Origin of the sequence: Candidatus Erwinia haradaeae (genome assembly GCF_900698855.1) — a bacterium.
Taxonomy (GTDB): domain Bacteria; phylum Pseudomonadota; class Gammaproteobacteria; order Enterobacterales; family Enterobacteriaceae; genus Erwinia_E; species Erwinia_E haradaeae_F.
Genome location: NZ_LR217698.1, coordinates 999,721 through 1,057,391, shown reverse-complemented (window position 1 = coordinate 1,057,391; position 57,671 = coordinate 999,721). Strand labels below are relative to the sequence as shown.

31 protein-coding genes, 2 tRNA genes, 3 rRNA genes and 1 pseudogene (2 of these 37 only partly in view) are annotated in these 57,671 nt (G+C 30.5%); 17 read left to right on the top strand and 20 right to left on the bottom strand.

Going from position 1 to position 57,671, the window contains the following annotated elements; all coding sequences use genetic code 11:
• The 6 genes from sucB to sdhC form a co-directional block, all read right to left on the bottom strand.
• A protein-coding gene (gene sucB, locus HACICURT3053_RS03215; RefSeq protein ID WP_157992269.1) for a dihydrolipoyllysine-residue succinyltransferase crosses the window boundary here: on the bottom strand, positions 1 to 139 show its 5' end (the start). Its footprint begins 1,079 nt before the window's first position; only the first 139 of its 1,218 coding nucleotides appear in the window; it begins with the start codon at positions 137 to 139; its stop codon lies off the left edge, out of view.
• Between the two features lie 9 nt (positions 140 to 148).
• Positions 149 to 2,974 (bottom strand): 2-oxoglutarate dehydrogenase E1 component, encoded by a 2,826-nt coding sequence (locus HACICURT3053_RS03210; protein ID WP_157992268.1) that lies wholly within the window; start codon positions 2,972 to 2,974, stop codon positions 149 to 151.
• 218 nt (positions 2,975 to 3,192) lie between these two features.
• The gene (locus HACICURT3053_RS03205) at positions 3,193 to 3,909 is read right to left on the bottom strand and encodes a succinate dehydrogenase iron-sulfur subunit (RefSeq protein WP_157992267.1); all 717 of its coding nucleotides are present in this window, start codon (positions 3,907 to 3,909) and stop codon (positions 3,193 to 3,195) included.
• Between the two features lie 23 nt (positions 3,910 to 3,932).
• Positions 3,933 to 5,702: a succinate dehydrogenase flavoprotein subunit gene (gene sdhA / locus HACICURT3053_RS03200; RefSeq protein ID WP_157992266.1), complete on the bottom strand. Its 1,770-nt coding sequence runs from the start codon at positions 5,700 to 5,702 to the stop codon at positions 3,933 to 3,935.
• Positions 5,702 to 6,049, bottom strand: coding sequence for a succinate dehydrogenase, hydrophobic membrane anchor protein (gene sdhD / locus HACICURT3053_RS03195; protein WP_157992265.1), 348 nt, complete (start codon positions 6,047 to 6,049; stop codon positions 5,702 to 5,704). The genes sdhA and sdhD overlap by 1 nt, the downstream gene beginning before the upstream one ends.
• Positions 6,043 to 6,420: a succinate dehydrogenase, cytochrome b556 subunit gene (gene sdhC, locus HACICURT3053_RS03190; RefSeq protein ID WP_414973883.1), complete on the bottom strand. Its 378-nt coding sequence runs from the start codon at positions 6,418 to 6,420 to the stop codon at positions 6,043 to 6,045. The genes sdhD and sdhC overlap by 7 nt, the downstream gene beginning before the upstream one ends.
• 1,454 nt (positions 6,421 to 7,874) lie before the next feature.
• Between sdhC and HACICURT3053_RS03185 the strand changes: the two genes are divergently transcribed.
• The 10 genes from HACICURT3053_RS03185 to rrf all read left to right on the top strand — a co-directional run bounded on the left by HACICURT3053_RS03185 (position 7,875) and on the right by rrf (position 21,482).
• Positions 7,875 to 9,158: a citrate synthase gene (locus HACICURT3053_RS03185; RefSeq protein ID WP_157992263.1), complete on the top strand. Its 1,284-nt coding sequence runs from the start codon at positions 7,875 to 7,877 to the stop codon at positions 9,156 to 9,158.
• Between the two features lie 1,210 nt (positions 9,159 to 10,368).
• Entirely contained in the window at positions 10,369 to 11,217 is an 849-nt protein-coding gene (gene truA / locus HACICURT3053_RS03180; protein WP_232037557.1) for a tRNA pseudouridine(38-40) synthase TruA, read from the top strand.
• 672 nt (positions 11,218 to 11,889) lie between these two features.
• The gene (locus HACICURT3053_RS03175; RefSeq protein WP_157992262.1) at positions 11,890 to 12,606 is read left to right on the top strand and encodes a YggS family pyridoxal phosphate-dependent enzyme; all 717 of its coding nucleotides are present in this window, start codon (positions 11,890 to 11,892) and stop codon (positions 12,604 to 12,606) included.
• 18 nt (positions 12,607 to 12,624) lie between these two features.
• Positions 12,625 to 13,164, top strand: a complete 540-nt coding sequence (locus HACICURT3053_RS03170; protein ID WP_157992261.1) for a YggT family protein — start codon at positions 12,625 to 12,627, stop codon at positions 13,162 to 13,164.
• Positions 13,165 to 14,187: 1,023 nt separating this feature from the next.
• Positions 14,188 to 15,831 (top strand): chaperonin GroEL, encoded by a 1,644-nt coding sequence (gene groL, locus HACICURT3053_RS03165; protein ID WP_157992260.1) that lies wholly within the window; start codon positions 14,188 to 14,190, stop codon positions 15,829 to 15,831.
• A 383-nt stretch (positions 15,832 to 16,214) separates the two neighbouring features.
• Positions 16,215 to 17,756: ribosomal RNA gene (locus tag HACICURT3053_RS03160) — 16S ribosomal RNA — on the top strand.
• A 72-nt stretch (positions 17,757 to 17,828) separates the two neighbouring features.
• Positions 17,829 to 17,905, top strand: a tRNA-Ile gene (locus tag HACICURT3053_RS03155).
• Between the two features lie 92 nt (positions 17,906 to 17,997).
• Positions 17,998 to 18,070, top strand: a tRNA-Ala gene (locus HACICURT3053_RS03150).
• Between the two features lie 226 nt (positions 18,071 to 18,296).
• Positions 18,297 to 21,244, top strand: a 23S ribosomal RNA gene (locus HACICURT3053_RS03145).
• A gap of 122 nt (positions 21,245 to 21,366) precedes the next feature.
• A 5S ribosomal RNA gene (gene rrf, locus HACICURT3053_RS03140) occupies positions 21,367 to 21,482 on the top strand.
• Together the 16S, 23S and 5S rRNA genes with 2 tRNA genes alongside form the textbook arrangement of a ribosomal RNA operon.
• A gap of 224 nt (positions 21,483 to 21,706) precedes the next feature.
• Here the strand turns inward: rrf and ubiH are convergent.
• Positions 21,707 to 22,873 carry a 2-octaprenyl-6-methoxyphenyl hydroxylase gene (ubiH, locus tag HACICURT3053_RS03135; protein ID WP_157992259.1) on the bottom strand — a complete coding sequence of 389 codons (1,167 nt, stop codon included), beginning with the start codon at positions 22,871 to 22,873 and terminating at the stop codon, positions 21,707 to 21,709.
• Entirely contained in the window at positions 22,870 to 24,186 is a 1,317-nt protein-coding gene (pepP, locus tag HACICURT3053_RS03130) for a Xaa-Pro aminopeptidase (RefSeq protein ID WP_157992258.1), read from the bottom strand. The genes ubiH and pepP overlap by 4 nt, the downstream gene beginning before the upstream one ends.
• Before the next feature lie 1,348 nt (positions 24,187 to 25,534).
• On the opposite strand from pepP, the gene zapA reads away from it, so the two are divergent.
• On the top strand, positions 25,535 to 25,870 hold the full coding sequence (zapA, locus tag HACICURT3053_RS03125; RefSeq protein ID WP_157992326.1) for a cell division protein ZapA: 336 nt from the start codon (positions 25,535 to 25,537) through the stop codon (positions 25,868 to 25,870).
• Between the two features lie 574 nt (positions 25,871 to 26,444).
• Here the strand turns inward: zapA and ptsN are convergent.
• The 6 genes from ptsN to kdsD all read right to left on the bottom strand — a co-directional run bounded on the left by ptsN (position 26,445) and on the right by kdsD (position 32,816).
• Complete coding sequence (gene ptsN, locus HACICURT3053_RS03120) at positions 26,445 to 26,921, bottom strand: PTS IIA-like nitrogen regulatory protein PtsN (protein ID WP_157992257.1); 477 nt, start codon at positions 26,919 to 26,921, stop codon at positions 26,445 to 26,447.
• Positions 26,922 to 28,494: 1,573 nt separating this feature from the next.
• Entirely contained in the window at positions 28,495 to 29,223 is a 729-nt protein-coding gene (lptB, locus tag HACICURT3053_RS03115; protein WP_157992256.1) for an LPS export ABC transporter ATP-binding protein, read from the bottom strand.
• Positions 29,224 to 29,268: 45 nt separating this feature from the next.
• Positions 29,269 to 29,703, bottom strand: a complete 435-nt coding sequence (gene lptA, locus HACICURT3053_RS03110; protein ID WP_157992255.1) for a lipopolysaccharide transport periplasmic protein LptA — start codon at positions 29,701 to 29,703, stop codon at positions 29,269 to 29,271.
• Positions 29,704 to 29,719: 16 nt separating this feature from the next.
• Positions 29,720 to 30,337, bottom strand: a complete 618-nt coding sequence (gene lptC / locus HACICURT3053_RS03105) for an LPS export ABC transporter periplasmic protein LptC (protein ID WP_157992254.1) — start codon at positions 30,335 to 30,337, stop codon at positions 29,720 to 29,722.
• Entirely contained in the window at positions 30,324 to 30,902 is a 579-nt protein-coding gene (kdsC, locus tag HACICURT3053_RS03100) for a 3-deoxy-manno-octulosonate-8-phosphatase KdsC (protein WP_157992253.1), read from the bottom strand. Before kdsC ends, lptC begins: the two co-directional genes overlap by 14 nt.
• A gap of 924 nt (positions 30,903 to 31,826) precedes the next feature.
• Positions 31,827 to 32,816: an arabinose-5-phosphate isomerase KdsD gene (gene kdsD, locus HACICURT3053_RS03095; RefSeq protein ID WP_414973889.1), complete on the bottom strand. Its 990-nt coding sequence runs from the start codon at positions 32,814 to 32,816 to the stop codon at positions 31,827 to 31,829.
• Between the two features lie 3,226 nt (positions 32,817 to 36,042).
• On the opposite strand from kdsD, the pseudogene recD reads away from it, so the two are divergent.
• Positions 36,043 to 37,880 (top strand): annotated as a pseudogene (gene recD, locus HACICURT3053_RS03090) (exodeoxyribonuclease V subunit alpha).
• A gap of 1,822 nt (positions 37,881 to 39,702) precedes the next feature.
• On the opposite strand, the gene ansP reads toward recD, so the two are convergent.
• The 3 genes from ansP to gmk all read right to left on the bottom strand — a co-directional run bounded on the left by ansP (position 39,703) and on the right by gmk (position 43,039).
• Positions 39,703 to 41,136, bottom strand: coding sequence for an L-asparagine permease (gene ansP, locus HACICURT3053_RS03085; RefSeq protein ID WP_157992251.1), 1,434 nt, complete (start codon positions 41,134 to 41,136; stop codon positions 39,703 to 39,705).
• Positions 41,137 to 42,078: 942 nt separating this feature from the next.
• Complete coding sequence (gene rpoZ / locus HACICURT3053_RS03080) at positions 42,079 to 42,354, bottom strand: DNA-directed RNA polymerase subunit omega (protein ID WP_157992250.1); 276 nt, start codon at positions 42,352 to 42,354, stop codon at positions 42,079 to 42,081.
• 61 nt (positions 42,355 to 42,415) lie between these two features.
• Positions 42,416 to 43,039: a guanylate kinase gene (gmk, locus tag HACICURT3053_RS03075; RefSeq protein ID WP_157992249.1), complete on the bottom strand. Its 624-nt coding sequence runs from the start codon at positions 43,037 to 43,039 to the stop codon at positions 42,416 to 42,418.
• A 1,748-nt stretch (positions 43,040 to 44,787) separates the two neighbouring features.
• Here gmk and csdE point away from each other — a divergent pair.
• The 5 genes from csdE to purB all read left to right on the top strand — a co-directional run bounded on the left by csdE (position 44,788) and on the right by purB (position 52,070).
• Positions 44,788 to 45,219, top strand: coding sequence for a cysteine desulfurase sulfur acceptor subunit CsdE (gene csdE, locus HACICURT3053_RS03070; protein WP_157992248.1), 432 nt, complete (start codon positions 44,788 to 44,790; stop codon positions 45,217 to 45,219).
• A gap of 311 nt (positions 45,220 to 45,530) precedes the next feature.
• Positions 45,531 to 46,166 carry a riboflavin synthase subunit alpha gene (locus HACICURT3053_RS03065; protein ID WP_157992247.1) on the top strand — a complete coding sequence of 212 codons (636 nt, stop codon included), beginning with the start codon at positions 45,531 to 45,533 and terminating at the stop codon, positions 46,164 to 46,166.
• A gap of 2,736 nt (positions 46,167 to 48,902) precedes the next feature.
• Positions 48,903 to 50,030 carry a tRNA 2-thiouridine(34) synthase MnmA gene (mnmA, locus tag HACICURT3053_RS03060; protein ID WP_157992246.1) on the top strand — a complete coding sequence of 376 codons (1,128 nt, stop codon included), beginning with the start codon at positions 48,903 to 48,905 and terminating at the stop codon, positions 50,028 to 50,030.
• A gap of 2 nt (positions 50,031 to 50,032) precedes the next feature.
• Complete coding sequence (gene hflD / locus HACICURT3053_RS03055) at positions 50,033 to 50,677, top strand: high frequency lysogenization protein HflD (RefSeq protein ID WP_157992245.1); 645 nt, start codon at positions 50,033 to 50,035, stop codon at positions 50,675 to 50,677.
• A gap of 25 nt (positions 50,678 to 50,702) precedes the next feature.
• The gene (purB, locus tag HACICURT3053_RS03050) at positions 50,703 to 52,070 is read left to right on the top strand and encodes an adenylosuccinate lyase (protein ID WP_157992244.1); all 1,368 of its coding nucleotides are present in this window, start codon (positions 50,703 to 50,705) and stop codon (positions 52,068 to 52,070) included.
• A gap of 380 nt (positions 52,071 to 52,450) precedes the next feature.
• Here the strand turns inward: purB and cysQ are convergent, their stop codons facing one another.
• From cysQ to pitA, 3 genes are all read right to left on the bottom strand, one after another.
• Positions 52,451 to 53,194 carry a 3'(2'),5'-bisphosphate nucleotidase CysQ gene (gene cysQ / locus HACICURT3053_RS03045; RefSeq protein WP_157992325.1) on the bottom strand — a complete coding sequence of 248 codons (744 nt, stop codon included), beginning with the start codon at positions 53,192 to 53,194 and terminating at the stop codon, positions 52,451 to 52,453.
• Positions 53,195 to 54,681: 1,487 nt separating this feature from the next.
• A complete protein-coding gene (locus tag HACICURT3053_RS03040) occupies positions 54,682 to 55,146 on the bottom strand; it encodes a SoxR reducing system RseC family protein (protein WP_157992243.1) in 465 nt (154 codons plus the stop codon).
• 1,738 nt (positions 55,147 to 56,884) lie between these two features.
• Positions 56,885 to 57,671: the 3' portion of an inorganic phosphate transporter PitA gene (gene pitA / locus HACICURT3053_RS03035; protein ID WP_157992242.1), read on the bottom strand. It continues 713 nt past the right edge of the window; 787 of the gene's 1,500 nt are visible here — the last part of the coding sequence; its start codon lies beyond the right edge, outside the window; the stop codon is at positions 56,885 to 56,887.

Sequence of the window (57,671 nt, the reverse complement as noted above, 5' to 3'; positions counted from 1 at the left end):
TAATTACTTTATCTGTTTCAATATCAACCAAAATCTCATCACGCTTTATTGGATCGCCAATTTTTTTATGCCATTTAGAGACTGTGGCATCAGATACAGATTCTGGTAGATCGGGAACGGTAATATTTATGCTACTCATTTTATTTCCTTAAGATTCTTTAATGGTCAATGCGTCATTTAATAGTTCTTCTTGCTGCTGGCGATGTAAAGATATATAACCTGTTGCTGGTGCAGCAGAGGGTGGTCGTCCAGAATAACGCAAGGTAGCGCCTAATGGTAGGGTTCGTCGGTAATGTTTTTTAATAAAATGCCATGCTCCTTGATTTTTTGGTTCTTCTTGACACCAGATAAAATCTTTAACATGGATATATTGTTTTAATAAGTTTTTAAGGACTTGATCAGGGAAAGGGTAAAGTTGTTCGAGGCGCAATATAGCAACATGAATATTGTGATTCTGACGTCGTCTCTGCAATAGATCGTAGTACACTTTCCCCGAACAGAGTATAATACGTTTTAATAATGGTATTGAAAGTTTATCCACCTCCTTTATTACTAGTTCAAAAAATCCAGATACTAGATCTTCTAGTGAAGAGACAGCCTCTGGATGACGTAATAAGGACTTAGGCGATATTACTATCAAAGGACGTTGTAGTTGGGACAGAATTTGACGTCGTAACATATGATATAATTGAGAAGGTGTTGATGGAATACATACTTGTATATTATTTTCAGAACACATCTGTAGATAACGTTCAAGGCGAGCAGATGAGTGTTCTGGGCCTTGTCCTTCGTAACCATGAGGAAGAAGCATTACTAAATTAGATCGACAGCCCCATTTTTGTTCACCAGAACTAATGAATTGATCGATAACCACTTGAGCGCCATTAGCAAAGTCACCAAATTGAGCTTCCCAAATGGTTAAGTTATCTGGAACTGTTATAGAGTAACCATATTCAAATGCTAATACAGCTTCTTCTGAAAGAACTGAGTCCCATATATCAAACTTACCTTGATTTTTATTGATATGTTTTAAAGGACAGTATATTGATCCATTTGATTGATTGTGAATCATAGCATGACGATGAAAAAACGTGCCGCGCCTAATGTCTTCACCAGATAAGCGACATGAAATACCAATATTCAACAAAGTAGCATATGCCAGATTTTCAGCTGCACCCCAGTCAAACGGTCTATGACCAATCGCCATTTCGGAGCGATTTTTATAAATTTTGTTAATGCGCGCATGCGTAGTTATTTCTTTTGGAATTGTATTAATTTGTATAGCAAGCGCTTTTAAATAATTTATAGTGATATTGATTGAATCTTTGTAAGGCTTTATAAGATTAGAAATCGTTAATGATTTATTCACAGAATTATCTTTTTGAGATTTGTTTAGTATTATAGGAGCAATATAATCTCCTTTCTCCAATAAATCACGATTTCTTTGACACATCTCAAGAGCATCTTTCTGTGTAATTATTTGTTCAGATTTCAAATAAGAAGCATAAATTTCACGAGTAGTCGGATGATTTTTAATGATTTGATACATCATAGGTTGCGTAGCACTAGGCTCATCTGCTTCATTGTGGCCATGTCGACGGTAACAGACTAAATCAATAAATACATCTCGTTGAAAGGTGTAACGGAAATCTAAGGCTAGTCGAGTTACAAAGATTACCGCTTCGGGATCATCGGCGTTTACATGGAAAATGGGTGCCATAATCATTTTTCCAACATCAGTGCAGTAATTCGTCGATCTAGAGTCTTCTGAATTAGAAGTGGTAAATCCAATTTGATTATTAATAACAATCCGAATCGTTCCACCTACTTGATAGCCACGTGTTTTAGACATATTTAGCGTTTCTTGCACAACGCCTTGTCCGCTAATAGCTGCGTCACCATGAATAGTAATGGATAAAATTTGAGACTGATCTATGTTATTCAGATGATCTAAATGTGCGCGTGTCATTCCCATGACTACTGGATTAACAATTTCTAAATGAGAGGGGTTATATGCTAATGTTAAGTGTACGCTACCACTTTCAGTTTTTATGTGAGAAGAAAAACCCATGTGATATTTGACATCACCACTCCCTTGAAATACTGGTTCTTGACCAGAAAATTCATTGAAGAGGTCTTGTGGTTTTTTTCCCAGAACATTAATCAAGGTGTTAAGACGCCCACGGTGTGCCATGCCGAGAATAATTTTATGGGTGTTTTTTTGTCTAGCATGTTGAATTAGTACATTCAACATGGGTATTAATGTATCTCCGCCTTCAAGTGAAAAACGTTTTGCACCTGGGAATTGCGAAGCAATATAGCGTTCAAAACCTTCTGATTTAGTAAGATCATTTAGGATTTGTTTTTTTTCTTTTATTAAAAAGATATTTGGTTGTTTTATTAACTCTACTTGTTTTTGAATCCATTTTCTTTCATCTGAATCAGTGAGATGCATGTATTCTATTCCCACAGAACCACAATAAGTGTGTTTTAAGCTGAGATAAAGATCTGCTAACTTAATGTCACCTATGTCGTTAGAAAAGTAATGGCTTGTGTGTAGTGTGTGTTCTAGGTCATTATCGTTGAAGTGATAGTAGGATAGTTCTAGCTCTGGAATTCTATTTTTTTGATTTAAACTTAACGGATTGGTATTGGAGTTAAGGTGCCCAAATACACGAAATGCATTAATTAATTTCCAGATTTTTACTAGATAATCAGTTGTATTATACTTCTCGGTAGTATTCTGTGAGATAAAATAGTCTGTATTTAAGTCTAAAGAAGATTCCTTTGAGGAAAGATAAGTTCTTTTTTGATTGAAAGTAGTTTTGGAAATTTTCTCAAAAATAGAACGCCATGTCTGATCTACAGAGAATGGATTAGTTAAAAATTCTATATAAAGGCATTCTATATAGGCTTGATTGGCTCCAGTAATTCGAGAGGAATTTCGCCAGGACTTTATTGTGCTATTCTGCATTTGAATCCCTTAAGAATAGTTTGTATTTTATTTTATATGCGTATCATCTACTTTATTGAATGGATCGGCTATAGTAAGTAAATGATAGTATAAAATACTGATGATTTATGGATGCATTTAGTATATAGTGATGCTAATATGTCTTTAGCTAGGGAATTAAATTAAAGATAGTTGTTACATATTAGATTAGTCAGTTGGAAGATAGTAATATACAAATATTAAGCGTCTCTCTGAAGAAGTTTGGATTTAATGCGACCAATAGCTTCAGCAGGATTTAGTCCTTTTGGACACACTTGAGTACAATTCATAATACCACGACATCGGAATGCACTAAAGGCATCGCTAAGATTATCAAGTCGGTTATTGGTTTCGGTATCTCTATTATCAATTAGGAAGCGATAAGAAGTAATGAGACTAGCTGGACCTAAAAATTTATCTGGATTCCACCAAAAAGATGGACAGGCTGTAGAGCAGCATGCACAGAGAATGCATTCATATGAACCATCTATTTTATTGCGTTGTTCTGGTGTCTGTAGGTGTTCTTTTTCTGGCATGATTGTGGAATCATGACATAAATAAGGTTGAACTTTTTCATATTGTAAATAAAATGGTTTCATGTCTACTACCAGATCTCTGACTACGGGTAAAAGAGGTAGTGGTCGGATAATAATTTTTTTATTTTTATGTATTAATGTTGAAACTGGAGTGATACAGGCTAGACCATTTTTACCATTAATATTTAATCCATCTGAACCGCAGACTCCTTCACGACAAGAGTAACGGAAGGTAAGTGTTGGATCATTTTCTTTGAGGAGAATAAGCGCATCTAAGAGCATAATATCTTCACCATCTTTTATTTCCAGAAGATGGTCTTGCATATATGGAGTTATATTTAACTCTGGATGATAACGATAAATAGAAAATTTAAGTATCATTAGATTATTTCCAGAAGCTACCGTTAGTAGCGACGTACTTGAGGAAGAAGGGGTGAACGAAAAATAGGTTTCATGTTTACTGCTCGTCGTATCATTTTTTTATATTTAGGGAGATAGAGTGTGTGACATAGCCAGTCTTCATCGTTACGAGAAGGGTAATCGACTCGACTATGAGCTCCTCGGCTTTCAGTTCGGTAATATGCTGATAATGCAGTTACATAAGCAGTTTCGATTAAGTTATCTAACTCTAGACATTCAACGCGATTTGTATTGAATTCACTAGAATGGTCATCAAGACGAGCAGTCTGAAGGCGTTTATGTAAATCTTTTAATTCTTCTATACCGAGAGACATAGAAGCGCCTTCTCGAAAAACTGAAAAATTTCGATGCATACACTCTTGTAGGGCTTTTCGTATTATTTTCGGGTCTTCGCCTACTTTATTATGATTCCAACGTAATAGGCGTGATAAAGAGGCTTGAATTTCATTATTACTTGCTTCTAATAAAGGTTTTTGTTTTTGAAATATAGAATTGATATGTAGACCAATAGCACGTCCAAATACTACTAAATCTAACAAAGAATTCCCTCCTAAACGATTAGCACCATGGACCGATACACAAGCAACTTCTCCTACTGCAAATAGGCCTGGGATAATTACATCTTCTCCCTTTTTATTGACTGTTAGAGCTTGCCCAGTGATAGTAGTCGGGATTCCTCCCATCATGTAGTGACATGTTGGGATCACGGGAATAGGATCGTGAATGGGATCTACATGGGCAAATGTTCTGGACATCTCTAAGATACCAGGCAAACGAGATTGGAGTATTTTTTTACCTAAATGATCTAGTTTAAGTTTAACATGAGGACCTACTGGACCATCATAGCCTCGACCTTCGAGGATTTCAATCATAATGGAACGTGCTACTACATCACGTCCTGCTAGGTCTTTAGCATTAGGTGCATAACGCTCCATAAAACGTTCACCATGTTTATTTAATAAATAACCACCTTCACCTCGGCACCCTTCTGTTACTAAAACTCCTGCTCCGGCTATTCCTGTAGGGTGAAATTGCCACATCTCCATATCTTGAACAGGTACATCTGCTCGCAGAGCCATTCCGATTCCATCACCAGTATTAATATATGCGTTGGTTGTAGATTGATAAATACGTCCTGCTCCACCGGTTGCTAAAATTGTTGCACGTGCTTTGAAATAGACTACTGCACCATCTTCAATATTAAATGCAGTGCAACCGACAATATCACCATGTATATTTTTTACGAGATCAAGTGCATACCACTCAGAAAAAATAGTAGTCTTATTTTTTAGATTTTGCTGATATAAAGTATGTAGAAGTGCGTGACCGGTGCGATCCGCCGCTGCAGCTGTACGCGCGGCTTGCTCCGCGCCGAAATTTTTAGATTGCCCACCAAAAGGACGTTGATAAATACGTCCGTTATCTAGGCGAGAAAATGGTAAACCCATATGCTCGAGTTCTATAATAGCTTCTGGACCAGTTTTGCACATGTATTCAATTGCATTTTGATCACCAATATAATCAGAACCTTTAACAGTATCATACATGTGCCACTCCCAATTATCTTGGTGAGCGTTATTAAGTGCAACGGTGATTCCTCCTTGAGCAGATACTGTATGGGATCGTGTAGGAAACACTTTTGATAATAATGCACAAGTTTGTTGGCCGGACTTGGTGATTTCTAACGCAGTACGCATTCCTGCTCCACCTGCACCGATAACAATGGCATCAAATTCTCTTACTGGAAATTGCATCATACGCTCCAAACAATCATAGTGCCATATATAGCATATATAAAAAGAACTACAACTATTACTAGTTGAAGCGGTAGTCGTATTGAGTATGCGGCGATATAGTCAGTTAGTACCTGCCACATTCCAATCCAACCATGTACTACTAAAGAAATCAGGGCTAGACAAGTAAAAACTTTTGTAACAGGTATACTAAAAAAAATATGCCAAGTGTTGTAAGTTATAGATTCTGATATTGCAATCCATACTAGAATATAAAGTATATAAAGTGCAATTATGATAGAAGTTGCACGAAGTAATATCCAGTCATGCAAACCATTACGCCCTAAGGCAGAAGCGCTGCTTACCATATGAGAACTCCGGAGAAAATTACAAATAAAATAGCAGAACCTAGTACAAGTTTTGAAGAAATATTACCTGTGTTCACAGTTGTTCTAATAATCCCGAAGTCCATTATGAGATGTCGAATTCCACCAATAAAGTGAAAAGATAGTGTATTGACCAATGCCCATGCAATAAATTTGAAATAAAAATTATCTATAATAGCACATGCGTGAAGAAAGTTTTGAGGAGAGGATAATGATAGTCCAAGTAACCACAGAAGCGCTCCAATTGAGAAAAAAGTGATAATTCCAGATATTCTATGAAGAATAGATGTAACTGCGGTTAATGGGAAATAGATAGTAGACAAATTTAAATTTATTGGTCTCTGTTTTTTCACGGTGTTTCTACACTCTCTTTCATATTTTATCCTGTATTTTAAATAGTGAAGATAAATTAGATGGGGTCTCTGTATATTTATGCCTATATTATATGGATTCATATATGATCTGGTTTTTATGATATAATATTATTTTCAGTATCTGAGAAGATCTATTAACTATGTCAATATTATAGTTTATCATTATATAATTACAATATTTTCTATTATGGCTTTATTCTATTTTTTATGATTAATATAACAGTTTTAATAAGTTGATATTTACAGTCTATTTTTACTAATCTTGTGCTATATTAGTGGTATTTATAGATGCGTAGAGTTTTTGGAAGATTAAGAGTGTTTCGTTAATTTATTAGAATGCATGTATTTTAACAGTTTGTAATATATAGAGGTATTTAATTTTTGTTACATAGTTTTGGTAAAAAAATTTATTTTACGTTTTATATATAGAACTCAATTTGGATTAATAGTTTTGGAGAACCTTTAGTTTTGATAAAAAAGATCTCATATACCAAAGGTTTAATCTTGCTATATTCCTTTATCTTTTTTTATTAATTGCATAATAGAAGTTATAGTGCAAACTAGTTTTTTTAGAAATTACCCGCTATCTTTTATGTTTTTTTGATTATATTTCTTAAATAGAGTTTATGTATTCATTTATAGACTAATATGGAAAAATATGAAAATATATTAAGCCTTTGTCTTTCCTTATGCGGTCGTTGTGAATATCATTGTTTTAAAAAATAGATATTTGAGAAAAAATATAATAATTTTTGATATATACTAAGAAATATGCTCATTAAAAAGTTTTAGATTAGAGCTCTAATTATTCAGTGTTGTAAGAAAAGAGTCACTTCTAAAAAAATGCATTATCAGTCTTTGTGTTGTCACTGATCTGAGAAGAAAGAGAAGATATCAATCAAAGAGATTTATTTTTTAAGTTAGTCTATAATCTAGCGTTTGAGAATAGGAAGAAATATCAGATTGAGTTATGACTTTTAATAGATTCTAATTAATATGTAGAGATGATAGATGTTATCTTTAATCTCCTTTATCTCCTTTATCATAGAATAGAACGTGAATAGTTGTTGGATTACAGTATAAATAGCTCATATTCTTGATATGAATATGAGCAACATAATTAGTGATAACTGACTATTTTGTGTCTAGAAATATCTTCATATCTAGGTTATATTATGTCCTCTTCGTTATAGAGCACTGTTCTTAACGATATATTTTAGTTATTTAATTAATGTAATATATTTTTTATGAGTTGATAGAACATTATTCTAATATACATAGAGTTAGCTTATAAAAAAGATTTTGAATCGAATTAGGATTGCTTGATATAATTAAATAGAAATAGATTGTTTTTGATATCCGAGCATAGAGCCACAATTATGAGTGGCATCAGTGATCAACATATGCATATTACATCACTTAGGAGGTGGTAGATGGATAAGAAAAAAGCAATATTGGCCATCGATGGAAAAGATCCTATTGAGTTGAATATTTTAAGGGGTTCATTGGGTTGTCAAGAATTAGATATTCGCACGCTTGGTGCGCAAGGATACTTTGCTTTTGATCCAGGATTCACTTCTACTGCATCGTGTCAATCTAGTATCACTTATATTGATGGGGATAAAGGTGTTTTGCTATACAGGGGTTTCCCTATTGATCAGCTAGCATTGAATTCAAATTATTTAGAAGTATGTTATATTCTTTTATATGGTGAGGCTCCTAATGTAAAGCAATTCCATGATTTTAAGATTTCATTAACCCATAACTCTCTTCTTCATGAACAAATATATAATTTATTACGTTGTTTTTGTCGTCATGCTCACCCAATGGCAATGCTTTGTGGAATGACTGGGGCGTTGGCGGCAATTTACCACGATTCAATGGATGTTCATAGAAAGAGTCATCGTGATTTAATTGCAATACGTTTATTAGCACAAATGCCCACTATGGTATCTATGTGTTATAGATATGCAACAGGAAAGCCTTTTGTATATCCATGTCATGATTTTTCATATTCTGGTAATATTTTATATATGATGTTTTCTGATCCGTCAGAGACATATGTTATTAACCCGATCTTAGAACGCGCTTTAGATTGTATTCTCATTTTACATGCTGATCATGAACAGAATGCTTCGACATCTACAATACGCACTGCCGGTTCGTCTGGTGCTAACCCTTTTTCTTGTATTTCAGCAGCAGTCGCATCGTTATGGGGTCCTTCTCATGGTGGTGCAAATGAAGCGTGTCTTTTAATGCTAGAAGAAATTGGTACTATTGAAAATATTCCTGTATTTTTGCGACGTGCTAAGGATAAAAATGATCCGTTTCGTTTAATGGGTTTTGGTCATAGGGTTTATAAAAATTATGATCCACGTGCCATGGTAATGCGTGAAGTATGTCATGAAGTCCTGAATCATCTAGAAGTAAAAAAAGATCTCATGGAAGTAGCAATGGAACTTGAATATATTGCATTACATGATTCTTATTTTATTGAGAGAAAGCTTTATCCAAATATTGATTTTTACTCAGGCATTATTTTGAAGGCAATGGGTATTCCTTCATCTATGTTTACAGCCATTTTTGCTATGGCGCGTACGGTGGGCTGGATCGCACATTGGAAGGAAATGTATGATGAAGGTATTAAAATTTCGCGACCTCGACAACTATATACTGGATATACACAACGAAATTTTAACTCTAAGATCACATCTTAGTATTTTCAGATTAGACTATTATAAGTTACGAGTCGTTTTAAGTAATTAATTAGAATATTTCTATAATATGTGTCGATGCTAAGATATTTTGATTATATTTTTAGTAAGATATATGATCAATCGATATTGTATTCTGTTTTAAGAAAAAATGGGTTTTGACTTTTTAATTAGCTAGGCTTATTTAGTGAGAACCGTTTTTTCAGGCATCGTATTGATTCTTGACTTCTATGGTTTTATTTTATTTTTTTTTAATAAAATATTTAGGTAATTGTGATCATCGATGGATGATCAATGTGCATCGATATGATGATTCTAATCATACTAATGAATAAAGTAGAATCGTTATGAACGATAAGATGTCTTATGTTAAAGTGATTACTTGAATAATATATTATAGTTATTAATAATCATGATAAGATGAGATAGTGTAATTATATAACAATAGAAAATAGTTTTTATTTCTATAATAACCTATTATACGGATTTATAAGGGCATAGAAAATTGATAGAGTGTTTAATTTTTTCCATTTTTTTTAATAGAATAACAAAAAATAAGATATATCATTTTTTAGAGTACGTAAGGATCTATAGTTGTTTTAGTTGGTACGGTTAATTACATCCAAGTCTTATTTTTTGTAATTAATCACAGAAAGTATTTTGTTACTTAACATTAGATTAGAATATATTGGATTAATGTAGATACGTCATTAATTAATTAGTGATTTTTTTGTATATACTTTGTATATATTATGAGCTGATTGAAGTTCTGTTGAGTTAATTTCCTTAATCAGTGTTAGTTCTTAATTAGACTAGGGATACAAATTAGAAGCGCGTAGATACTAAAGCGATTATGTTATCAATTTTATTTACGCAAGAGATCATTTTATGAGAACATTAGTATAGATTATCTATATGATTTTATTTTTAATTTTCTCTAAATTCTTGTTCTATAAATAGATATAAGATCTGGATTATAGATTTAGTATAGTCTTAACATTATATTTTTATCAGAGATTTCATCTATCAAAAAGGAGCGCTTTTTAGAGTCATTAGTTTTGGGTATTTTATATTTTATGTATTGGTTGGTTTAATGATAACGATGAGAGCATTTATCTGTGTAGTTTTAGTATAAATCATTGATCATTTATTATGAATGATAAATTTAATAGCTGTTAATATTTAGTAATTTTATCTAGGAGTATATTAATTCGTGGTAATCCAGGTCATAAAGACTTTTACTACATTAGCACTTGGTGTGGAATATGATGGGAGTTGTTATTCGGGCTGGCAGCGCCAGATTTCAGTCTCTACTGTACAGGAAGAAGTAGAAAGAGCCATTGAACGAGTTGCTGATCATAAAATTTGGGTTACTTGTGCAGGACGAACAGATTCTGGAGTTCATGCCACTGGACAAGTTATTCATTTTAAAACTTATTCTCAACGCACAGAGAACGCTTGGCTACGCGGTGTAAACAGATGCTTACCTGAAGATATAGTTATAAGGTGGGTAAAGAAAGTGCCTGATTTATTTCATGCTAGATTTAATGCTTTATCTCGCTTCTATCGTTATGTGGTCAACAATCATAATTTACATCGATCCGCAATTTTTAGAGAAAGGTCGGCATATATTTACCATCTTTTAGACATTGATAAAATGTACCGTGCTAGTCGTTGTTTATTAGGTGAGCATAATTTTACATCATTTCGTTCTGGACAATGTCAATCACGTTTACCTGTGAGAAATATAATGTACTTAAATATTACTCGAGACGACAGGTATGTTATCATTGATATACAGGCTAATTCATTTGTTCATCATATGGTTCGTAATATTGTTGGTAGTTTAATAGAGGTTGGTTCTGGGAAAAAACCTGAACATTGGATTTCTGATGTGCTTGTAGCAAAAAATCGTGCATTAGCGGCCGCAACAGCTTCCGCTCGTGGTTTATATTTAGTTTCTGTAGACTATCCGTCTAAGTATGAAATACCAAATACTTTATCTGGCTCCTTTTCTTTTCAGTCTAAAGAGGAGTTATTAGTTGAAAAATATTTTCGTTAAACATTACGTCTATTTTATTTTTTATGACTTATATTTTTTATGATGAGAAATATCTAGATTCATATTATAATATTATGTTACGAAAATTTTATTTTTTATTATAGTTTAAAATTATTTAATTTTTTAATGAGAAAATAAAAGATGTATATCATTACTTAATAATCAGGAAATAACATTTTCTCTGTGTTAAAAGAGAAATGTGTGCGGGATTTTCTAGGTAACCGTTATTTAAGTGTATATAGTTTATTTTTATAGAGGCAGCAATGCCTTTTGGTTATGATATTATTTATAACAATATGGTATTTTTATAAAAGACTAGATCATATTTAATTTTTTTATTTGTGCTTGTTTCTAGAGTGTTTTTTTGATTACATCAAAATCACTGTATGATGATAATCATGATATGATATGATATGATATGATGAATAAATTCATTCTTGGGATCAGATTTTTATTATGATATATAATTAATTCCTTGATTAAGGAGTATAAGATTACTAGAGTAATATGACTAAATTTGTAGTAACTATATCTATAAGATTTGAGAATATTATTATTAAATTAAACTTTATAGCAATTTGAAGGTTAATATCGGAAGGATCTTATCTCTCATAAAACAGTGAAGATAAATGTTTAAGTTTCTTCTTTTCTTCATCGTGATTTATTTAAAATATGAAATTAATTACATATAATTTATACAATATCTGGAATCAGATGACAGTTATGGCAGAAAAATGCGGCCGTAATCCTCAAAATATTACTTTACTTGCAGTCAGTAAAAATCACTCTATTACAGCGATTAAGGAAGCTGTTTCCGTTGGACAATATTCTTTTGGTGAAAATTATGCACAAGAAGGAGTGGAAAAAATTAAAATTTTAGATAACCCTCTTCTCTCTTGGCATTTTATTGGAAGAGTTCAATCAAATAAAAGTCGTCTTGTATCAGAGTATTTTGATTGGTGTCACACAGTTAGTTGCTTCCGTATCGCACAATTACTGAACAAATATCGATCTTGTGATCAAAAACCGATTAATGTATTGATTCAAATCAATATCAGTTATGAAGAGACAAAAGCAGGCATTTTGTTGGAAGATTTACCAGAGTTAGTTAGGAAAATTAGCTATTTTCCACGGTTGAAGTTGCGAGGTCTTATGGCTATACCGAAAGAGTCAAAGAATAATAATTCTTCGCTCATGGAATATCAGAGATTGGAAAAAGCATTTAATCAATTAAAAGATGATTATCCTGATGTAGATACCCTTTCACTAGGTATGAGCGGGGACATTAACGATGCGATCATATGTGGAAGCACTATGCTTCGTATTGGTACTTCTATTTTTGGTAAACGACACCAGAGTGATAGAGAGCTACATTTGCCTGGTCAATAAAAATCACTAAGGAATTTCATGTTAGCATTGTTTTTTTTATTAACTACTGTAATAACTTTGTACATTAAGATATTGTTACTATATATTTGGATGCAGTGGACTGGTTGTGATTTTTATAATCCGTTCTTGCAGCGTGCAATAAAAATTACTTATCCTATGATTAGACCGTTTCAGCGCGTTCTTTCTGTATTTAGACCAATAGATATTGCGACATTAGCTATTGCTTATATTCTTAGTGTATTATTAGTTCCGATTATATTAAGATTGTTGAGATTTGAACCTGTCTTTTTCTATTTTGGCTTAGTTCTTCTGATTAAATCAGTTGGTTCACTTATTTTCTGGATTGTAATCAGTCGTGCGATTATAAGCTGGGTTCATCGTGAAGCGAATTCACTAGATTATGTTTTATTTCAATTAACAGAACCGATGATGATTAGAATACGTAGATTTATACCACTTATTGGTGGTATAGATTGTTCACCAATGCTTATTATTTTAATTCTATATATGTTATATTTTATTGGTTTAGAATATGTTCCTGGATGGACCTTTTTTTAAAAAAATAGATATTTATGGTGATTAAAAGTTACAGTTCTAATATTCTAATATCACAGGTTTATTTTATCTATTTCTTTTTGGCATAATTGAATGATATGAGGTGTCTAAAAAGATTTTATCTTGATTTTATCTTATAGGGTATTTGATTATTTTAATATCTTTAGAATACGTTATAAATATGATAATGAAATTTCATTAACCTGTTTTTTTATTTTTCATTTATTGATGTGTTTGTAGATTTATTATGAGTGCTAGAGTAGTAATTATTTTGTTAAGATTCGAGTTATTATGAGATTATGAGATTATGAGATTATGAGATTATGCAGAATATTGAATCTGATTTCATTTATGAATGTCTGTATAAACAGAACAAAATATGATAAATTATATTGTTTATTGTTGATAACAATATAATGATTTATTAGATAGTTGTATTATAGTTTATGTTTTTTTCTTGATGCTTTAATTAACTAACAGGATTATTGTTATATCTTGAAAAAAATTACTATTAGCACTTGAAAGATCTTTTTGTAATACCATATATAATTCAATATAACAGTTAATTAGATTCGTAAGGTGATTTAAGTATTTTTTGATATTAATTTAGGTTTCTTTAATTAGGAGGTTAACGAATAAATTAATTTGTTATATAATCAAGTTATTTATAAGTGAGCACAGATAAAGTTTGACTTTAATTCGTTTTTTTTTGATGAGTTTTGTTAGCGGAAGAATGATTGTTTGGTTCTTTACCGGAAGAAGATATTAACTGTATTACAATAGTAATTGTATTACAGAGAATAGAAGTCCTTAAGGATTTTAATATAATCATGAAGGATTGAGTTAAGTTTAATTAAATTAAAGGTATCAGTTTTACAACTATATCATTTATCATGATTAGGGTATTAATGATGTATTTTAGGGAATGATATACTTGTAAAAGATTTAAGGATAAATATCTAGAGTTAGAAAGTTTTATTATTTTACAACAAGTAATGTGAAATATAATATAAAAGGAAATACATCATGGCAGCTAAAGATATCAAGTTTGGTAATGATGCTCGCATTAAAATGCTATGTGGCGTTAATTTGCTCGCTGATGCGGTAAAAGTAACTTTAGGACCTAAAGGTCGTAATGTTATTTTGGATAAATCTTTTGGTGCACCAAGTATTACTAAAGATGGTGTGTCTGTTGCCCGAGAAATTGAATTAGAAGATAAGTTTGAAAACATGGGCGCACAGATGGTAAAAGAGGTAGCTTCTAAAGCAAATGAAGCTGCTGGTGATGGTACTACTACTGCTACTGTATTAGCGCAATCTATAGTTAATGAAGGTTTAAAAGCAATTGCTGCTAGTATGAATCCTATGGATATTAAACGGGGAATTGATAAAGCAGTAATTGCAGCAGTGGAAGAATTAAAAAAAATATCTGTACCTTGTTCTGACTTTAAAGGTATTGCGCAAGTCGGGACTATTTCTGCTAATTCTGATGCATCTGTAGGTGAGTTAATTGCTAGAGCGATGGAAAGAGTTGGTAAAGAAGGTGTGATCAGTGTTGAAGAAGGGAATGGTTTACACGACGAGCTAGATGTGGTTGAAGGTATGCAATTTGATCGCGGTTACTTGTCGCCTTATTTTATTAATAAACCAGATACTGGTTTAATAGAACTAGAATCTCCATTGATTCTACTGGTGGATAAAAAGATTTCTAGTATTAGAGAGCTTATACCAATTTTAGAAGAAGTTGCAAAATCAAGTAAATCGCTTTTTATTATTGCTGAAGACGTTGAAGGTGAAGCATTAGCCACTTTAGTTGTAAACGCTATGCGTGGTATAGTAAAAATAGCTGCGGTAAAAGCGCCTGGTTTTGGTGATCGTCGTAAGGCTATGTTACAAGATATAGCTGTTTTAACTGGTGGAACTGTCATATCAGAAGATCTTGGTATGGAATTGGAAAAAACTGTATTAGAAGATATGGGTCAGGCCAAACGTGTTGTCATTACCAAGGATACTACAACTATTATTGATGGTCGTGGCAAGTCAGAGGCTATTTCTGCCCGTGTGAGTCATATTCGCCAAGAGATACAAGACACAAAGTCTGATTATGATCGTGAAAAGCTGCAAGAGCGTGTTGCAAAATTAGCAGGTGGTGTGGCTGTAGTAAAAGTTGGTGCGGCAACTGAAATTGAAATGAAAGAGAAAAAAACACGTGTGGAAGATGCTTTAAATGCTACCCGCGCTGCAGTAGATGAAGGAGTAGTGGCTGGAGGAGGTGTCGCGTTGGTTCGCGTAGCATCTTGTTTAGGCAATCTACAAGGTCAGAATGAAGATCAAAATGTTGGAATTAAGGTTGCGCTACGAGCCATGGAATCACCAATGCGTCAAATTGTATCCAACGCAGGTGCAGAAGCTTCTGTAGTAACAAATGCTGTCAAAGAGGGATCAGGAAATTACGGTTATAATGCTCAAACGGAAGAGTATGGTGATATGATTAATTTTGGTATTCTTGATCCAACTAAAGTCACTCGTTCAGCTTTACAGTACGCAGCGTCTATTGCTGGTTTGATGATTACTACTGAATGCATGATAACTGATGTACCTAAAAGTGATGCACCTGATGTAGCTTCTAATCCTGGAATGGGCTCTCCTGGAATGGGTGGTATGATGTAGTTATTCGTTTGATTCTTTATAAGATCACCCCAACTCTTTTTAGGGTTGGGGAGCTTAGATAGATGATTAGCGAATATTTTTTGATAGAGAACTTAATTAAGTCAAAGATCTTTATTAACAGAAGATTATAGATTTTTAATAAAAGTATAATAAAATGTTAAAAAAAAGTTGACTATAAATAAGTTACGTGTATGATGAATATCCTATGTACTTGTTCTTTAAAAAATTGATCAGACAATCTGTGTGGGCACTCTAAGAATATCTATAAAACGTTTTTATAACGTGAATAATATTAAGTCTTAAAATTTATATTTCAGTCTAATATAGATATATTATATATTCTGTTTTATTTTTTAAGAATGAAGTAAAAAATATTGAACTTTTAATTGAAGAGTTTGATCATGGCTCAGATTGAACGCTGGCGGCAGGCCTAACACATGCAAGTCGAACGGTAACGGAGAGAAGCTTGCTTCTTTGCCGACGAGTGGCGAACGGGTGAGTAATATCAGGGAAACTGCCCGATGGAGGGGGATAACTACTGGAAACGGTAGCTAATACCGCATAATGTCTTATGACCAAAGTGGGGGACCTTTCGGCCTCATGCCATCGGATGTGCCCAGACGGGATTAGCTTATGGGTGAGGTAATGGCTCACCCAGGCCACGATCCCTAGCTGGTCTGAGAGGATGACCAGCCACACTGGAACTGAGACACGGTCCAGACTCCTACGGGAGGCAGCAGTGGGGAATATTGCACAATGGGCGAAAGCCTGATGCAGCCATGCCGCGTGTATGAAGAAGGCCTTAGGGTTGTAAAGTACTTTCAGCGGGAAAGAAACGAGAGAGGTTAAAACCCTCTTTCATTGACGTTACCCGAAGAAGAAGCACCGGCTAACTCCGTGCCAGCAGCCGCGGTAATACGGAGGGTGCGAGCGTTAATCGGAATGACTGGGCGTAAAGGGCACGCAGGCGGATTACCAAGTCGGATGTGAAAGCCCTGGGCTTAACCTTGGAACTGCATTCGAAACTGGTAGTCTAGAGTTTCGTAGAGGGGGGTAGAATTCTAGGTGTAGCGGTGAAATGCGTAGAGATCTGGAGGAATACCGATGGCGAAGGCGTCCCCCTGGACGAAAACTGACGCTCAGGTGCGAAAGCATGGGGAGCAAACAGGATTAGATACCCTGGTAGTCCATGCCGTAAACAATGTCGACTTGGAGGTTGTTTCCTAGTGGAGTGACTTCCGGAGCTAACGCGTTAAGTCGACCGCCTGGGGAGTACGGCCGCAAGGTTAAAACTCAAATGAATTGACGGGGGCCCGCACAAGCGGTGGAGCATGTGGTTTAATTCGATGCAACGCGAAGAACCTTACCTAACCTTGACATCCACGGAATTTTTCAGAAATGAAAAAGTGCCTTAGGGAACCGTGAGACAGGTGCTGCATGGCTGTCGTCAGCTCGTGTTGTGAAATGTTGGGTTAAGTCCCGCAACGAGCGCAACCCTTATCCTTTGTTGCCATCGATTTGGTCGGGAACTCAAAGGAGACTGCCGGTGATAAACTGGAGGAAGGTGGGGATGACGTCAAGTCATCATGGCCCTTATGGTTAGGGCTACACACGTGCTACAATGGCATATACAAAGAGAAGCAACCTCACGAGAGCAAGCGGACCTCATAAAGTATGTCGTAGTCCGGATCGGAGTCTGCAACTCGACTCCGTGAAGTCGGAATCGCTAGTAATCGTAGATTAGAATGCTACGGTGAATACGTTCCCGGGCCTTGTACACACCGCCCGTCACACCATGGGAGTGGGTTGCAAAAGAAGTAGGTAGCTTAACTTTCGAGAGGGCATTTACCACTTTGTGATTCATAACTGGGGTGAAGTCGTAACAAGGTAACCGTAGGGGAACCTGCGGTTGGATCACCTCCTTAACACTAAGTATAGAATTCCAAGAAGTGCCCACACAGATTGTCTGATCATTAGAGTAATAAGTAAAACCTTATAGGCTTGTAGCTCAGATGGTTAGAGCACACCCCTGATAAGGGTGAGGTCGGTGGTTCAAGTCCACTCAGGCCTACCAAGTTTTTTGATTGTAAATTAAATCTTAAATAATTAAGATTTATAGATTATAATCTTGGGTCTATACAAGGTTTTTGCAGGTTTTAATTATATGGGGCTATAGCTCAGACGGAAGAGCGCCTGCTTTGCACGCAGGAGGTCAGCGGTTCGATCCCGCTTAGCTCCACAATAAAAACTTGTGTGAAAAGGAATTTTATATTAATATGTTTAAAATTCTAAAGTATTAGTATTTTGTTTAAGAAAAATGCTCTTTAATAATCCGGAACAAGCTGAAAAAATAAAATAGTATACCTAAAATAATTTTAGTTTCTATAATTAGAGAAAGTATAGAACTGAGTGTATCTTAATAAGATAATTGATTAATTAGTCCACAGGACGCTTGTGGGTTGTAAGGTTAAGTGAATAAGCGTACACGGTGGATGCCTAGGCAGTCAGAGGCGATGAAGGGCGTGCTAATCTGCGAAAAGCGTCGGGAAGGTGATATGAACCGTAATAGCCGACGATACCCGAATGGGGAAACCCGATGTAATTTATTACATCATCATATTCATGAATAAATAGTGATATGAAGCGAACCGAGGGAACTGAAACATCTAAGTACCTCGAGGAAAAGAAATCAATTGAGATTCCCTTAGTAGTGGCGAGCGAACTGGAGAAGAGCCCAGAACCATTATCATCTTACGAATTAGTAGAATCGTCTGGAAAGTCGAACAATAAAGGGTGATAGTCCCGTATATAAAAATTCGGAAGGAGTGGGTTCTAAAGAGTAGGGCGGGACACGTGATATCCTGTCTGAATATGGGGGGACCATCCTCCAAGGCTAAATACTACTGACTGACCGATAGTGAACTAGTACCGTGAGGGAAAGGTGAAAAGAACCCCGGCGAGGGGAGTGAAAGAGAACCTGAAACCGTGTACGTACAAGCAGTGGAAGCATTTTTTAGTGTGACCGCGTACCTTTTGTATAATGGGTCAGCGACTTGTATTTTGTAGCAAGGTTAACCGTATAGGGGAGCCGTAGGGAAACCGAGTCTTAAATGGGCGTTAGTTGCAGGATACAGACCCGAAACCCGGTGATCTAGCCACGGGCAGGTTGAAAGTTGGGTAACACTAACTGAAGGACCGAACCGACTAATGTTGAAAAATTAGCGGATGACCTATGGTTAGGGGTGAAAGGCCAATCAAACCGGGAGATAGCTGGTTCTCCCCGAAAGCTATTTAGGTAGCGCCTTGTGAGTTCATCTCCGGGGGTAGAGCACTGTTTTGGTTAGGGGGCCACCCCGGCTTACCAAGCCAATGCAAACTCCGAATACCGGAGAATGTAATCATGGGAGACACACGGCGGGTGCTAACGTCCGTCGTGAAGAGGGAAACAACCCAGACCGCCAGCTAAGGTCCCAAAGTCATGATTAAGTGGGAAACGATGTGAGAAGGCATAGACAGCCAGGATGTTGGCTTAGAAGCAGCCACCATTTAAAGAAAGCGTAACAGCTCACTGGTCGAGTCAGCTTGCGCGGAAGATGTAACGGGGCTAAATCATGCACCGAAGCTGCGGCATCGGACGCATATTTAAAAACAGTTACATTAATATAACTGTTTTTAAATATGCGTCCGATGGGTAGGGGAGCGTTCTGTAAGTCGTTGAAGGTATTTCGTGAGAGATATTGGAGATATCAGAAGTGCGAATGCTGACATAAGTAACGATAAAGCGGGTGAAATGCCCGCTCGCCGAAAGACTAAGGGTTCCTGCCCAACGTTAATCGAGGCAGGGTGAGTCGACACCTAAGGCGAGGCCGAAAGGCGTAGTCGATGGACAACGGGTTAATATTCCTGTACTAGTTATGACTGCCAAGGGGGGACGGAGAAGGCTATATTGGCCGGGGGACGGTTGTCCCGGTTTAAGCGTGTAGGTTTGAATTTTAGGTAAATCCTAAGTTCAGTAAGATTGAGACGTTATGACGAGACACTAAGGTGTTGAAGTAATAAATGCCATGCTTCCAGGAAAAGCCTCTAAGCATCAGGTCATAGTTAATCGTACCCCAAACCGACACAGGTGGTCAGGTAGAGCATACCTAGGCGCTTGAGAGAACCCGGGTGAAGGAACTAGGCAAAATGGTGCCGTAACTTCGGGAGAAGGCACGCTGGCTTGCAGGTGAAACGACAAGCTCGAGGAGCTAAAGCCAGCCGAAGATACCAGCTAGCTGCAACTGTTTATTAAAAACACAGCACTGTGCAAACACGTAAGTGGACGTATACGGTGTGACGCCTGCCCGGTGCCGGAAGGTTAATTGATGGGGTTATTCGAAAGAAAAAGCTCTTGATCGAAGCCCCGGTAAACGGCGGCCGTAACTATAACGGTCCTAAGGTAGCGAAATTCCTTGTCGGGTAAGTTCCGACCTGCACGAATGGCGTAATGATGGCTAGGCTGTCTCCACCCGGGACTTAGTGAAATTGAATTCGCTGTGAAGATGCAGTGTACCCACGGCAAGACGGAAAGACCCCGTGAACCTTTACTATAGCTTGACACTGAATATTGAACTTTAATGTGTAGGATAGGTGGGAGGCTGTGAAGCATAGACGCTAGTTTATGTAGAGCCATCCTTGAAATACCACCCTTTAAAGTTTGCTATTCTCACCCAACGCCGTTAACCGGCGTGGAGACAGTGTCTGGTGGGTAGTTTGACTGGGGCGGTCTCCTCCTAAAGAGTAACGGAGGAGCACAAAGGTCAGCTAATCACGGTCGGAAATCGTGAGGTTAGTGCAATGGCATAAGCTGGCTTGACTGTGAGAGTGACGATTCGAACAGGTGCGAAAGCAGGTCATAATGATCCGGTGGTTCTGTATGGAAGGGCCATCGCTCAACGAATAAAAGGTACTCCGGGGATAACAGGCTGATACCGCCCAAGAGTTCATATCGACGGCGGTGTTTGGCACCTCGATGTCGGCTCATCACATCCCGGGGCTGAAGCAGGTCCCAAGGGTACGGTTGTTCGCCGTTTAAAGTGGTACGCGAGCTGGGTTTAGAACGTCGTGAGACAGTTCGGTCCCTATCTGCCGTGGGCGTTGGAAGATTGAGAGGGGTTGCTCCTAGTACGAGAGGACCGGAGTGAACGTACCACTGGTGTTCGGATTGTCATGCCAATGGCATTGTCCGGTAGCTAAGTACGGAAAAGATAAGCGCTGAAAGCATCTAAGCGCGAAACTTGCCTCAAGATGAGTCTTCCCTGACCCTTCAAGGGTCCTAAAGGAACGTTGAAGATAACGACGTTGATAGGCCGGGTGTGTAAGCGTAGCGATACGTTGAGCTAACCGGTACTAATGATCCGTGAGGCTTAACCTTACAACACCAGAAGCGTTCTTTTAGATACTTAAGAACTCAGATATTATATATTTCAGCTTGTAATGGATATGCATTTTCCTTGCTCAGAAAAGAGCAACAAGTTAACAATATAACAGAACTTGTCTAGCGGCCATAACGCGGTGGTCCCACCTGATCCCATACCGAACTCAGAAGTGAAACGCCGTGGTGCCGATGGTAGTGTGGGGTCTCCCCATGTGAGAGTAGGGAACCGCTAGGCATTATTTTAATAAAAAAAGCCATCACTATGATGGCTTTTTTTATTAAAATAATGCCTAGCAAGTTAATGTACGGTTTAAATTCAAATATATATAAGTTATAAATATATATAAGTTACGTGTCTATTATATGTAATAGTAATTAGTATTACTCATATTTAAATATATTTAAATTTTATTTTAATTGGTATATATAAAATATTATAAGGGCTGTTGTATCATAGAGCTATTGAATTGATCGTTTAATAAATATGTTGTGTAAATATGTAATATCATTTATCATCATTAATCCTAGAGTTCGTCCAATGAAAAGCGTCGAGCAAGGATGAGAAAAAATCCTAACTAATAAATCTGTAAAATCAATAGTTGTTTGTACATCAATAATTCGTTGTTTTTGGTATTGTTTTAATGTAGAAAAATCACCAGCTTTTTTTCCGGTTTTCCAAGCTGAAATTAAAATATCAGTTAATGTTAATATGTCTCGCATGCCTAAATTTAATCCTTGACCTGCAATGGGATGAAGTGTTTGTGCGGCATTGCTTACTAATACTGTTCGTTGAGCGATAGTACTTACTCTAGTGCATGATTCTATTGGATAGAAGTACCGTTTTTCTACTTTTGTTATTTTTCCTAATCGCCATCCAAATATTGTCTGTAAATAAGTCAGAAATTCTTTGTCATTCCAGTTGTACATTGTTTTCATTTGTTCTTGTTCTAAACATAAAATTAATGAACTAAGTCCTCTAGAAGTTGGTAGTAAAGCTAATGATCCATTTCTGATAAACCGCTCAAAGGCTTGTCCTTGATGTGCTAAGTCAGTAGAAATTTGAGTTACTAACGCTATTTGCTGATAATCTCTTTTTTTCCACTGTAAACCACATAATCTAGCTATATTAGAAGATGTACCATCAGCAGCAACTAATAAATCACCTTTAATTTTTTCACCATTATTTAGTTTAATGAGAATATAATCTGTATATTGTGTAACGAGGATTACAGTATTTGGGCAGTATAAAGTAATGTTTTTATTTTTTTCTAGATGATTAAAAAAAATTTTTTTTGCTTGATTTAATTCAAAAACCTGCCCTAGAAATGGGATTCCATAAGTAGAGGCATCAAGAGAGAAAAAACCACCAGAACCGAGTTCACTTACATGAATCCGAGTAATTGCGGTGGCTATAGGATCAAGTAATGACCAAAGATTAAGTGCGTCTATTTTTCGACAAAGCCCATAAGCTAATGCTATAGTACGTCCATTGTGATTTGGGTGAAGAAACTTATCGGGTTTAATAGATTCTACTAATTTAATGTCTTTTTTACCTTGCGTTAGATAAGACAATGCAAAAGCCAGTGTTAGTCCAGCCAATCCCGCTCCTACGATAATAACACTCATAAGGATTTTCTGTTGACCATAAAAGACTCTATTTCATTTATTTTTTTTATAGCTATTGAGGTTAGATTTTCATTACCATTTTTAGTAATGAGAATGGTATCTTCAATTCGAACACCAATTCCACGATATTCTGATGGTACTTTTGAATCAGTAGTAATATACAAACCTGGCTCAATAGTTAAGACCATACCTGGTTCCAAGATTCGTTTATCGTCTTGACTATAATAATATGAATCATGTACATCTAAACCAATCCAATGACTCAATTTATGCATGAAAAATTGTTCAATAGCTTTATCTTTAATTAGTTTTTGAACATCACCTTGCATAATTTTTAATTGAACTAATTTGTGTACTAGAAAAGCGATTATTTTTTTTGTAACTGTGTAAATATTGGTTCCAGGTTGATATAGTTTTAGTGCTAGATTGAATGCATTTAAAACAGTAGTATAAATAAACCTTTGTGGAATATTAAATTTTCCATTTACTGGGAAAGTACGTGAAATATCACTGGCATAACCTTGAAATTCACATCCAGCATCAATTAATACTAGCTGACCATTTTTTATAATCTTGTTATTATCAGTATAGTGTAAAATACAGGAATTTTCTCCTGAGGCAATAATGGTATTATAGGCAGACCAACGAGCACCGTGATGATTAAATTCATATTGAATTTCCCCTTCTATCTGGTATTCATGAATACCATGAAATAATTTTTTAAGAGCTCGCATATGACCTAAGGCGCTAATAAGTCCTGATTGTCGTAGTAAGGTTATTTCTGATGAAGATTTAATTAAGCGTAATTCATGCACCAATGGGCGCCAGTCCAGTAAGATTTGAGGTACGGAGAGAGTTTTTTTTTGGTTTATTCGGAGTTTTTCTAATGCAGTAAAAATAATTCGATCAGAAAAATAATATTGTTTTTCTACATGATAAATTATTTTTAATCCATCTAAAAAGAGATGGAGATGATTGTCTATTTGTTCCCATGGGAAAGCATAATCGACAGCTAGTTTTATACGTGCAGATTCCTGTCCAATATAATTCTGTCCCCATATTTGAGCTTTTCGATTGTGGCTTCGATTAAAGAGTAGACTTTTACAACAGTTGTCTGAGTCTTTTATCAGTCCGAACATTGCTTCTGGTTCATTAAAACCAGTAAGATACCAAAAATCACTATTTTGTCGATAAGGGTAGGGATTATCATTGTTTCGTATAGCTACGGGAGCTGAAAAGATTAGGATAATACTAGAAGATTCCATTTTTTCTAATAAAGCTAATCGGCGGCACAGAAATTCTTTTTTAATCACTTAATCTCCTTAAACTAAGTAAGATATTCTGATTATTCTATTTAACATTTCATTTAAAGATATGTTCTAATTGTAGTAAATATTTTAATTATTATTGTTAATATTCATATACAAATTACGAAACAGTTATTAATAAAAGAAGATAAAATTACTTATCCGTTTCAGAGGATTTTTAAAACAGATAATTACTAACTTTAGTGTAACTTAATATTTTTATTTTGACTTTAATTAGATTATAAATAGAAATGAGAGATCGTTAATATGCATTTTCATAGATAGAATCTAGTAGAATTTATTTCTAATATGTTTTAGAGAAATTATATAATAATAGAGTTAATCATCTTAAAATATAATTTAATATTATTAAGTCTAAATAAAGATTTTTCATTATTAATTCTTTCTATTAGCACTATATGTAATGTAAAAAAATCTATTTTTAATAAAATTAGAAAGATAATTAACTACTCTATATTGATTTGTTCTAAAGTTATAATATTGACAATATATTATAATATTTATCATCTAATGTTTAGAACATTATATAAAATGTTAGTTTATATAGGTAAATTTATTAACATAAGAGATTATATTAACTATGACCAGAATGGTTTGTGATTGTTATGAGTTAAAAATCTCCTATACTTTTTAAAAATGAGGTCAGAAATTACGTTAGGTTGTTCATAGATAATATGGATTCTAATTTTCCTCTGTATTTTGGTAAAATTAGATCAGTTTATTTTTATTTTTATATTTTATATATTCATTTATTATTTAGTTTATTCGAGCTCTATAAGGTATGGTTAGTTGGTAGTTGTGTTAATGTGGTTCATATCTATTTTTATTGGAAGAGTTATTCATATTTTTTAATTGTTTCTTTTAAAATTCAGATTTTATTTTCTATTTTAAAAAAAATTAAAAAATCATATTTATGTATTTTGGAAAGAGGTTTCTATATTTGATCTTACTATTTTTTATAATAATAAAATGTATCAAAATGAGTTAGATATCAGACTATGGGCAAGACAGTAAATTAAGTTATATGATTTAAATCATGCATAGTTTTAACGTATCGACATAGTGAGCCTAGATTAAGGTTTATGCAAGTATTAGGGAATAATAGATAGACTGATCTCTTATTATAATTTTGCTTCTTTCATATTATTACTATTCGATTATTCAATAATATATAGATTTTCTTGTTTAGATAAAATCATAATGTAAAAATTAAGATTTGTAATAAGTATTTAGAATAGGGTTGTTTCTTGTCGATTGGATAGTTATATTAATCTTTTTATAGTATATAGAAAAATAGATCATGACGGATATCAAAATGACTCATTCTGGCGATATATCTACACAACCAGTAGATCTTCATATTCTTGGTTGCGCATTGCGAGTCAAGTGCCCTCATAAAGAAATGGGTGCATTAAATTTAGCTGCGGAAGATCTTTCTCAACGTTTACAAGACTTAAAGCTTCGTACTAAAGTCACTAATACTGAGCAATTAGTTTTAATTGCTGCTTTAAATCTTTGCTATGAATTAGCTGAGGAAAAAGTCAAAACCCGTGATTATGCATTACATATGGAAAAGAAGATGCGGAGTTTACAACAGATATTAGAACAAGAATTATTCGAGCAAGATAACATTACTTGTATTCAACAGTCTTCAACTAAATTTGAATAATTTTATAAAACATAAAGAATATCTATTCTTAATTTTAATAGTCTGTGTTTTTCTTTTTTAGACAGATGTTAATTTTTTATTTTAATAGATATTAAGGACATCTCTGTATCTTTTTTTAAATAAAGAGGTTAGTATTTTTTACTAGATTAAAGTAGAAAATTAAGGAGATAATAGGAATATCATATCTTTTGATAACGTTTTTGGTTATAATTTTTTTAAAATCAATAAAAAATGTTGTTTTATAGTATAATTAATTTAAATGGTGATCATGGTTTCATGGTATTTAATTTTTGATAAAAAATTGAACTATTCTGGTATGATCATCATTTTATATGAGTAGTACATTTGCCTTATTTTTATTTTTTATATCTTATTCATTAAGATATATTCTAAATATAGAAATGCATTTATAGTTTTATATAAAATTATAGAGCTTTTTATATAAGCTTAATATTTACAATTATATTTTAGTTTTTAGACATGGACATTAATGGATCTCCTTGAATATAATAGATGGAAAAATAGAAGAATCAGATTAATCTTGAACTATTTTAGAAAAATTATTATAATTAAATTATATTTTTTTTTGAGTTATAATTCGGTATAAATCTTCATCGCTAGATGCGGATCTAAGTTGACGAAGAATTATTTTATTTGCTAGGTGTTGGGCTACTAGAGATAGTGTGTATAAGTGTGTTTTACATTCTTGAGATGGAATAAGGATTGCAAATAGCAGATCTACTGGTTGATTGTCAATAGAATTAAAAATAATAGGATGTTTAAGGTGAATAAACACACCAATAGATTGTAGTTTTTGTTCCTCAAGCTTGCAATGAGGAATTGCAATGCCATTACCAATACCTGTACTACCTATTTTTTCTCTATTTTGTATGGCGTTAAAAATAACTTGCTGCGAAAGTCTAAGTTTTTGAGAAGCTAATTCACTAATAATTTCTAATGCTCTTTGTTTATTGTAACAAAGAACGTCGTTTCGCGTACAAGAAATACTTAATATTACGTCTAATTCTAATTTAAAATTATTGTTTATCATAGTTATGCTTGATTCTTTACTTTAAGAGACGCAGTGTCTTTATATTGCATTATATCTAGTAATTAATATAAAGATTTGATATATAAGTAAAGTATATGTAGTTAATAAAATCTTTGATAGAGAAAGCCCCTATTCTTTAACTACAGTTTTTATATGATTTCATAGTTAATATTACACATGGTATAATTTTTTGGTTTTATTGTATTAAGATCTTAGTGAAACAATTCAGATCAGTAATTCGTATCTGAATCTTGGATTATTAATTAGATCTATAGTTGTTCTAAAATATAGAACTTTTTATAATACTATTTTTTATAAGATATAAGAAGTCAAAGTATTATACTGATCTAATATCGTCAAGATAGGTCTTAATTTTATTAAGAAAAATAATTATATAGATTCACTATATTGTGACATATTATTTATATTCATTTGTATCGCTTATTATACAATTAAGCGTTTTATAATTATAACTGATTTATCATCATTGTTTTCTATAAAGAATATCTAATAATGAATATCAATCATTATTGATGGGTATTTTTATATAGTATAAAAGAGGAGCTATGAGTTTAGAAACGTTTCTTAAATAATTATATTTCATTTTTTATATGATAATATGTCATATATAGATATGTTAGTTATAAATATTAAGTTTTATTCTTTTTAAGATCGTTAACAAACGCCCTATCTTATAGGATAGGTAATCCTTGCTTATGTAGGAAAAGATTTTTTAATTCTTTCTGTATTTTAACTAGTTTTAAATTCTAGATGTAGTATCTGTTTTATATATTTTTTATATATTTGACAAGTTATTTTAAACAAATTGTAATAATTAAAAAAAAGCATAGATCAATCTATTTTATAGATAGTTTAATTTTAGTAGTTTTTGAAATTATTTTATTAATTTTAGTTAATCACTATATCTATGACATGACGAAATACTATCATTACATCATATCAGACATGTTCTTTTGTCGCTAACATTTATACATATTGAATCGAGCATCAAACTACGTGTAATAGTTATATCAAGAGAAGGATTAGTTTTTGAGGAATAAGTAAGGTATTCAATGTCTTTAAAAAATTTATTTTGGAGATTTACAATTTTGATTCTTAATATAAAATGAATAACTACATTCTTTGTGCTGAGTAAAAGAATGTGCATATATTATGTATTAATTTCTAGTTTTTACCCAGAACATTATTAACTCAAATCGTAAAAAAATCATTTTATAGTTGATTTTAATTTTTTTTTATTTTGAATTGAGGGTCTTTTGTTTTATTTAGAATATTTTTAATTATATGACTTAGTATGGAATTTTAATCTTAATATACATTAAATGTATTAACTTCATTATCTAGATATCAATACGCGATGTTATTCATATTTTTTGAAAGAAAAACTTATCTCTTTATTTGAAGCCTAAGTTTTTAGCAAAGAGAAAAATTTTCAATACAGATTAGAACAATTTAAATTCTTGTTTAGGCATTGGTTTGTAACTTAATAGATAAAAAATAGTTCAAGGAATATATTTTATTTTTGTATTTATTTATAAAGATTTAATCTTAATTAAAGTCTAAATTCTGTACCTAAATAAACGTGTTGCACTTGTTTATCAGCCATGATGGATTCCGGGTTTCCGGAAGCAATGACATGGCCTTGGCTCACAATATATGCATGTTCACAAACATCTAGAGTTTCACGTACATTATGATCAGTAATTAATACTCCCAATCCACTTTTCCGAAGATGTTCAATAATTTTTTTAATGTCTATTACTGAGATAGGGTCAACACCGGCAAAAGGTTCATCTAAAAGAATAAATTTTGGATTTGCTGCTAAAGCACGAGCGATTTCTACGCGCCGACGTTCACCGCCAGATAATTTTTGTCCCATCATTTTATGTAGATGATCACTAATATGAAATTCATCAAGCAGTTCGTTAGCTCGATTAAGGCGTTGTTTGTGAGTAAGATCTTTGCGAATTTGAAGAATAGCCATTAAGTTATCATATACGCTCAATCTTCTAAAGATAGAGGCTTCTTGAGGAAGATAACCAATACCACGACCAGCTCGAGCATGTAGCGGTAATAGGCTGATATCTTCATCGTCAATATAAATGCATCCTTTATCATGTTTAATAATCCCAATTATCATATAGAATGTAGTTGTTTTACCTGCTCCGTTAGGTCCGAGAAGACCAACAATTTCACCAGATTTTACTTGTAGACTGACATCTTTTACGATTAGATCACCTTTATAGGTTTTCATAAGATTTTTTATTATTAGAGTTGGCATAATATTAAATCAATTTTATTTTTTTATTTTCTTTTTATAAAGAATTTAATTTTTTTGGTGAGAAGGTGTTAAAATGGTAGTAACATGTTGTCCTGTATTACTTATGGCATACATTGTTTTTTCATTAATGAGATAGGTAATATGATCTCCTTGTATTCTACTTCCATCTTGTTCAAGATAAGCATTTCCACTTAATTGCACTTGTTCTTTTTCTATTTCATAATGTATTTTTTTAGCATGTCCCTTTACAGATTGACCATTATTCAAAATGTGATAGAATCTAATCAGGTTTCCATATGCGTTGATTATTATATTTTTGTTTTTTTCTCCTGAGAAGGAGATAGTACTTGTATCAGCAATGATTTTAAGATTTCCTTGAGTGATGGAAACATTACCGCTAGCGGTTGCTATATTGTTTTTTATATCGATGATTTGTTTTTCCGAATCGATATGGATTGGTGTTTTTAAGTGTGGATCCAATCCTGCTGCTGCCCTATTACAAGCCAGAAGTAGGATCGTTATTAATAATTGATTTATTTTTCTTTTCAGGGTTAGTGCCATAAGTCGTACGGACTTTTCCTATAATCTGAGCTGTGTGTTTTTGTAAATTACCATACATTTTCATTCCTGTGGAGAAAAAGTCAGGACCAGATAATGTCACTTTATTTTCAGAAGTCAACTCTTGGGTAATAAGGTTAATTTTTGCAGTTTCTGTTTGAAGATATTTTAACTGTGTTATCTCCATTAAGCTATTTATAATGACGTTTCCATAAAGAAATAAAATTTTTTCTTTGGCTAGTTTAGCTTGATTGCATTTGATAATCCACGTTGGTAGTTTGTTTTCATTATATATAATCATCACTGGATTAGTAAACCAGCTAATTTCATCATTAGAGTAATATCTGCTTTTATCTGCTAAGATTTGATAGGATAATATCCCTTGAGGGTTATACATAAGTATTCGTGCGTGATGACTAATGCATGTTGGCATAAGAATATGATTCGTAATAATTTTTGTATCTTTTTCCTTGTTTCTGTCTTTTACAAGACAGTTAATTATCATGATTGAAAATAGTGTTATAATCAGAGTTATTATGCTTTTAGCATAGACCATCTAGATTACCACTAAAATCTCTTAATATTTTATTTTGTGCTATTAAAATTAGGTCAGCGATTTCTCGTATTGCCCCATTTCCTCCGTTCATCTTTGTTATGTAATCAACGTGTGGTAGTACCATGGGATGGGCATCCGCAACTGCTATACTTAATCCTACTTTAAGTAGGATTGGTAAATCTATGAGATCATCACCAATATAAGCTATTTGATCTTCACTCAGGTTCAGTTTAGATAGAATGTCATGAAATGGTTTAATCTTATTAGATTGCCCCTGATAAATATAAGAAATACCTAATGTAGAACATCGATCTTTCAGCATTTGACTTTGATTTCCAGTAATAATTCCTACTTCTATTGCAAATTTAAGTAAACAGCGGATACCATAGCCATCCTTGACATTGAATCTCTGTATTATATTACCGTTATTGGTGTGATAGATCATTCCGTCAGACATAACACCATCTGAATCACAGATTAATAATTTAATATTTTTTGCTTTACTTAAGATATGATTCTGGATCGGACCATAACAGGTGTTAATTGTAGTATGTTTATTATTCATAATTATTATGATCTCATTAGATAATAGATTTGATGGAATAGCATGATCATTAATATGTGTAGTTATGTTATGATTAGAACGAAAAAGATGTAATTTAATTATGATTAAAAATTGATTCTTTATGACTCTTTATTAATTCGTTATATGATTTAGATATATTTATATCTGGTAGATATATTAACTTCTTTTATAGTTGAAATTTATATTAGGAAAGAGTTTTTTAATTATAATCTTGAAAATTGATGAATTTAAATTCAGTAGGAATTTTTTATCATCAAAATTAAGATTAAGGTAGGGTTTCTATTAATTGAAATTCATTAATCTTTTATACATGAGAATACAAGAGACGTCAATCATCTAGACTAATGTGGGATAATAAATACATTTTGATGATTTAAGAAAGCGGTTGGTGATAATGATCGACGATCATAATATTATTAATTGTAATTCATATAATTGAATTAAAGAAATTGAATATATCTTATGTTATCTAATTATTTATATAATTAATAATGCATATTGCATGATTAATGATAATATGTATTGATTATTAATTTTTAATATAATCTATTTATTAATACCTCAATATAATGTAACAAATTTGTTTTATTATTGAGTGAATGAATAAGTCAAGCTATATTTGATATGATTTATTTTTGAGTATAAATGTTAAAAGAAAAATTATATTTTGCATGTTGATTTTATTCAGTAATTTTAAAAAACTAACAAAAAATAATTTTACATATCAAGTTATTGTTTGTTTTTGAGAGAAAAAGAAGCACTTTAATTTTATATTTCATCTATAACAGATGAGGAGTAATAACATCTTGTTACGGATTTTATAATATGCTATTAATTTTTAATTATTTAAGAAATCAGATAATAGAATCGAGCGGTTTATATTAAAATTACTTCTATCATGTATCAAATTATACCAGCTTGATAGATGTCATGTATATGAACTAGTCCAATAAGTTGATTTTGGTCAGAAATAATTATAGAAGTAATATTGTGTTTTTTCATTGTATTAAGAGCTTCAATTGCTAGTGTTCCAGGTCGTACGGATATGCCTCTTGGTGTCATTACGTTGGCGATATGAGATCGATGAATATCAATATTATCGTTAAACACTTTCCGTAAATCAGAATTCGTAAAGACACCTTCAATGTTTTTTTTATGATCACAGATTACTATTATCCCCATTTTTTTAGATGTCATTTCTAGTACAGCTTCACGTAAATAGGCGTTAGGATGGATGCATGGCAAGTCATCACCAGAACACATTATATCATCGACTCGCATAAGGAGTTTACGTCCTAGTGCCCCACCAGGATGAGACAGAGCAAAATCTTCTTGTGTAAAGCCTCTAGATTTTAATAACGCTACAGCTAGTGCATCGCCCATAACTAATGTGGCAGTAGTGCTACTAGTGGGCGCCAGTCCTAGTGAGCACGCTTCTTGTGGTACTTTTACACACAAATGTATCTTTGCGAAGCAGGCAATTGTACTTTTTTCATGACCAGTTATTGCAATTAATGGGATTTGACGATACCTTAATAAGGGTATTAGTGCTAAAATTTCTAAAGATTCTCCAGAGTTGGAGATAGCAAGAATAACATCATTATTACCAATCATGCCTAAGTCACCATGGCTGGCTTCAGCAGGATGTAAAAAAAAAGAAGGAGTACCAGTGCTAGAAAAAGTAGACGCTATTTTTTTAGCAATATGTCCTGACTTCCCCATACCCATAATTACCACTTTTCCACGGCATTGATAAATTAGCTCACAGGTATCGGTGAAATTTTCATTGATATACTGATCCAGCTGATCTAACCCTTCTCGTTCAATCTGTAAAACTTCTTTTCCTACTTTCTGGAAATTAAAGTTTTTTAATTTAAAGAAATTCACAATAATTACTGAGTCCTGTATGAATACCTATGATGGTTCTTTTTATAATAGAGTTGTATAGGTTAGATGGTATACTGATATTATGTAGTCTTTAGGAGCGATATAGATAAGTTTTGTACATTAATAGATTACAACTTTTATCCTTTATTAGATTTTATTATTTCAATATAGTGAGTGTTGATAGAAAAATTATAAAGAAATATTAATTTTATAAGTGATATATTTCTTTTTTTAAAAACTGATAAATAAAAATTAGAGCATATCTTTCTATGTTTAACAACTGAAGTATTGTGTATATTATTTCTATATTTGATGTTGTGAAATCTTATAATCATTGGATTTCTTGTATTAAAGAAAATGAGTAATACGTATATATAATATTAGGTTTTTTACATCATGGATTGTTAGAGTTAGATACTACAGTGTCTTAACGAGAATGTTTTATATTTAATTTGTCTAGAATCAGCTCAAAAAATACAAGTTTATATTCAGTGTGTAATATTTTAACATTGATTAATTTATATAAACTTTTTTTAAAGTTTATATCTTTGATTATCATTCAATATGACATTAGTCAAGATTTCTAAGAAAATACGTTTTATGAGTATGATTTGTTAATTGTTAATTAAGATTTATATATGATAAATGAAAGGATTAATTAATATTTAAATAAATTATTTTGCATATAAGTTATTTAGACTTCAGTATCTTATATCTTTATTTTTCTTAGTGCTAAAATATTATAAATATATTATTTAATTTATTTGGTATAGATTTTATCATCTTGGGATGAGAAGGTTCAGAAGGGAGAAAATTATATTAGTATTATCTTATAATCTATAATGAACTAATATGTAGAACGTGTTATTAATGAGATTAAGATTAAATCTAAGATTTAAATTTAGTATAATAATATTAATGTAATTTCAATGAAGATAGGTAGCTTCAGTATATCTGTATAGATTTCATCTAGTTTTTCAATATGAAAAACTATATCATAAGAATATAGATATATATAATTTTTTTATATAATATTCGTTATCTGGATATGGTCATATAATGGAAATCCATATTGTTTTTAACAAAGTTAGATTCTTATAGGTTGATAACGTTTAAGAATCTGTATTTTCGATATATCAGAGATCAAATGTTCTAACTTAAAAAGTTATTCTAATAAATTTAAATTAATTTAATTTTATATAGAATCGAGATAAAATATATTGTCGATAGTACATTAATATAAAATTCCAATTAGGAAGTATTTAATATTTCTTTAATTAATTTTAAGGATTATAGAGTAATGACAATGGAGATTAATATATAATCGGTATTACGAATAATCAATGGGTTATCTAAGTAATTTATTTACATTTTTAGTTGTTCTGTTTTTATATGAAAAATTTTTAAAAAATGTATATAATTTCTTCATGCATAATTAGAAATCAATACAATCTAATTGATAATAATCCATTTTATGGAAAAACTTCTTTTTTCTTTTGTCTGAAAGAGAAGAAAAGTTGATATGATTAGATATTATATAATTTGATGAGCTATTCGTTTATATTAGTTATTATACAAGAAACATATGAGGACTATCTCATTTTGATAATGATTTTATGTTAATCAGGGATGATAAGTGGTAGGAGTATGTCTCATATGTATTGTATAGTATTGATTATATAAACATATTATTTTTTAGCCAAGAAGAAGATATGGTATTTTCTGTATATCATAGGGTTTTTAACCATAACATTTTCTTTTTATTCTAAATGTCAGTGTAAAATTAGATAATTCATATAGAAATATTTATGATCAGTGATGATTCTTCTGTTTTAATTTTTTTAAGAAAATGAATTCTCTATTTTTATAAAAGTAATAATCTCTCTATTTTAAATATTAAAATATTATTTGTTTTACGATTATTTGATTTTTGATTTTTACAAATTTTCTTTTTTAATGTTTATTAATGAGATATGTATATTTGATATATCAGATTGTAGATTATTGGTATCCTATCTTTTGAATTGATTTATATTGAATAGAGTTCTTTTATTAAAGAAGTGGATGTTAGTTTAAAAAAGAACATAGAAAGTGATATTAAGCATTTTTATATTTATATATAAATATTTAATATATAAGTAACGTTCTGTTTTGTTCTAGCACCGATGTAATTTAATTGCATATTAATTCAATTATTAACAGATAATATTTATATATAAAATGTATTTTTAATTCAATAATTTTCTCTCTTATTAAGAGAAGAAGAGTTTTCATTTTACTTCGTGGTTGTTTGGACACTATATTTTTAATATTATTTAAATTTCTTTATTAGTAAATTTTTATTTTTGTATTAATAATAAATATAGATTTATGTTATAATGGGTAATTCATATTTGAAAAATATTATTTAGATTTTATATAAAAATAAGCATAATATATATAAATAGTCTTAATAAAATTTAAGGCTAAATTTTATTAAGACTATTGATTTTAAATCAGATTGAGGGTGTTAGATAATTTTTAATTTTTTTAAAGTAATTAACTTGATTTAGATTGTAAAAATATTGAGAATGAAATTTAATTTATTACCATGGTACTTAAAGTTTTTTTATTATTAGATATATTTTATAATTTTTAATTAGTATTGAATTTTCCTTGAACATTAGAAACAGAGAGTTAGAGAAAGATGTTTTATAAATATCTAGGATATTACATATTATTTTTAATAAAATATAATTTTAGTTTATGTAGTTTTTGAGTAAATAATATTGGTTTATCATTTTTATTAGAAATAATATAACATTATAGATCTATCCTACATAAAATTTTTGTCAATTATACAATAATTCTAGAGATAGGATTAGAGTTAAAATAAGAATATGTATTGATTGTTAATTTAGAATAGTTATCTTCTAGGTAGAGATAGAGAATGATAGTATCTCTAATATTTTAGAGACAGGTGTATTCCTATTATAGGACAATTAGTTATTTATACTTTAATGAATAGGAAGACGAATCTATATATTAATTAATATAGGGTTTTAGGATTAATATTTATTTTAAAAAGATATAATCAAACATTAACAGTGAGATTTTATAGTAAATACTTACAGTAATATGTTCATTTGGATTTTTTATTCACATCCAAAATTAATGTATTTTGAATATGGCGTAACGGTGTTCTTACTTATATCATGTATTTTTTAAATATTATAAATTTGGTATGTAAATTATGAAATTAATAGAATTATTGTATCTTGGACAAGAGAAGAATTTATTTCATTGTTTTGATGTGCAGTTTGCTAAAGTTATAGCAAGAGAGGAAAATTCTATTTTAATGTTAGCAGCTGCATTGTTAAGTCGTGATGTTGGAGCTGGACATATATGTCTTCCTTTATCACAGATACATCCAGACTTTTTTTTTATGGTTTAAATCACGAGTTAGCTCAAGCTATGTGGCAGGCTATTAACATGCCTAAAGATGTAGAGTTATTATTATATATGTATTCAGCAGTCAGTGACGGGACCAAAGCATCTCCATTAGTATTAAAGAATCAGCGTCTATATCTACACCATATGTGGAAAAGCGAAGAGGTCGTACTTGATTTTATAAGATATAAAAGTTTTCTTGTACATTCAGAAGAAGGTAAAATTCGTGAGATACTAGATTTTTATTTTGGTCAGGAGGATCGATTAGACTGGCAAAAGATTGCGGCTGCAGTCGCGCTTACATCTCAAATATCAGTAATTTCTGGTGGACCCGGAACAGGAAAGACAACTACGGTAGCAAAGATTTTAGCTAGTTTAATTAATTTATCGTTATCACCTCAGTCTATTAAAGTGGTTGCGCCAACCGGTAAGGCAGCATCTCGATTAACGAAAGAACTAGGTTTATTTTTACAAAACTTAATTTTAGATCATCGTGATTTAGAGAGTTTTCCTTTAGAGGCCACAACGCTACATAGACTTTTAGGGGCTAAAATTGATAGTCAACATATGTATTATAATAGTTGTAACACTCTTCCGGTGGATGTGCTCGTAGTTGATGAATCTTCTATGATTGACTTATCAATGTTTGATAATTTAATTTCTGCTTTACCCAGTCAGACGCGGGTAATTTTTCTTGGTGATCGTGATCAGATATCTTCAGTAGAAGCTGGAACGGTATTTTCTGATATATGTTACTATTCTGATAATAGATATAGCGCTGATCGCGCTGTTCAGCTTTCTCGTTTAACTGGTTGTAACGTTATTACTCGTGAATATAGCGATTTTTCATCAGTGGGTAATATGATTTGCTTATTACATAAAAACTATCGTTTTAAAATAGAATCCGGGATTGGACAGCTAGCTGAAGCAGTAAATAGAGGCAATATTAGATTAGCTCAGAAAGTATTAACAAGTAACTTTAATGATATTACTTACTATACAATAACAGGAGACTCTGATTATCATGAGATTTTAAAAATTATTATAAAAGGGTATTACGATTATTTAAGAAAATTAAAGGAAGGGTCAGGGCCAGATACGGTTTTAGATGCTTTTAGTCGATTTCAGGTTTTATGTGTGTTACGTGAAGGTTTATATGGTGTATTAGGAATGAATCGGTCTATTGAATATATGTTATATCAGGAGGGGTTTATTAGTCATGAAATGTTTTTAGATTGTCCTTGGTATCATGGACGTCCAGTTATGATTCTTCATAATAGCAAGGAACTTAAATTATCTAATGGTGACATTGGTATAGCTATCAAGGATGAACATGAACAGTTACAAGTTTGGTTTCTATTATCCAATGGAGGTATGGTAGCTATTGATCCTGCTCGATTACCATTACATCAGACTGCTTTTGTAATAACAGTACATAAGGCTCAGGGTTCAGAATTTGAGAATGTGGTATTGGTTTTACCCACCCAGGTCATGCCTATTTTGACTCGAAAATTATTCTATACAGCAATTACTCGTGCTAAAAAGTTCTTGACCATTTGCGCCAATCAATTGGTGCTTGAGAGTTCTATAAGAATGAACGTAAAATGTCAGAGTGGTCTAGCGCATAAGATTCATCATTAGTAAAATTGCATGCTTCAGAAGATTATAAGAAATAATGCTAAAACTATTCGATTTTTTTTATTAGGATAGTGTTAAAATACCTTTAGATCTAATGTGATCAAATGTTTTTCAAATAATTAAAGATACGTTCAATAGAATAATTGAATTGACAAGGATTAATTGAATAAAAGCAGTAGGTTATACATTTTTATAATTACAATAAAAGTTTTATTTTTAGTCAATGTTAACTAGATAAAAATTATCTAATATTGTTTTGCTAGAAGATTAACAATATTTTAATTCTAATTTTATTGATTTTTATTAATTAATTTAGTAAGAAGAGAGGTTGTCATATATGTAAAAAATATAAAATCAAAAGAAAATATTGTTATCTTTTGTTTGATTACAATTTTTTGATTCAAAGAACTTGAAAATTACTTTTCTTTATTTGATGATTTTTCTCCCAAGATTAATTGGATTAGTTGTAGATAAATTGAATGAAAATAATAATATCTAGAACATCTATTTTCAGATTAGAAAAAACTTTTTAAAAATTTTTACTGAATTTTTGATATTCTTGTAAAGAATAAGTGTATAGATTACCTATGGTGATTATAGTTAATTTGATTTTGATCATATTAATAGTTTTCACTGAGATGAGTGTTTTCGTAAAATAAGACATGTTTATTGTAGATGTATTATAGCGATTTATATTTAGCTGTAACTTTGCAGTCAGATTAGTTTTCTACATATAATATATTATGTTTTAATAAAACTCACTTATTAATTCTTTAAATAAAAGAATTTAGATTCTATCAATATAATTTTTATTATAATAGTGATTATTTTCTTATTTCCTGTCTTTTCTAGAATAAATGATCATATTTTATTATTTTTAAGATTATTTAACTCAAATAGGAAAAAAATTTCATTTTCATTCTGGATTTTGTATAAAGAAATAGAAATTATATTTTGAATTATTTTCTTAAGAGAAAAATTTTCTATTAAATATATTTGATATGAGTTCTTAAGTCTTGATTAAATTTATTAATAGTATGATAAACAAGGTTTTTTATGATTAATAGATTTGAGTGATGCTTATAATTTCTTTAGATATATCCAAGAAGAATTCAAATTAATAAATTCATTTTTTCCATGCATATAGTTATATTACTAGTGTTGATAGATATAGTTTGTAATCTAAATTATTTAGTTAATCTATTTTTATGATCTAATGTTATTAGGTATATTATGGTAGTGAACTGATGTAATGTCGGGTTAATGAATAGTTTAGTTTTGGTTTTTAATCTATTTTTTCTATATATATGTGCTCAGTAGTGAGATTTTAATTTTTTTAATAAATTTAATTAAGATAAACAAAATATAGATTTTAATATTATAGAGGGTTTTTAGTTTTTATTAACAATCAATAGATCTTTAATTGTAAGTATGTCTATGAATTATTGAAAATTTATTCACTCTTTAATAAGAACTAATAGAATGGAGGTACAATTTCTATTAATTAGGAAAAATTCACTTAAAAATATAATAATAAATATTTTATTACATTTATAATATAAGTAATTATTAATTAATGAATTTTTGTATAACAAATCTTAAGGAATTAAGTTTTATTTACACTCGTTTTGGATGTTATATATTTATTTTTTTACTAGATAATAATTTGATTACTAGAATAGAAAGACATTTTCTTTAAATTGGGAGTAAGTTTGGTTATATTGATTTTTTTTATTTATTTCTAAATTCTTCTTTTCATTACGAACAAGAAGAATTTAGAAAATACAAGATATTAATTAATTATTATGAAGATAGTTTGTTTATTTTATTGGGCCAGGGAGTGCACGCGCCTACGAACACGGAGCCAGCCTAGAGTAAGCACTACCGCTAATAATGGTATTGATGCAATCGTATAGGTTCCATTTGGATAATCAAAGGCCATTAAGCCTAAAACGCTTATTAAGAAAATTAAAGTTAACCAAGATGTAACTGGAGACCCCGGAAGTTTAAAGCTAATATCCTCTGCTTTGCCCTCTTTAATTGCTTGACGTAATCGGATTTGACAAATAACAATGAAACCCCAAGACGAAATAATTCCCAGAGTTGCGATATTTAGAACGATTTCGAAGACGCTAGAAGGGAGGATGTAATTGAGATATACACCAACGATATATACACCAACAGTCATGATAATTCCTATATATGGAACTTGCTGACTACTCATCCTAGACATGCACTTAGGGGCTGAGCCACCCATGGCCATAGAACGTAAAATACGTCCTGTGGCATATAAGCCAGAGTTTAAACTTGAAAGTGCTGCACTGAGCACTACAATATTCATAATGCTACCAGCATATGGTAGACCTAATTTAGAGAAGAAAGTAACAAAAGGGCTTTGTCCCGCTTGGTAAGCGTTCCAAGGAAGTAGTAAAACTAATAATACTACTGATCCAACGTAAAACAGACCAATACGCCAGATCACACGATTAATAGCTTTCGGTAATATTTTTTGTGGATCTTTGCATTCGCCTGCTGCTGTTCCTACTAGCTCAATAGATGCAAATGCGAATACTACGCCTTGAATTAACACGAGAGCAGGTAGTAAACCGTTTGGAAAAAAACCTCCATTGTCAGTAATTAAATGAAAGCCGGTTGTGTTTCCATCTAAAGTTTGTCCGCTTCCTAAGAAAAGAGATCCTACAATTAAAAATATAACTATAGCGAGTACTTTGACAAGTGCAAACCAAAATTCCATTTCGGCAAACCACTTGACTCCGACCATATTCATGCTTCCAACAATAGCTAAAGCTCCGAGAGCAAATACCCATTGTGGTATGTCATTACAAGCACTCCAGTAGTGCATATATAGAGCAACAGCTGTAATATCAACTATTCCAGTCATGGCCCAGTTTAAAAAATACATCCAACCTGCTACATATGAAGCTTTTTCACCTAAAAATTCACGAGCGTAAGAAACAAAACTTCCACTCGAAGGACGATGTAGTACTAATTCACCTAGTGCCCGTAAAATAAAGAATGAAAAAACACCACACACCAAATAAACTAATGCTAATGCTGGTCCAGCGATTTGTAAGCGAGCGCCGGCGCCAAGGAATAGGCCTGTTCCAATTGCTCCACCGATAGCAATCATCTGAACATGCCGATTGTCCATTGCTTTATGATAACCAGAGTCTTGAGCGTTTAACCAACGTCTTTTTGAAGCGCGTTTTGCTGCGCTCATTTTGTTATCTTTGTTCATATATAATCCTACTTGTTCAGTTGACTGATATTGCAGTTACCTGTCCAGGTATTGTTATACCGTGTGCAGTATCTAGGTAGAATATTAAATATTTATATATTCGATAGTTTAATTAAGTCTGTCATTATTTTATCTATAAGCTAATTCATTTCTCTATGCCCCTCTGATAAACATTATTACTATTTATCCTGTAAAATACAGCGACCTGTCCTAACCCTTCTTATTTATAGACGCAAAATATAGGATATTATTAGGCGTAAAAGTGATACTTTTAGCATGATTTAAAATTTATTTATGATACTCTTTCTTTTTTTCTTGTGTCCAGTATGAGAATTTTTGAATTAATATTTTATTTGCAAAATATGGAGTTATAATTATTTAGATTAATCATAAAGATCATGAACTATAATGTGATATTATAAATGCACTTAAGTACAGGAAAGCGGTTTGTTAAAGCATCTATTTTTAGATTTTATTATATTTTAATTATATTTATTGATTATCTATGTAATACAGAATGTTATTCTTTTTATTGAAAGAATATTGTTTGTTTTTTATTTTACACACAGCATGTCTCAGAGTAAAAATTCTCAGTAAGTAGGCTTGTGTTAAGATAAGATAAGATAAGATCGGAAGGCTTCTTAAGAAGAATGTGTTGATTATTATTGATTATAAGCACGATTAATATCAATATTTTGCATATCGTTGTGTCGTTAGTCAACATGTTTTTTAAATTGATCATCATAGTTTTTCTATTCAATAAGAAATCATGGTTTTGTTAGGTAAAATGTAAAGATTAAATCTTTCTCTATCTAATGAATTAGTCTGAACATCTTAGATATTCAGAATGAGAATAGATATTGTAATTTTAAGAGTTTTCTTGCGATGGCTATCTAATTCATAAGATTTAACAGATAACACAAAAATGTCATCTGTTAAATCTTAAAAATAATTTTTATTAATATTTTTGATTTCTTTCCCTTCCTTATTCGTGTGGTCTGTTCGTTCTTGGCAATCCAAGATGTCAAGAATATGCGTGGTAATAAGGCCTTGTTCAATTTCTCGAAGAGCAATGACTGTAGACTTATCATTTCTTTTTGGTACCAAAGGGATCTTTCCACTACTTTGTATCTGACGAGCTCGTCGAGCTGCTACCAGAACTAGATCAAATTGATTACCAATTTTTTTTACTGCATTTTGTACGGTTATGCGTGCCATTATGATAGACCTCGAATTTATCAGGATTAAGTCACTAGAAGTTAGTATAATCAGCCAACCTCTAGTTTGTCAGTAATTGACTTATTAAAGTCTTAGCGCGTAATTTTTGACGGTTTAGACGTAAATGTTCAGATTTAATAATAGTTTGAAGATCTAGAAGAGCATCGTCGAACTTTTGATTGATTATTAGATAATCGTATTCTACATAATGACTGATTTCAGTCATAGCTTGGTCCATTCTCTGAGCAATGACAAACTGAGTATCTTGATTTCGTTGACATAATCTACGTTGTAACTCATTTTTTGAAGGGGGCAAGATAAAAATACTTTTAGATTTTGGCATTACCTTTCGAATAGCCCTAGCTCCCTGCCAGTCTATATCAAGCAATAAATCAAACCCTTGTTGTAGTATTTGGGTGACATTTTGACTTGAGGTGCCGTAGTAGTTTCCAAAAACTTTAGCATACTCTAAAAATTTTTTTTTATTAATCATGTTACGAAATTGATAGTCTTTAATAAAGTAATAATGTTCTCCATGATATTCTCCTGGTCTGATTGTACGCGTAGTATGAGAGATTGATAGTTTCATATTCGATAGAGGTTTGGTTTTTAAAAGTGACTCGATTAAACTTGATTTTCCGGCCCCACTAGGAGCGGAAATAATAAATAGTATACCTTCATGCATTAGCTTTATAAGTTAGTTTAAAGTTGAAATATTTATTTAAAGAAAATTGCATTGAATTCTAAAGAACATAAGTCATAATGTTATAAATAGGATAATCTTATAGATAATATGATTTATATTATCATATAAATCTAGAGTCTCCCATAGCAGCATTGTCTATATTAAAGAACTTTATATGTATTTTTTTATAGAAAGAAAATAACATTATTTAGATTATAGAGTTTTTATCCATAGTCTATGTCTGTAGTTAATTCGTAGAAGTAGGTGTAGGGTATGCGCTTTTTACTGATTCATGATAATATTTTATTGTAAGAAATGTACGTCAGTTTTCTACTATTTCTGTATTTGATCTATGTGAAGATTAAAATTAGATAGACAAAGAAATACTGCTTAAAGATTAGAAATCTAGTTTAATTAAGAGTTTATAGGTAATAAAATTTGATTAAATTAGCGTTATGGCATAAGACTTAATACGTAGTTTGTATAGCATAAATTCAGTAATACTGTTTAAAATCTGACTTATTTTTTTAGGCTCAAAGAGTGTTATATATTGCTAATAAACTCTTATTGCATTATCTCTACTATTATTAGACTTATAGATAAAAATAATATGTTATATAATCAAATTAGCCTGATTTTGCATTGAAAGGTATGAGTGGGTGTTTTTTATTTGTCCTAACTCTATAGTTAGAGTTATATTTGGAAGCGTTTACGAAAAAGGTTGATGAATAATTGTTTAATATAATATTGAAAATGTAATACGATTACATAAGCTTAATTGATAGTTAGAATTATTATGATTTATTTTTTTTATTTATATGGATTTATGGTGAATTTATGGTGATTTAATTAGATTAAAAGGTCTGTAAATTATGTTTTATTAGTATCATTTTTATAGAAATAATTTTATATATTGGATCATTAGAAGTTATTGTTTAGTCGTTTATTACTTAAGGTGTTTTGAGAAACAGTAAGATTATATGTATTGGCAGAGTAGGTTCTGTTTTTATTATAAAACACGAGAGAATATATTTTTATGCATCATAAAGATAAAGAGTTTTTAATTCAAAGTCGGTATTTTTCTGAGGTTATATTTAATCTTTTTTAAAAGAGGATTTAGGATGTTATGATATTAAATGTCTTTAATATCAGAAAAGTCATTTCACCGCTTAGGATAAGCGTCTTAATGACTAGCATAATATAGTTTAGTGATGATTTATGTATTATGTCTTTATATATTTAAGGGAATAATAAGTTGTATAGCAAATTTTCATAAGATCAAATTTTTTAAAAAATTATAACCATAGTTTTTTTTGATATGTCCTTATTAATAATAATTATAGTATTAATTATAATATTAATAGATATATTATAAATTAGTTAATCAACGATATTTAATTCTTTTTTTAAAGATTTTTACATACAGGTAAATAAATTATGCAATATTTATTAATTATTTTTATCTGAAAATATCAAATCTTTAATAAATAAAATGTATATATCTTGTTTTTTTATTTAAACTTGATTACTAATGCATGAATTATATTTTGATTTAAAACAATAATTTTTCATTATGCATGTCAAGTTTATTAAATAATAAATCACATTATATATATCGTTATTACTTCTATGTAATTATGACATAAGTTCTTTGAACAGGAATATAAAATAAGATCTATGATTTCATTCATGTATTGTTAATAGTTAAGTATGTTATGGAACATATAATCGACAGAGAATTACTGATTATGCATCCCTTTGGTAAATCTATTACATCTGACTTTTTGTTAGATCAATTTTCTTATTTTACTCAATGGGAGGAGCGATATCGATATATCATCTTATTAGGTAATCATCTTCCTAAGCTACCTGATTCTATCAAAACTAATCCACTATCTCGGGTAGGTTGCTCAAGTCGGATTTGGTTTGGACATGAGATGCAGAATTGTAATAAACTTCATTTTTATGGCGATAGTGATGCGCGCATAATTCGCGGGCTTCTTGCGATTTTATTAACCCTTATTGAAGGTCAACGACCTAGTGATTTATGTAATAAGAATCTCTTTAGTTTTTTTCTAGACTTAAGGTTAGAAGATTGTTTGACTATAGGTCGTAGCGCTAGTCTTAGTATTATATCTAATAAAGCTCTAGAGATAGCAAGGAAGTATTTAGATAAATAAGCTATATGAAATTAATAGATCATTAATCTACGTTGGACTTGATTGAAATTAGGCTTACTAGTGAAAAGATCAGGAATTATTAGAAAGTAATAAGTTTGTTCAAGTGTTTATTAGAATTTTATTCTATGATTTAGATTCTCAGGATCTTGTATTTTATCATTAGTATTTTTATATACTGTATTTTAAAAAGTTTATGGAATTTTTTTAAGAGAGAAATATAAATATAGCGTTAAATATTAATAATAGAATGATAGTCTTTTCTTCATGATCAGAAAATTGTATAATATATTCTTGTAAGATTGAGGTTAAATATGTTTACCGGTTTGGTGCAAAGCGTTGCAGAAGTGTGTTTTATTGAGAATAAAATCAACTTGAGCACTTATGTAATTCAAATGCCATTAAATTTTCTCTTAGGATTAGAAGTAGGTGGTTCAGTAGCTTGTAATGGATGTTGCTTGACAGTTGTTGCGGTGGAAAGTGATAAAATTAGTTTTGATGTACTGACAGAGACATTGCGACTAACTAATTTAAGTTTGCTTCAAGTGGGTGAAAAGGTTAATGTAGAGCGTGCAGCTAGATTTAGCGATGAAATTGGTGGTCACTTAATATCAGGTCATATTATGATGACTGCGATAATTATTCGCATACGTAGTACATGCAATCTTCACCAAATATGGTTTGAGGTTCAAGACTTTAGTCAGATAAAATATATTTTTTATAAAGGATTTATTGCGATTGATGGTATAAGTCTTACGGTAGGGAAGGTTAGAAATAAAACATTTTGCGTGCATTTAATTCCAGAAACATTATCACGAACTACATTAGGTCTTAAAATTCTTGGTCAAAAAGTCAATATTGAAATTGATTTAAATACTAAATCAATTGTTGATACAGTAGAAAGGTTTTCACTTGTTAGGAAAAATTTAAAATCATCTTGCTTTATCTGAGTTAAGATAGTGTTATGGAGTTCTTATTTATATTTTTATATAACATAGGTATAATTTAATTAGTTTTTACTATTAGATAAAATGTTTAAATGATTTATTGTTTTGGATCGATTGATATAGGTTCAAAAACTATCATTGTTAAAATCAGATAACAATAAGTAATATATGATTTATTGGATCCTTTATTTATAAAGGTTTTTTTATAATCAAGCGATTTTTTTTGTATAAGTTATTGTCGTAAAAGACAAAGATTAAATAGTTTTAATTTATTAAAGTTATAAAAGCATAATTGTATTAATATATTTTTACTAACTATCAGTATATCTTGAATATATAAAGATGTATCTATTTATTATTTATTTCGCTTATTAATGGATTAAGAGCATCTATATGATAAATTGACTATACATATATATTTTATTTTTATATATCTCGCATGAGGAGAAATCATTAATATGATGTATGTTATGAACATGAGATTCATTATGATGAGACTGGTTATCCATGGCACAATATAAAATTAAAATAGAGGGTACTTGGAATAGATATGCTATATTTAGTGTATATTAGATATCGCAGTTTAGATTATATCTATTTTTGTAGTCTGGAATAAATTAGACTAGTATAGCCTATATAAGACTAGGATTAAGATACATATAGTATTGAACAATCTAACATAATATTAGTCTTCTATAATTTATAGTTTTAAAAAATAAACAATTTCATATAGGTCTGACTTTAATTTCTTTAATCTCGGTAGAAACAATAATAGTGCTAATATTTTTACTTAAGAAGTTTATTTATTGTTTCATCTATATATTTATCAAGATACTACAGAATTTGTAGAACACCTTGGTAGGTATAGATATACTTATCCTGAATGCATAAAAAGATGTTGAATATATTTTTTATTATAGTTTTTATAAGAGTTTTTATAGAGAAATAATTTTCTGATTATCTGCATGATCGATAGAAATTGTGCATTGTAGTAATATCAAGAGTTATAAGTTATCATTGTGATGTTTAGATAATAAGTCAATCATTAGAGTTACTAGAACTATACGCAATGTGTCTTATAAGATAATGTATGCTTTTTCATTCATTTTCTTAATTTTTTTATTTTTAAAATGTATTGAATACAATCTGGTGGTAATTCCTGAAAAGTAATATATATTAATTATATGATTTTTTCGAATCATCGTGTTTTTCTTTTTTGTGATTTCTCTAAAAACTAGATTTATTTTATAACTTAGATAAAAAGGAATTATTTAATTAATCGAAAATAATTAGATAATGAGTGAGATCCAGATCTAGTGCGAGTATATATTTTATTAAATTTTTTAGTACGATTTTTTTAACTAATCTCTATTAGAGATCATAGTTTATTACATAATATAAGTTGATCAACTTAATTACTTACTTAATGAAAAAACAGACAATCTTTATCTATATTTAGTATTTTTCGTTTTTTTAATTATTATTTTTTAGAATGAGCAAAGTGCTATTTGTATTTGGTTTTACTAAACTAAAAGAGATTTTATTTTTATTTTTATAAAACAACAAAGTTATAATGGTTTTCTATATAAAATAAGGTTATATTATCTTAGAATTTGATATAATTTGGAAAAATTTTCTAATAAAATATTAATATATAGCATAATTTTATGTAATATTTTATTTTAATAATATGGTGTTTATCTAATTTGATTATTATGTACATTGCATATCTATCTACCTTCATGAGTAATTTTATTAAAATATTATTTTTTATTTACTATATTTAAAAGTATTAAGATTATTTTAATCACTGATTTTGATATTGAATATATAAAGTTTTATCCTGAATGAAATTCATCATTGATTTTAATTAGTAATGTAATGATGAAAAATTTGAAATTAATTATTATGAATTTATCAATGATAATTTATAAATTATTTAATTTTTATTAACGGGTTCTTATAGGTTGTAGTTATATTCATGATTATATTTTAAATAACAGTATGTTGTTATTGATAAGATAGTTCTTAGTAATATTTTTTTAATATGTGTATTGTATTCATTCTATATAATATTGATATAGTTAGTTTGTAGTTATTCAATATAATGTCAATATTGAATTCGATTGATTATGATTAGTGATTTTTACATCAATCTATAATATGGATTTTACAGATGTAATTATTAGATTTTATCTAACTTTATTTAACATATTATATGACTTATGTAAATGATATTAGGTAATGACAGTTAAACATATAGATCAAGATAAGTGGTATGAAGAAAGAACGAGTGTTATTTATATAAGAGTTTTGATATAAGGATTTAGTGTTTTTAAGGTTAATTTTTCTTTTTCTTACTGAATAAGAAATGATAATCAATTCGATTATGACTAAGGGCCATTTTCTATTTTTTATTATCAAGGATCAAGAGGCCTGAGGTCATTATTACAAAGAATGAGCTGAGATATCTTATTTTGAGATTACGCAATCATATTATAATTCTAATAACAAGCCTAGAAAGTATATTATGTTAGGATATTAAAAAGTTAGTCAAGGGAGATATTTAGATATATTAGTTGATATTGAATGAAATAATTTACGAATATGGTTAAGAAATTTTCCTAAATATTATTTTTTTCTTAATTTATTACGATTAAATAGCGTTCTAATAATTAATTTAGATGTCTGAGTATTTTTAAACTTTATCGGATTAGTTGTTTGAATCCAGGTGATATAATGTCTGATAATAAAAAAAAAATAATCGTTGGAATGTCTGGTGGTGTAGATTCCTCTGTAGCAGCTTTTTTATTGCAGAAACAAGGTTATCAGGTTGAAGGTTTATTCATGAAGAATTGGGAAGGTGACGATTCTACAGAGCATTGCGAAGCAGCATCTGATTTAGCTGATGCTGAAGCTACTTGTCAACAGCTTGGTATAGATTTACATACTGTTAATTTTTCTGCTGAGTATTGGGATTATGTGTTTCAGCCTTTTTTAGACGAGTATAAATCTGGTTATACACCAAATCCAGATATTTTCTGTAATAAAGAGATCAAATTTAAAATGTTTCTAGAGTTTGCGGTAGAAGATTTAGGAGCGGATTATATTGCTACCGGACATTATGTGCGTCGTAGAGATATAAATGGTTGCCTCGAGCTTTTACGGGGTGTAGATAGTAAAAAAGATCAAAGCTATTTTCTTTATACCTTAGGACATAAAGAAATTACACGTAGTCTTTTCCCTCTTGGTGATTTATATAAATTTGAGGTACGAAAAATTGCTAAAGAACTCGGATTAATTACGGCAGAGAAAAAAGATTCAACTGGTATTTGTTTTATTGGTAAGCGTAATTTTTCCAGATTTCTTTCACGGTATTTACCGAAACAGCCTGGTATCATTATTTCTATCGATGGTCATAAAATTGGTGAACATCAGGGTCTCATGTACTATACATTGGGACAACGTAAAGGTTTAGGGATTGGTGGGAAAAAATTCAGTAATAATTATCCTTGGTACGTGGTAGATAAAGATATTTCCAAGAATATTTTAGTTGTTGCACAGGGACGGAGTCATCCTCATCTTATGTCAGTTGGGCTAATAGCTCGGAAATTAAGCTGGATGAATAGAAACTTATTAACAACTCAACTGAGTTGTGTTGTGAAAACCCGTTATCATCAGAAAGATATTCCCTGTATTGTAACTTTGTTAAATAATGATTGTGTCATAGCACACTTTCAATATCCTGTGGCATCTGTCACGCCGGGTCAGTCTGGGGTATTTTATCTTAATGATGTATGTATCGGTGGTGGGATTATTGAACAACGCCTTCCGTTGATTCCATGTGACTGGAGAAATAAGGAGTGACTGTGGTAAAAAAACATCATGATATCGCCATTTCTTTCGCAGGTGTATGTCAAGCCACGCGGTTAGTGCAACAACTAGCACATCATGGTAAATGTTCGACATGGGCATTGAAAATTTCTCTTAATAGTTTGCTAGATTTAAATCCAGTTTCTACATTATCTGTATTTGGTAATAAAACATCTAATGTTCAGTGTGGTTTGGAGACTTTAATTGGATTATTTAATAGTAGAATTTATCAGAATTTAACAAATGAAATTACTCATTATATTATGGGTATAATGATGTTAGAACGTCAGTTACAGGCTAGTAAAACAGCATTACAAAATTTATCTGGATCCATAATTAATCTTTCTAAACAATTAGATGATGACGTTATAGACTCTACTAAAGTAATAAGTGTAATTGCAGAAATGTATACTAATATCATTAGACCACTTGGTCCTTGTATTAAGGTTTCTGGATCCAAAACTATATTGGAAAATATATATATACAAAATCAAGTACGTGCAATACTGCTTGCAGGTGTTCGTTCTGCTGTATTATGGAAACAGGTTGGAGGTAATCGTTTGCAGTTATTTTTTTTTCGCCACCGTTTAGTAAAGGTAGCAAAGGATATATTGGAATCTTTAAACAAAGATAATATTTAATATTTTATTTTGTGGAGTAACGATCATGGAATTATGTTTTTTAACTGCTATTTCGCCTATTGATGGTCGTTATAGTGAGCAAGTTGCTCCTTTACGGGCAATTTTTAGTGAATACGCCCTTTTAAAATTTCGTATTGAGGTTGAGATTCGTTGGTTGCAAAAGCTATCTTCGTGCTTAGAAATTAATGAAGTTCCCCAGTTTTCTTCTGAAGAAAATAATTTTCTTGATACAATTATTAGTTCTTTCAACAACGAAGATGCTATGCGTATTAAGAGAATTGAAAAAATAATTAATCATGATGTTAAGGCAGTAGAGTATTTTTTAAAAGAAAAAGTTTTATCTCTTCCTTCTTTACATTCTATTTTTGAATTTATTCACTTTGCTTGCACTTCAGAAGATATTAATAATCTTGCGTATGCATTAATGTTAAAAACAGTTCGGCATGACATTCTTCTCCCTTTCTGGAAAAAAATTATTAATGTAGTTAAAGATTTATCTATAGATTATCGAGAAATTTCACTTTTAGCTCGTACGCATGGACAACCTGCTACTACCACTACATTAGGTAAGGAAATGGCTAACGTATGTTATCGATTGCAACGTCAATTAAAGCAACTAGAAAATATTGAGATCTTAGGTAAAATTAATGGTGCGGTTGGTAATTACAATGCTCATGTTGTTTCTTATCCAAGTGTAAATTGGTGTCAGTTTAGCAAGGAGTTTGTCACTTCTTTTGGTATTAATTGGAATCCTTATACTACACAAATTGAACCCCATGATTTTATTGCAGAGATGTTGCATTGTGTAACACGATTCAATACTATTCTTTTAGATTTTAATCGAGATATATGGGGTTATATCTCTCTTAATTATTTTACGCAGAAGATGGTTATTTCTGAGATTGGATCTTCTACTATGCCTCATAAAATTAATCCGATTGATTTTGAGAAATCTGAAGGAAATTTAGGTCTGTCAAATGCGCTTTTAGATTATTTGGCAAGAAAACTACCTATTTCACGTTGGCAGCGTGATTTGACTGATTCAACTGTATTACGAAATATAGGAGTAGGGTTTAGTTATTCTTTAATTGCTTATCAAGCTATTCTTAATGGTATTTTCAAATTAGAAGTAAATCATTCTTCTATATCAGAAGAGCTTGATTCTCACTGGGAAATATTAGCTGAACCTATACAGATGGTTATGCGTCGATATGGTCTTAAAAGACCTTATGATCAATTAAAAGAGCTCACTCGTGGTAATAAGATTGGTGCTAAAGAAATAAAAGATTTTATCGAAGGTTTAGAGTTACCAAAAAAAGAAAAAACACGTTTAAAAAATATGACTCCAGCCACTTATATAGGTTATTCCGTGCAAATGGTAGATGATTTGTAGTCATAAATATGACGTTATTAAACATAATAATTCTGCTTTTAGTTTATTTCGTATTTTTGGTTCTAGTGTTGTAGATTAATTTTTATAGTGAAAACTGTCTTTTTTATTTTTTAGTTTCAGTAATGTTTATTTATTATTTTTAATATCTTGGTTGCTGTATAATACAGTGCTGCTATGATATTATGGTTGATTTTGGTTTATTCTATTAAATCATTCTAAGAGTCTATAAATATAGACTACCTATAGAATTTTATTAATCTTACAGACGTCTATGACTTGTTTCATTATGTAAAATGAGGATACTTCTTATCTAGTAGAGTAAAAATCGTTTCGGGGTAAGTATAACCGATTTTTATATTTTTATATTGTGTAAATAAATCTTATATTAATGATACGATAAATTCTGGATTAAGACATGATTGAGTGGGGGTGTAATCGATATGTTTTCCTTGAAAGTTAGTCATCTTAGCTCCTGATCCCATAGCGATTGCGTGTCCTGCGCCTGTGTCCCAAATATGGGTTTTTCCTAATCTTGGATAGATTTGCGCTCTTCCTTCAGCGATCATACAAAATTTTAAGGAAGATCCCATCTTAATTACTTGGTGTTTTGGTAGTGTTTTAAGATAATTATTTAATTTATAATTATTATTATGTGAGCGGCTAATAACTACTATAGGTGGTTGTGCATTTTTAACTTGGAGTTGCATATTTAATCCATTTTCTTTTTTCCAAGCTTTATCTTTGATTGCAAAATACATTTTTTTTAATGCTGGTGCATATATGACACCTAATACAGGTATACCGGACTGAATTAATGCAATATTCACTGTAAATTCATCATTATGGTTAAGAAATTCTGCTGTTCCATCGAGAGGATCTACTAACCAATATTTTGTCCAATTTTGTCTATTTATCCAAAGATCTGACTCTTCTTCAGATAAGATTGGTATTTGGGGGGTTAATATTTTTAAGCCTTCTGAAATAATCTTATGTGCTGAAAAATCTGCATTTGTGACTAAAGAGTTGTCAGATTTTTTTTGTATATTTAAAGGTATAAAGCCATCATATACTTGTATGATAGCGCAACCAGCTTGATAGGCTAGAGAACAAATTTTATCTATTATTTTTGTTGTGTATATCATGTTTTCGTGTTCTAACATAAAGATTCCTTTATGTAGTTTTATGTAATATGATGTAGTATTTAAATAAATAACATGATTGTTAGAATGATAAGCAGGTATATACTTTATTGAAGTATAATACATATATGTAAATTTTTACATGTTTTTTATTTTTATTACCTAGTATTCTATCGTGGATACTTTTTCTCATATTTTTCTATTTTTATAGGATATAATTATATATCATTTTAGATTATATCATAATATACCATGTAGTCCATGGATAATAAAATATCTATAATAGTATTTATTTATGAAAATCATATTCTGATATATATTAAACCATTTAAAATCAAGTTTTAAGATCATTTTTGATTTTTATATTTTTAATTTTATTAAGATGACAGAAATAATCTTCTTATAAAAGAAGAGCTGTGATACAAATAATTTAAAAGAAAAAATTTTAAACATCAATATGAATAAAATAATTAGAATGGAATTAAGCTTACTATGTGTAAATTAAGTATCTAGTTGTAATGGTCTGTTTTATAGAATATTAAATCTTGATTTCAAAATGATATATTCTTGAGCTATATAAGAAAAAGACATACATGTGAGCCATTCTTCTTGAGACGGTGAATATTTTATTATTAGACATTATTTTAGATTTCTTATATCATCTTAATTTTTTATTTTAATATATCCATATTTTTGATTAGAAGAGCAATCTATCTTATACTTATTATTTATTCAAAGTTCTCAGAAAATTTACAAGGAGTTGATTATATCCTATGAAGATATCATCTTGAGATGACTTATGTGTTAGTTCAATAATGGAATTATTATGAGTTAAATAATTAGAATTTTATTTTTCGTATTGTAATTATAGTAGATAGTTTGATAGTAAAAGATTTTCTATTTATATAAATATATACACAAACAGCTTCTTTATCTAATTATAAATAATTATTTAATTATCAAAAAAAATTAAATATTAATATTTATAATATTTTTAATATATAAAATTTTTTATTTTTATGTAAAACTCTTTTCTTTATTGATTAAGAATCAATGTATACAATTTAATATGTTTTGAAATATATCATCGGTTTTATAATTGATGCATTTGAGGAATAAATATAATTAATTATTAAATAATATTATTAAATAATATGTATTGTGATGTATCTTCTATCGCTCAAATGAAAACTGATTTGAAACTATTAAAATATATCATAACGGTTTATGATTGTAATAATTTATATTGTATTGTAATTTTAACACAAGGAGATTATAGATTATAATAATTGATTAAGTCGAGATGATTTTTGATATTTTGTATAGTCTAGGTAGTTTTTGTTTGTTTAGTATATTTTACATATGAGTATGATGCGTTTAGGTAATACAAAAATATAATTATGACTAATATCCTATGTTAGAGATGTCTTGTTCTGAGTAGATGGTTACTTAAATAGAGAAATGAAGAGTCACTAGTTCTTTATAGAAAGTTTGAGTGAATCAGATAATACATAGCGATAGATAATTACTGGTTGAAAGGATGGTGATCGCATTAATAAGATAGATAGCCATTTTGTTAACCAAAATCCGCTAATTCCTCCTAGTAAAACTCCTATTATTGCTGCTAAATCAGTTTTTAAAAATATCTGAAATAATATGCCAGAAAGCAATAAACCCAGCAAGGGAGTTATGTAAATGAGTAATGCCGTTATAAGCGCGCTGGATTTAGATAGACCTATTTGAATTTGTTGTTTTGGTACTAGAGATTGATAGCTATATACTTCAATTATATATAAATCTTTAGAGGTGTTCTTATTAAATCTGTTTTTTTTATTCTCGGTACAAGAGATACAATTTATACAGGATCTATTTTTTTCTACATATAATGTAGCAAAACCATTATGATATTTTATGACTGTTGCCCATACTCGAATCATGTGTAATCCCTTAAGATATTAAAATAAGATATGTTGCAATTTAGTATAAAGCGGGTTTGGTGACTAGCTATATCTTCTGGTTATTAGTACAGACATGTTATTTAAAATAAATATACTAAGTATTTATCAGTGTTTATTATCAAAGATTATATGAATATGTTAAATTGAATAATTTTTTGTAATATTTTATTATTATTAATTTTTACTTAAATCTAATTCATTTCTACCAGATTCATAGTATAAATAATAATGATTGACTTAAATTCTAAGAAAGAAATACAGGTTAGAGTCGTTGAAAATGAACGAAGAGGTCTGTAGAATATATGTAATTTATGATTGACAATCTATATTAAGTGTTGATTTATCTTTTTAGGCATTAAGGTGGGTGAATTTTATTTATATAAATCTCAGGATAATAAAATGGAATCATTTTCTTTAATTAATATTGTATGTAATATTTGTGATAAATATTTATAGTGTACAATAAAGAAAATGTATCAAAATAAATTTATTTATATCTTTGATCTGAATGTTATGTCACTGAATTAAATCTGATTATGTTAGGATGAGATTATTATAATGTTATTTAATATATTTGTAATATATATACATAAACTTACTTTGTGTTAAGGGTTTTGTTTTTTATTTTTATATAAATCTAGAAAATATATTTTGATTTAATATATAATTTATCTTTTGATAGTTGAATAAAAGATATAGGTAGCTCTTTAGAGAATAAGGGTATGTTTTAAATAAAATCTATTCATCTATAATTTTTTTATGAGTTTATCTTCTAGATAACATAATATTTGTTTGTGTATAAGATATGATAAATAGTATTTTAGACTAAATATATATTAAGTTAATATATTCTAATATTTTTATTTATTAGATACAAAATATAGATGAATTAAATGGTATAGAATTACCATTCTATATTCATTTTATAATCTATAAAAAATAAGATTTATTCTATTATATTTATGCATCTATAGAGTAATCTTATCCAAGATATTGATAAGATTAAATCTTAAATTAAATAAAATAGATCATTTTAATAAGTGTAATTTTTCTATAGGATATTAATATATGCGGTATTTCTTTTTTCTTAGAAAGATATTAGTAGATTTTCCATATGATTGCTATTAATTCGTTATCTATCTAATATATTTTTTATTATTTTTTTGAAAAACAAGAGACATCTCTATTATTGAAATGATATTACAGTCAATACAATCAGTACTTGTATAGGAAAGTCTTAGCATTATAGTTCTATAGATAAATGATGATAATGTCATCATTACAGGTTGTTAGATTAAGATCTAATATAAAAAAGTATTTAGTATGTATTTGTAAATATAAAAATATTTTTTAATGTAGACATGGCTTGAAAATAGTTTTGTAGAGTTTGATGTGAGCGATTGGTTTTAATGTTAATTTAACTATTTCTAGATTAAAGAAACTATTAGATTTATAATCTAATAATACATCAGAATTACACTAGATCTGTTAGAATAGTATTCTGATATTTTTTCAATTACCTATTCTAAGAGTCTGTAATTGTATGTGTAAATTAAATTCCTAGTTTTTTTGGTTATTTAGTTTAGTAAGTTTATGAAAATTGATTATATCTTCAATGCCATTTTTTAACTAGAAAGCCAGAGTGATTGGAGTTAATAAGTATAATAATGTTATAGATTAGTTGATTCCTTTTTATATGTTTTAAAGATGTTATAGTTCAGAGGATGGTGATCGTTATCCAATATAACGATCCTGAAAGTATAATTGAAATAGGCAAAGTTAATACCCAAACGATGACAATATTTCTAATTGTAGGACCTTGTACTCCTCCTCCACTGATTAACATAGTTCCTGCTACAGATGAAGAAAGAATGTGTGTAGTTGATACAGGCATTCCTGTATAGCTAGCTACACCAATCGACATGGCTGCAGTGACCTGTGCAACTACTCCTTGAGCATATGTCATGCCTGTTTTTCCTACTTTTTCACCGATTGTTATTGCAATGCGTTGCCAACCTGCCATGGTACCTAGTGATAGAGCTAATGCGACTAATAGTATAATCCATATAGGAGCATACTCGACGGTACTGAGGATATCATATTTCAGTTTTTTAAGAAAAACTTTTTCTTCATACGTTATTTTTTTTGAGGAGGAAGCTATTTCTATTTTATCTGATATATGCATTAAGAGCTGCCGTAACTGTCTTCGTTCTTCTAGGTTAAGTATTTGATAACTTGTGATATTATTAAGGATTTTTTGTGTTTGTTTAATTAATAAGAGTAGGTGTGACATGTTCAAATTAGAATTAGATAGATGAGTAGAATTTTCTTTCGATTCAAATTGAAAAATAGTTGGTGATTTCTGTATATTTTTTTTGAGGGACGGGATGTGTTGATAATAATATTGCTCGAGATGGTTGATTGCATCGCGGGTACGAATGATTTCGTAATTACTTGCATGCATGTTGACTACAAAACCAGCAGGTGCAACTCCAATGAGAACT

Bases quoted from the DNA above. Each gene is read 5' to 3' on its own strand.
- HACICURT3053_RS03210 (WP_157992268.1), bottom strand. From the start codon at position 2,974: ATGCAGAATAGCACAATAAAGTCCTGGCGAAATTCCTCTCGAATTACT.
- HACICURT3053_RS03205 (WP_157992267.1), bottom strand. From the start codon at position 3,909: ATGATACTTAAATTTTCTATTTATCGTTATCATCCAGAGTTAAATATA.
- sdhA (WP_157992266.1), bottom strand. From the start codon at position 5,702: ATGCAATTTCCAGTAAGAGAATTTGATGCCATTGTTATCGGTGCAGGT.
- sdhD (WP_157992265.1), bottom strand. From the start codon at position 6,049: ATGGTAAGCAGCGCTTCTGCCTTAGGGCGTAATGGTTTGCATGACTGG.
- HACICURT3053_RS03185 (WP_157992263.1), top strand. From the start codon at position 7,875: ATGGATAAGAAAAAAGCAATATTGGCCATCGATGGAAAAGATCCTATT.
- HACICURT3053_RS03175 (WP_157992262.1), top strand. From the start codon at position 11,890: ATGAAATTAATTACATATAATTTATACAATATCTGGAATCAGATGACA.
- HACICURT3053_RS03170 (WP_157992261.1), top strand. From the start codon at position 12,625: ATGTTAGCATTGTTTTTTTTATTAACTACTGTAATAACTTTGTACATT.
- groL (WP_157992260.1), top strand. From the start codon at position 14,188: ATGGCAGCTAAAGATATCAAGTTTGGTAATGATGCTCGCATTAAAATG.
- ubiH (WP_157992259.1), bottom strand. From the start codon at position 22,873: ATGAGTGTTATTATCGTAGGAGCGGGATTGGCTGGACTAACACTGGCT.
- ptsN (WP_157992257.1), bottom strand. From the start codon at position 26,921: ATGATAAACAATAATTTTAAATTAGAATTAGACGTAATATTAAGTATT.
- lptB (WP_157992256.1), bottom strand. From the start codon at position 29,223: ATGCCAACTCTAATAATAAAAAATCTTATGAAAACCTATAAAGGTGAT.
- lptC (WP_157992254.1), bottom strand. From the start codon at position 30,337: ATGGTCTATGCTAAAAGCATAATAACTCTGATTATAACACTATTTTCA.
- kdsC (WP_157992253.1), bottom strand. From the start codon at position 30,902: ATGAATAATAAACATACTACAATTAACACCTGTTATGGTCCGATCCAG.
- ansP (WP_157992251.1), bottom strand. From the start codon at position 41,136: ATGAACAAAGATAACAAAATGAGCGCAGCAAAACGCGCTTCAAAAAGA.
- rpoZ (WP_157992250.1), bottom strand. From the start codon at position 42,354: ATGGCACGCATAACCGTACAAAATGCAGTAAAAAAAATTGGTAATCAA.
- gmk (WP_157992249.1), bottom strand. From the start codon at position 43,039: ATGCATGAAGGTATACTATTTATTATTTCCGCTCCTAGTGGGGCCGGA.
- csdE (WP_157992248.1), top strand. From the start codon at position 44,788: ATGCATCCCTTTGGTAAATCTATTACATCTGACTTTTTGTTAGATCAA.
- HACICURT3053_RS03065 (WP_157992247.1), top strand. From the start codon at position 45,531: ATGTTTACCGGTTTGGTGCAAAGCGTTGCAGAAGTGTGTTTTATTGAG.
- mnmA (WP_157992246.1), top strand. From the start codon at position 48,903: ATGTCTGATAATAAAAAAAAAATAATCGTTGGAATGTCTGGTGGTGTA.
- purB (WP_157992244.1), top strand. From the start codon at position 50,703: ATGGAATTATGTTTTTTAACTGCTATTTCGCCTATTGATGGTCGTTAT.
- HACICURT3053_RS03040 (WP_157992243.1), bottom strand. From the start codon at position 55,146: ATGATTCGAGTATGGGCAACAGTCATAAAATATCATAATGGTTTTGCT.